Here is a 42,057-nt window from a genome sequence, read left to right as displayed (position 1 = left end):
CCTTACCAATACCTACGCCATATCTTTGGGCAACTGCCTAAAGCGAAAAACATCGATCACATCGAGGCACTGCTACCTTGGAATGTGACATTGCAAGATGCTGTTAACTGACCGCTTACTCAGCAACAACCAACGACTCTGCTTGATCACCTGCCGGGCGGGTTTGTCTGCCTTTAACGCATTGGCCTGATCGACTCGTATACGATCCATCACCTTGCGCCCATACAAGGCCACTACATGGAACAGATCGAACACAACTTCGGCTTGCGGACAGTGCTGCCGGACTTCAGAGTCAAAGGCGGTATTCATATCCATGGCGACCGCTTCAATCTGCTGGCAGCGCTCGCCCAGCTGCTCGAAGAACGGGCGGATCGCCTTTCGGCTATTACCTTCACCCACCCAGAGCACTCGAGTACGTTCGGCATCCATGATGACGGTGGCATATCGGTGCCCCTTATGAAGCGCAAATTCATCCATGACCAAGCGACGAACATCGCCCGGATCAAAGCCACCAACAGAGGCCTCCAAGCGCCGCTTATCAAGGGTTTTAATCGTATGCCAGTGCAGCCCTGTGAGTTGACTGATGTGACTGATCGGCAGTAGTGGCAGCAGCGTTTCAACCCAGGCGATCATCCGCAGTGTCAGCCTTGCGCCAGGCCGTAGCCAATCGATATGTTCGGTAACACGACCACAGTTAAGGCAATCAACACGCCGGACCAGCAGGTGCAGTTCGACACGCTTATCGAACAGGTCACGATCACGAATTTTGCGGATACGCCGGTCATGAATAAGGGGGCTTGGCTGGTGACACCGGCTGCAACGGGGAGTCGTCTTCGGGCAAGGTTCCAGGTGAATAATCAGAGAATGGTCATCGAGCGGAGTGTAAGTGCTGGGTTGAAAACCTGGCCAGAATGAGTTGAACAGAATAGTATGCATAGTGACAGCAGAGTTGAAGGCTTGGTGTGTTTGGCGACTACCAATTTACCTTCGTCTCTGTCTGTCCACCTCATTTTTCCCACGATACCGCGATGAACCTTTTTTTATGCCCTTTTCTTCGCTTTTTCTAGCAAGGAAACGAAGTTTCCGTCTAGCCACGAGCAGGAGCCGAAGGCTCCGTTCTAGCCACGTCTTCGCTTTATAATTACACAGTCAGATCCAGCTGTGACAGCTCTTCCAGCAACCAGCTGCCGGCACTGCCCAGAGAGCGGTTTTCGGCCCAGACCACATCCACCCCCTGCAAGCTCGCTACTTTTTGATAGTCCCGTTGCAAAATAATCAGCTCGCCACTGTCCAGCTTTTCCTGCACTACATTACGGTGTAGATAGGCCCACCCCAGACCACTACACAACAGATCCATAATCAGGTGCGGACTCTCAGAAAACCACACACTGGGGCTGAACATCAGCCGTTCATGGCTGCGGTCATTCAGGTCCACACTGCGCATCACCAACTGTCGATAGGCGCGCAGGTTCGCATGGGACACCGGCTGTTGTGCGGCGATCGGATGATCATGACGACAGACGGCCACCAGCTCTGAGTAACCGATACCCCGAAAACCAAACCCTTGTGGATAGCTCTCGCGCTCCAGCATCAGACCGATATCCGCGCGGTTTGTGCGCACCAGTTCCGCCACATCACTACCGCCGGGATCCAGCAGTTCCAGCTGAATATGGGCAAAGCGCTGTTCAAAGCGGTGAAGAATCGTCAGCAGCGGCCGGTTGGAGATACTCTGCTCGACGGCCAGACAAAGCTCGACCTCATCACTGTGCCCCAGCGCCTGGGCATGCACACGAAACTCATGCTGACTATGCAGCACCGTTCGGGCATATTCCAGCAGCGCTTCACCGCTTTTAGTCAGTACCGGATTACGGCTGCTGCGATCAAACAGCTCAACATTACTGTCCAGTTCCAGGTTACTGATGGCGGTGCTGACCGCCGACTGCGCCTTACCCAGACGCCGGGCGGCAGCGGAAAACGAGCCGGTTTCCGCCGCCATCACAAAGGCTTCTAACTGATCAATCCCGGCCATCTGTATACCCTCAACCTATCTGATTTTCAGATAGTATCTAACTTTTATCTATCTAAATAAACCCTAGAATGGCCTCCATCATTTAAGCACTGTCAGCTGACAGGGAATTTGTAAGGAGCCATCATGAATCAGCCTATTATTACCCGTACTCCCATGGACCGTCTGCGTCACACGCTGATGTTTGAAGCGCTGTTGCTGACCCTGCTGGCACCGATGATGTCTCTGATGCTCAACAAAGATATCGTTGATGTGGGGATGTTATCTGTGGTGATCAGTCTCAAAGCGATGCTAATCAACCCGATCTTTAACTACTTGTTTGACCGCTATGATGTTCGTCGGGGCAGGGTTCCCACCGAGCGAAAACTGCTGGGCCGGGTTATTCATGCGATGGGGATGGAAGTCACACTGACCGCAACATCATTGCCGCTGATTGTCTGGTGGCTGGATGTCACCTTTATGCAGGCACTGGTAGTGGATATGGTGATGATTTTCGCGGTGATGACCTACACCCTGATTTTCAACTGGGGCTATGACCGGGTGTTTCCTGTGCTGCAAACATCCGTTCATACATCAACTCAGTTGTCAGCTAAAGCGCTGCCGATAGAAAACTAAAAGAGCAGTTCGTTACACCTTAGTAAAGACCTGAATAAAGAGCTGGGTAAAGACCTGAGTAAACACCTGATGAAGCACCTCACTTCATCAGGTACAGATCCGGCCTAAAACCCATAAGGGTCTGGCTCGGCAGTGATAGACGGGGCAGTCTCTTCGAAGTCGACAACGACCGCCTCTGTAACAGCGCCAACACCAGTATCGGCAGCCGGCTCAAACGCATTCGCAGGTAGCGGCGTTTCGACATATTCAAGATCATTTCGGGTCCACCAATAGCGGAAACCGTTATCAACCATCCACTGGCCGATGCGATCCAGTGTCGACCACTCCCGGCAGTCACCTCTGGCGCTATTAACCCTTAACGGCAGCCCATCAACATAAACAATGGCCGCCCAGGCATAGGGGTGCTTATCCGGATCACCAAAACCGCCGCCCTGCTTGTTTCTGAAGATACGGTAAGCGACCGCATAATCCCCCAGACGCCCCTGTTCCCGGCAGGTGGGCAGTTCCGACTGAGTCACCGTTCCGGCGATCTCAAGGTAGACCTCTAAACTCTCATTTGTAAACATCATGAACCATAGTGTTGCTTTTTTAAAAATACAGTCATACATTATGAGTCATGATGAAAGGTTCCACAACGACTAAGATGCGGCTTAACTGGCCTTAAATACGCTATTTTCAGTCACTTCCCGGAACCTTAAACAGCCTAACGCAACAAGGAATTCAGATGGATTCAGGTAATAAAACGGCGATTGAGCTTCTCGAAGATCTTCGCGCTCAGCGTATTACAGCAACAGAACTGCTTGAGCAAACGATTCAACATGCTGAATATGTCGCTGAAACCTACAATCCTTTTTCCGTAAAACTATACAACCGTGCCCGTGAAGCCGCCGCGAAAGCGGATGAGCTTCTGGCGCAGGGATTAGGTGGGCCGCTTTGCGGGTTACCTATTACGATAAAAGAATCACAGTGGCTGGCCGGTATCCCCCTGACCAACGGCTCCCGCACAGAAAACAACGTTATTCCTCAGGAAACCAGTGCCGCGGTACAGCGACTGGAAGATGCCGGCGCGGTGATCTTTGCCAAAACCACCTGCCCTGAATTCTGTCTCACCGGCACCACCTCATCCGAGCTGTACGGCACCACCACTAATCCCTGGAACAGAGAGCGCACCTGCGGTGGTTCATCCGGTGGCGCAGGGGCTGCAATCGCAGCGGGTGCTGGCACTCTGTCACTGGGTGGCGATGGCGGCGGATCGATCCGTATCCCTGCGGCCTTCTGCGGTATCGTCGGTTTTAAACCCTCCTATAAAGCGGTGCCACGAGAGCCCTGCAATCCCTCCTGGAGTACCATTGTCTCCTATGGGCCGATGGCGCGTACCGTCGCCGATGCCCGGCTAATGTACTCAGTGATCGCCGCCAATAATGATGAATATGCCTATGTCGATTCGCTGCATGCCCACGCACAACACCCCCTGTCTCTGACGGGTCAGAAAGTCATTGTCTCTGAAGACCTGGGTATTGCCCCCATTGATGATGATGTGCGGATGACGTTTCGCTACATTGTCCACCAGTTGAGAGAAGCGGGTGCGGAGGTTATTTACGACCATCCACACCTGCCCTCTTCGGTTATCGCCTGGGCCACTTCAGCGATGTATGACACCTGGAGCTTCCAGAAAGATAAAGCTGAACCACTGGCAGGACTTGAGCAAGGCACTCTGGATTCGATGACCTTTGGTGCCAGTATCACCGAAGATGAATTTAATGCGGCAGAAGATCACCGCGAAGCAATTCATGCGGCTTACAAAGCGATGTTTGACCGCAACGACTGCACAACCTTTATTACTCCAACCCTTGGCGTCGAAGCATTCAAGCACACCCTGCGTCACCCTAAATATGTAGGCTCTACACGTATTACCTATCCGTGGCTGGACTGGGCTACCTTTATGTACGATGCTAACTTAATTGGTATGCCCGCCTGCGCTCTGCCCATGGGGCTGGGGAATGAGGGGCTGCCCCTGTCGATTCAGGTTCAGGGGCCACGGGGCACCGATGCTGCGGTGCTGGATATTGCCGAACAACTGGAAAAAATTATCGGTTGGGACCATTCGCCGAAAGACTCTGCATCTGAACCCAAAACCGATACCGATGCGGATGAAGCTAATGAGGATGAGGGGAAAGGTATTATTCATCAGATGAAACGTGCCAGGGATCGCCTGTTACAGCTGCGCGGGACGCCCTCGAAGTGAGACGTTTACAGTTCGACATCATCAGCGAACTTACCCCGGGCGACAAGTTCACTCAGTTGTTTCAGCGCACCTGGCCCGCCTACCGGGCCTGGTATCTTGATGAAGGAGAAGCCGCGCGACCCAGCTACCTTGAGTGTTTAAATGCGCTGAAAGAGTATATGCCTGAGCTGCTGCCACTGTATAAAGAGCTGACAACCCTGCTCGGTTGCGATGATCTGCAGGCCCGTTTTCTCAGTCTCTACTGTCCGCCGACCTTTTACTCCGCTTGCTCCCAACTGATCTATAAGAAAGAACAAAACGCCCTGATTCGCAACTATGATTTCCCCGCCTTTCTCTGTGAAGGCACCATTTTGCAAACTCAGTGGCTGGATAAAAAAGTCATTGCCACCGCGGACTGCCTCTGGGGAGTGCTGGACGGCATCAACGATGCCGGACTGAGCATTTCGATCAACTATGGCGGCCGACTGGTTGAGGGTAAAGGGTTCGGCATCACCATCTTGATTCGCTACATCCTGGAAACCTGTTGCACCGTTGAAGACGCGATTGAGGTGTTTAAACGGGTGCCGGTGCATCTGGATTACAACATCGCGTTGCTGGATAAAGACGGTCATCATGCAACCGTCTTTATCGCCCCGGACCGGGATGTCTGCGTCACCCAGGCGACCACCTCGACGAACCATCAGGGGCCTCAGGAACCGGGTAAACCGCTGTTTCTCGAGGATTCAGTTACCCGGCTGGAGGCACTAAACGTGCTGGCAGGGCCGAGAGACACAAGCCTCACAGACACTGTCGCGCACTTTCTTCTGCCCCCTCTCTTCCGCCCCCATGATCTCTATACATCGGGCACCTTATATACCGCGGTGTATCTGCCCGCAGAGGGGCTGGTCAGCTATGTCTGGCCACATCACAGTGTAAATCTCAGCTTCGATCAGTTCCCGGAACAGATCTTAGATATCCATTATTTATAACCTGCCAACACATAAAACGAGGTGCCACCAACCTGATGAATACAAAGACAAATAAACTCACCTCACTGCTATGTTGGATCTATAAAGCAATCTTTCCGTCTGCATCTACCGATGACAGCGGAGTAACCACACCCGCCCCTACTTCAAAAAAAGATAAGAATACAGAGGACGTTTCTATGCGCATGACAGATACGAAAACCCCCACAAAGCTACGCAGCCTGTCCGATATTTACCGTTTCTTTCGCAATACCACCACCCCCATCTACTTTGTTTCCCCTACCGCGTACAACATCCTGGGGCTGGGACAATGGATTCAGGGCTTTAAATATATCAGCCACTTTGACTCCTTTGATGGTGGGCACTTTCGGGTGACCAATGTTGAAAAGAATACCGAACGGGAATTCCAGTCGATGGAAGATATGGTCAACTATCTGTTGAGCCATAAACAGTCGGTCGAGCTGTTCGAACAAGGTGGCAGCAACGGCCTGATTCTCACGGTAATGTTTGATGAGGAAGCGGAACAGATCGCTGAAAGCCTGGGGATGAAACTTGCCCTGCCTCCCGCCAGCCTGCGTGCTCACATCGACTCTAAAATTGTTACCACCCAACTGGCCAATGAAGCGGGCGTGCCCAGCGCACCAAACCTGGTCGATGTTGAAGCGTCCAGCTATGAAGAGTTGCTCGCCTTAGCGGCGGAGAAAAACCTGGGCAACAAACTGGTCGTGCAGACCCCCTACGGGGATTCCGGCAAAACCACCTTCTTTATCAATAGCCAGGAAGACTGGGATAAGCGGTCCAAGAAAATCATCGGTGAAAAGCTCAAAGTGATGAAGTATATCAATCACATTCCCGGTACCGTTGAAGCCGTTGCCACCCGCTGTGGCACTATGGTGGGGCCACTGCAAACCGATATCACCGGCTATGAAGAGCTGACACCTTACAAAGGTGGCTGGTGCGGTAATGATATCTTCCCAGAACTACTACAGGGGGAACAGCGGGACAAGATCATCACCATGGTAAAAGCGATGGGCGATAAGCTCTATGAAAATGGTTATCGCGGCACCTTCTGCTTTGACTATCTGGTGGATACCGATGATGGCGAAGTCTATCTGGGTGAGATAAACCCGCGTATCAGTGGTGCCAGCCCGCTAACCAATCTGGTGACATCAAAATACGGCGGTATACCGCTGATGCTGATCCACCTGCTGGAGTTTATGGATGTTGACTTCGAAATCGACGTCGATGAAATTCAGAAACGCTGGGCCGATTTTGACACCTGGACCCAACTGGTACTGAAGCACACCGAAGACAAAGTACGCCTGATCACCAAAGCACCGCAATCGGGTATCTGGCGCATGCAGGACGATGGCAGCATCAAGTTTATGCGCCACAGTATCGACTGGGGCAACGTTGCTGACAATAACGATGCTTTCTATCTGCGGGTTTACGGTGAAGGCGATTACAGCTATCTGGGTGCCGATATGGGTATTCTGGTGGCCCGGGGACGGATGCAATCCGATGACCGTCAGTTGCTGCCCCGTGCGAAAGAGTGGGTCAACGCGATCAACGCCCAGTTTGAATACAAAGAACTGGAAGAGCTGGAAGTGCCATACATTCCTATCGATAACGTGCGTAAGATGCTCTGATATAGCGAGTTAATCTGAACAAAAAAAGCCCTCTCACCGGTTAACGGTCAGAGGGCTTTTTTATAGCTGATTATCGTATCAGGCGACCCGGGAAATTTTAGTCTGATTGTCCAGGTACTCATCGAAGGTGCCCGGGAAGTGCAGCACTTTCTGATCTTTAATCTCAATGATGTTGTTCGCCAGAGACGAGATAAACGCGCGGTCATGACTAACGAAGATCAGCGTACCATCAAACCCTTCCAGAGCCAGGTTCAGCGCTTCAATCGCCTCCATATCCATATGGTTGGTGGGCTCGTCCATGATCAGCACGTTGATATCCATCATCATCAGCTTGCCGAACAGCAGACGGTTTTTCTCACCACCGGAGCAGACCCGCGCTTTCTTATTGAAGTCATCTGCGGTGAACAGCAAGCGTCCCAGCATCGCCCGGACTTTAAGGTCATCATGTTTCGGTGTGCGCCACTGGGACATCCACTCGAACAACGTCAGATCAGTATTAAAGTCGGCAGAGCTGTCCTGAGGACAGTAACCGATAGAGGCGTTTTCAGACCATTTCACCGTGCCCTCTTTTGCTTGCAGCTCATTCATCAGGCAGCGCAGGAAGGTGGTTTTACCGGCACCGTTTTCACCGATCACCGCCAGTTTGGCGCCCGCTTCGAGAATCAGATTACCGCCGGAAAACAGCATTTCACCGTCAAACCCATGGCCCATTTCTTCCAGAATCAGCGCCTGACGGTGCAGTCGCTTATCCTGTTTATAAGTGATGGACGGGTACTGACGGCTGGAGGTTTTTACCTCATCCAGTTCGATCTTTTCCAGTTTCTTCGCCCGGGAACTGGCCTGCTTCGCTTTAGAGGCGTTCGCAGAGAAACGGTTAACGAAGGCCTGCAGATCATCCATCTCAGCGCTCTTTTTCGCGTTCGACGTCAGCAACTGCTCACGGATCAGTGAAGAGGCTTCGAGATAGTAATCATAGTTACCCGGGTAGATTCTCAGCTCACCGTAATCGATATCTGCCATATGGGTACAGACCGCATTGAGGAAGTGACGGTCATGGGAGATGATGATCATGGTGCTCTTACGCTGGTTAAGAACATTCTCCAGCCAGCTGATGGTATGAATATCGAGGTTGTTGGTTGGCTCGTCCAGTAGCAGAATATCCGGATTGGCAAACAGTGCCTGGGCCAACAGCACCCGCAGTTTCCAGCCCGGTGCAACCTGACTCATCAGGCCAAAATGAAACTCTTCCGCAATACCGGCTTCCAGCAGGATATCGCCAGCACGACTTTCCGCACTGTAACCATCCATCTCAGCAAACTCGACCTCCAGATGGGCGACCTTCATGCCGTCTTCTTCTGACATCTCGGGCAGGGAGTAGATGCGCTCACGCTCCTGCTTCACTTTCCACAGCTCAGCATCTCCCATAATCACCGCATCGATCACCGAGTATTCTTCAAAGGCAAACTGGTTCTGACTGAGGATACCCAGCTTTTCACCCGGGGTCATAGAAACGTTACCCGCTGTCGGTGTCAGCTCGCCACTGAGGATCTTCATAAAGGTGGATTTACCACAGCCGTTGGCGCCAATCAGACCGTAACGATTACCGTTGCCGAATTTCGCGGAGATGTTTTCAAACAGAGGCTCAGCGCCAAACTGCATAGTGATGTTCGCAGAGGAGATCAAAGGAATACGTCCTGAAAAGAAGTTCTGGAAAGAATGTACTGAAAGAGAATCCGGAAAAAGAGCCCTGAAAAGTACAGGTTAAACAGCACCAAACCGGCGCTGCAAAAGAAGCGGCAACTTTAAAGAGTTAAGGCCCCAATGTCGAGAGGCAACTGTACATTTATTGAACAAAAACGGAGTTTCTGAGGATTAGACCAGGTGTGTCAAATTATCTGACCGAAAACAAACCCATTTGCGGTCTATGTCCGGCTTTCTATGCTCTCGGTACTTTCAGTGATTTACTACAGCTTCACCACAAAGGACACCGAGAGCATAGAGGTTTATAGCAACGGTCTGATCAAGGCAGTTCAGCCAGCATCTTCGCCGCAGACTCTCCAACCTTGGTGTCGGCCCCCAGATCTACAGCCGTTTTCAGCGCGGTACGGGCTTTTTCGGTATCGCCCAGCTGGTTGCTAACAAACCCCAGGGTTAGCCAGAGACGCTGATTAGAGGGATCAATAATTGAGCCCTCATCAAGCATCTTCACAGCTTCGTCAGACCGCCCGATGTAATGCAGTGTCAGTCCCAGATTATTGTAGGTATCGCCATTTTCCGGCGCAAAGGACAGCAGCTTTTCATACAGTTTAGCGGCCTGTTGATAGTCCTGTTGAGCAAACTTCTCATTCGCCATCCGGGAGATCTCAACCGGGTCTTGCAGCACACTCAGGTCGGAGGTTGCTCCAACACTGTTGCCGCCCATTGCAGAGCCCCCCATTCCAGAGCTTCCCATACCAGCACCGCCCATCGCTGAAGGAGTACGACCCTGAGTACCGCCCGCCTTACCGGTCAGCAGATCACTGGAGAGGGTTTGCCCGGCTACCGGCCAGTCCAGATTGGGTTTAACCGCCGCCATTTTTGGCTCTGAGAGGTAATACTGCCGGGTGAAGCCAAACACAACCAGACCAAAGATGATCTGAAAAGCCACTATCGAGAGCCAGAACTTAACACTGTGAGAGTTTGGTCTATCGGTCATACAGATTCCTTAACTATTAAACTTAATGCCAGTACTGCAATAATAGTACGACTCACTAGTCGACCACGCAGACAGCAATAAATTCAGCTTTAATTACCACTGAATAACTAAACAGGTGCACCTCGATAATAGTGCCACAGAAACAACGAGCCGGCACTGCGATAGGGAGCCCAGTGCGCAATCATATCCCGTGCCTGCTTTGGCGTCGGTTTTTGCTGCAGCCGTTTCAACCGTCCTAGTGCCACCAGCAAGGCCAGATCATCCGCAGGAAATATATCCTGCCGTTGCAGCGAGAACATCAGATAGATCTCAGCGCTCCAGCGACCAAAGCCACGCAGTGACGAGATCGTGTTGATCGCCTCATCATCGGGCAGATGGGTCAGAGATTCAAGATCCAGGGTTTTATCAACAACCGCGTCGGCCAGCCCGTTGGCATATTCGATCTTACGCCAGGACATCCCCGCATCCCGCAACGCCTGATCATCAACCGCCAGCAGCCGTTCAGCGGTGATATCCGCTAACAGTGTTTCAACCCGCCCCCGAATCGCCGCAGCCGCTTCTGTAGACACCTGCTGCCCGATAATAATCGCCAGTAGTGCCGCAAAGCCTGACGCCCTGACCCGCGGTGCCGGAGCACCTGTCTGAGGCAACGCGCGGGCGATATCGGTGTCAACACTGGCGAGTTGCTGCAGTGCCTGGTTGATATAGGACTGGTCCATCACCTGAGCCCTTGATAACTGAGCCCTTGATAACTAAGCCCTTGATAACTAAGCCCTTGATAACTGAGCCCTTGATAACTAAGCCTTTGATAACTGGGCCTTTGATAACTGAGCATATTAACTCTACGTCTCATCTGCTGCGTTTTGCTGGCGGTGCAACAACTGTTGCATCTCTGCAGCGGGGACAGGGCGACTGAAATAGTAACCCTGAGCATATTCACACCCCATCGCCGTTAGCATCTCTTCCTGCTCGGACGTTTCAATACCTTCGGCAATCACCCGCAGGTTAAGGTTATCAGCCAACGCTATAATAGATTTTGTAATCGCCTGATCATCACGGTCATGCACCAGCTCCCGGACAAAAGAGCGATCAACTTTTAATGAATCTGCGGGCAGGTGTTTCAAATAGCTCAAACTGGAATAGCCCGTGCCAAAGTCATCAATACTGATAGACACGCCTAGTTGTCTTAGCTCTGCTAAAACATTGATGGCGGCTTTAACATCATTCATGATCATGCTTTCAGTAATTTCAAAATCAATGTTAGCACTCTCAACGCCTGTTTCTTTCAACATCGCTTCTATATAGTTAACAAAACCGGCCTGTTGGAACTGCCTGGCAGATAAGTTAATGGCCATGTCGTTTAACCATGAAAACGTCTCTGACCACTCTTTCATCTGCCCGAAAGCTTCCGCTATAACCCACTCACCGATCTCAATAATCAAACCGGTTTCTTCCGCCAGAGGAATAAACTCTATTGGTGAGACAATACCGATATCCGGATGTTGCCAGCGGATCAGTGCTTCCATACCACAGATCTGTTTGCTTATCAGATTCACTTTAGGCTGGTAATAAAGGACGAACTGTTGTTCCTCGACCGCTTTACGCAGCGCATCTTCTAGCTGAAGCTTGCGTACCACTTTGTCATGTATCGCTTTGGTATAAAACTGAAACGCATTACGCCCCATGTTTTTCGACAGGTACATCGCCGTATCTGCATTTTGAATTAACGTTTCTGCTACACTTGAATCATCTGGACAGATGCTGATACCGATACTGCTAGTGACACTCAAGTCATAGCCATCAATCATGTAGGGTTGCCTGATAACAAATAACAACTTCTCAGCAATATTTGATACATCCTGGATATGTTGAAAATCAGACACCAGAACGACAAACTCATCGCCACCAAAACGCGCCACGGTATCCTCTTCACGCAGCTGAAACGCGATCCGTTCTGCCACCTGTTGTAGCAACTTATCGCCAATAGAGTGGCCAAGTGAATCATTGATCGTTTTGAACTGATCCAGGTCGAGAAACAGTACCGCGGCTTTGGTTTTATTTCGCCGGCTGTAGGTTATGATCTGTTCCAAACGGTCGTCAAGCAGACTGCGGTTTGGCAACTTTGTTAGCTCGTCATGGGTTGCCATAAATGCCAGGCGGTTGGTTTCCCGATCAAGATCTTCATTCATCACATCCAGAGCCTGGGCCAGCTCAGTTAACTCGTAACTTCCCCAGTCCGATACAGGCTCAGGCTTCAACCCTATTGAAAAAAGACGGGTACGCTCAACCAGCCTCTCAATCGGCCTGGAGATCATTTTACGTACCGCGCCATTGATAAGAATGCTGATCGACACAACGATAATGATTAAAAAAAGTGCGGCGAAATACACGATTTCAATCAATGGCTTTAAAATCGCCTCTGTCGGAATCAGATGCAGATAACTCCACTGCATAGGTTGCAAGGTGACCACTATGACTTGATAGGACTTACCCTGAAGCATCACCTCACCCATCAGAGTTGCCGTGTTTGGAAAGGGTTGGGACAGGAGCGCCAATAGACCGGTCTCTTCTGCCGCTATAGCAAACGGTTCAGTATTCGTTTCTAATTGCTTTTGCCAGGGGCCAGCTAAGAGAAAATCACCCTCGCGGTCTCTCAATATATGCTGTTCACCGCCAAACTTATCATTCGCAGAATTGATCAGCCTGAATAACATATTCAAATGGACATCCTGCCCCAGTGTTCCGACCCATTCGCCATCAATATCTAACGGATGCACCGCGCTGACAATCCAGGTTCCAGAAACGGGATCAAACAGGGGGGAGTCCATTTTGTTTCACGCTGCGGATTGAGTTCCGGCGACGCCAGTGTCATCCAGTCGGTGTTTGTATAATCGGTATCGGGCTTCATCCGATAGACAAAGTCGGGATAGAGCAGGTCATAGATAAGCTCACTGCGCTGATGATCAAGAAACCAAAGGTTGTCGAAAGCTTGTTTGCTGCTTTTCGCAACACCAAAAGACTCGAATATATGTAACATTCGCCCATAAAATCGCTTAGTGTTCTCTGTCAGCTTATAATCCGGAGGTAAAAACAAGCCCGCATCAACACTTCCATCATAGCTCTCTCGTTTATTTCTCCAGGCACCATCCGTTGAAACCTCCATCCGCTGATCAAATCGAGCTATATCTTCCTGATTCAGGTCTGTCATCTGTCGATTGATAAGCAGATCTAACTTCTGAAGATTTGTCGTAAAGATATCCAGATCAGATGCGAAATCATCCGCCACCACCTGAATATAATCCCGGTGCTGAGTTAACTCTTTCTCTAACAGTTTTGTTTTAGCGACAAAATAGAAGGCTAATAATGCCGGTATTAAAACGGCTAATGAGCTTAAAATAACGATCCAACTCATTTTTCTGGAAACATTCATCACAAACCAAGGCTCAAATCAGATTGAGTCGTCATTCTAGACCAGTAGCGGAGCAAGAGGGGCAATTAAGCCCTCAATATGAGACCTCAGGTAAAACCCGAACACGCTTAGACAGCTTGTAAGCGAGCGTACAAATAAAGCCTTGTTAGCGCAGCGGCAGCTCGATGGTGACCAGAATGCCATGGGGCTCACGGTTTTCCAGTGTCAGCCACCCCTGATAACTTTCGATAATATCATTGCAGATCGACAGCCCTAAACCGGCCCCCTCCTGCCTTTCGTCCAGACGCTGGCCCCGTTGCAGAAGATGTTCGATACTTTCCTGAGGCAGCCCTTTACCATCATCCAACACGAAGATTCTGGCCCGGTCATCGGATGTTTGTATCGTCAACCTCACCTTGCTCAGGCCATATTTACAGGCGTTGTCGAGTAGGTTGCCTATCAACTCAAGCATATCATCACGATCTTGCGGCAATATCAGATCGTCTGAGTAATCCGTTTCAATGTGAATGGCCGGGTATAACTTGCCAAGGATATTGATCAGCGGGGGCAGATCCGCCGCCAGGTTAGTTTGTCGGCCCGGAGATGAAACACCAACGATACGCGCACGCTTCAGTTCGCGCTGAATCAACCACTGAATATCATCCAGCAGATGTTTGATATCCGGGCTGTACGCAGCGGCAGACTCATCCTGCAACTGTTGCAGTCGCTGCAAAGGTCGTTTGATCTCATGGGCCAGATTTCCCAGTGAATGACGAGAACGGCTGACCCGCTGTTTTAACTGCTGCAATAACTGGTCAATATCATCTGCCAGGGGTGCCAGTTCCTCAGGAACACGGCTCAGGTCAGGCTTCTCTTCAGCGTATCGGAACGACTGAATTTTCTCCCGCACCGAGTCCAGATAACGAAAATTGCGGGTCAGAATCCACTGTTGCATAAAAAACAGAATGATCGCACCGCATAATAGAACCAGCAGCGCCCAGAACGAATAGCGCCACTTCAGGGCGTCCAGCGGCGAGCTGTTTTCGATGATGGTCAGGGTAAACGGTGTATCGTTCTTGCTAAAACCCAACTGCCAGACCAGCCAGTTCTGATCACTGGCGCCAGCCATCTGAAAACTGTTTTCCTGTCCCTGAGCCAGGGCTTTAAACCCGGCCGGATAATCCCATAAAGAGCGGCTTCTGATCTCTATTCCGGGACCATTTATCAGATAATAATGCCCGGAAAGCGCCCGCTGATAGACTGAACTTGCGCCCCGTGCACCCACCTCCCATGCCTGACTGTCGGGTACCGGCTGCAATGCTGCGATAATTGATTCGGCATCGTGTTTCATTCGCGAGAGCATATATTCGTGGGAGATCTGACCGATTCCCCAGTTCACCACCAACAGCAATGCCCCCATAGTAAGGCAGAGAGCCATTATCAGACTGCGGCTCAGTTGCCTGCGAATCGATACTTTGGTCATGGATGACTTCTGTACTGAGCAGGTCTATAAACACCCTGCCTATAAGGATTAAAAGAGCTTTGTTGTGAAAAATCTTGTCCGGTCACTGCTCACTCGCCTATCCGATAGCCTTTGCCCCACTGGGTCTTAATAAAATCTTTGCCAAAATAGTTACGCAGGCGGTTTACATAAACCTCTATCACGTTGCTGTCTTTAATCTGCTCCTCTTCGTATACCTGCTCACTGAGATAACTTTTGGAGTGCACCTTATCCGGATACATCATAAAGTGTCTTAATAAACGAAAGTCAGTGGATGTCAGGGAGATCAGCCGACCATCCTGGGCAATCGCCTGCTGTTCCGCCAGCAACAGTCGCACCCCTTTCCATTCCAGCACATTATCCGCTTTACCCAATGTACGTCTGACCACCGCCTGCAGACGGGCGATCACCTCATCGGCATGGAACGGTTTCCCCAGATAGTCATCGGCTCCGGCATTCAGGCCATCGACCCGCTCATGCCAGGCATCCCGAGCCGTGAGAATAATCACCGGCACATGATTGCCCTTTTGGCGCCAGTGTCTGAGCACATCCAGCCCGGGAATTTCAGGTAAGCCCAGATCAAGTACCACCGCATCAAACTGTTCCTCATCGCCGAGAAACTGACCATCCGTACCATTATGGGCCATCTCGACAACATAACCAGCCTTCTGCAGACTACGCTTTAAGCCTTCAGCCTGGTCCAGGTCATCTTCGACCAGTAAAATTCTCAATCGTCCCGTTCCTCTTTTAACACTGTGCCGGTTGTCGCATCGATATGAAACTCACGCACTTCACCATCCTCTCTGAGGACTTCCACCTCATAGATGATCCGCTCATCTTCCTGCTCGATCTCAAGATCAAGCAGGCGGCCTTCCAGCCTGGAGCTGTTAAGTGCGTAAATATCGACAAACGACATGATCTTACCCGCCGCGACCCACTTTCGAACCTGCAGATCGCTGATATCGTCGCCGGCACAAGCCGGGTTAATCATCCCAACGGCCATAACCAGGAATGCTAACAGTATCTTCATCGAACTCTCCACTTTCAGCTCGTTCATGGCACGCATTACAGTTGCTGAAACTACCTACTTTGTCATTGCCACTCACCATCCGCTCTGGCACTTCATCGTGTTTACGCACGAAATAGGGTAGCTCAGTGATACGCAAGGGCGCATCGCCTCGCATACGTTTTAACATTCCACGGCCGGGTTTGCCCGCATTATCCGTCAGATACGCCGTGATCATCGCGGCAGCGTCATCAGAGACTTCAGCATTTTCACCAAAGTGATCATCCAGCGAAGTCATTATCGTCGACCAACTTTCGACCGGCAGCAAACCTGCAGGATAAGCAACATGACAGGCGCCACACTCTTCCCGGTAAACAACAGCTTCAGGCGTGGTCGCTGCACCGACACTATAGGTACCGGACGCATTGCTGACACCGGTAAGACCCAACCCCCATGCGGCCACGATAAAACTGCCTGCTACGCCATAACGAATATATCCCATCGCTTTCTTTACTCCTGGTTTCATAATCCTATTGCCCCCTGATCCACACTAAGAAATCGCCCTTCTCCTGCGCGGTACACTCCCGGTTGAGTGTCCATTTGCAGTTTCTCAAAAACCACTTATCGATCTTGTCACTATCAGTAAAGCGTTTCGGATTGACTGACAGTGCCATCGGTTGAATCGCCTTGCCGGTTTTAGCATGCTTACCCACACTCCTTGGATCTACACCGTGACACTGGGTGCAACTGCGACCATCGTTATCTGAATTCCACAGTGCTAGTCCAGCCTCTGCAGTAAATGTTTCAGCACCCTGTGCGCGGTATTCATCCAGCTTCTGATCAATAACGCCCGCATTGACAGTAAACGCCAGGCAAGACAACAGCCCAGCCAGCAGTCCTATTTTTTTAGACATGAGTCTCTCCTGTAACCTTCTCAATATTTGATTTGTCAGCACCGCTAACTTTGACACCGGTAACCATGGCGCGGATAAGGTTTTCGCGGTGCAGCAAGCTGCTGACGACCACCCCTGCAAGATGAATAAACACCAGGGCCAGGGTGCCGTTAGCACAAATTTCGTGCAGTTCTTTCACCAGATCCGGATTAAATGACGCAACAAAAGTTCCCGCCAGCGGGCCTGCATCATCAATAGCAATCAGTGTCATACCGAAAAAGCAGGTCAGCGCCAGCATCAGCAGCAAAGCGATAACCATGAGGCCGCCGGCAGGATTATGGCCAACGTAATGCTCAGCCTTACCCGTTAGCAGCGACTTCAGATAGCGCACCACCTTCTCTTTACCGGTGACAAAATTAGTGAAACGGGCATATTTAGGCCCGACAATGCCCCAGAGCAGGCGGAATGCGATCAGCGCACTGATGCCATAGCCCATATAGAAGTGCAGAGTTTCAAAATCACCTTCACTCAGATAGGCAACCGTGAAAAACAATGCCAGTGACCAGTGGAACACCCGCACAAGCGGATCCCAGACTTTAATAATCTGTTGTGAATCATTGCTCGACATCTATAGCCTCCTCATACCGTTCATATCCATGAACAATCTCTATAGTGACCATCTTAATGAGAAGTTCTTAAAAGAAGCTTAAAAAGCCTTAAGGTTCTAAAGGTTTTTGAAAAATAAGTGCCACAGACCTGTGAACATGATCAGAATGTTGATAATCAGCAGGTGACCATAACCGACCTTACATTCCATTATTCGCAATACTACGATGTATATATATCAATATACGCAAGATATTTTTTTATATAGAGTAGCCCTATTAAATTTCAGCGGCGTCGCCTGTATAATATTGCCCCTGCCTGAATTTAAGCCTTGCCGGTCAGCGGTATCTGCAGGCGGCATAAAGCACATTTTCAGTCACTGCCGACAGGCAGTGACTTAATTAATCGGAACTATCAGATATGTCTAATAACTACTTCAACACGCTGCCACTGCGTGAGCAACTGGAACAATTGGGTAAATGCCGTTTCATGTCTATCGACGAGTTCAGCGATGGCGTTGAAGCACTGAAAGGCAAGAAGATGGTTGTTATCGGTTGTGGCGCACAGGGCCTGGCTCAGGGTATGAACCTGCGTGACAGTGGCTGTGATGTCTCTTACGCCCTGCGTGAAGCAGCGATCGCCGAAAAGCGTCAATCCTGGAAAAATGCATCTGAGAACGGTTTTGTTGTAGGGACTTACGAAGAACTGATCCCAACCGCTGATGTGGTTCTGAACCTGACACCTGACAAGCAGCACACTTCTGTTGTTAACGCGATTATGCCGCTGATGAAGCAAGGCGCTTGCTTGTCTTACTCGCACGGTTTCAACATCGTTGAAGAAGGCATGAAGATTCGTGAAGACCTGACCGTTATCATGGTTGCACCTAAGTGCCCGGGTTCTGAAGTACGTAACGAATACGTGCGTGGTTTCGGTGTACCTACCCTGATCGCAGTTCACGAAGACAACGATCCTAAAGGCGAAGGTCTGGCACTGGCTAAAGCCTATGCTGCCGGTACCGGTGGCCACAAAGCGGGCGTGCTGATGTCCTCTTTCATCGCTGAAGTTAAATCTGACCTGATGGGCGAGCAGACTATCCTTTGCGGTATGCTGCAAACCGGTTCTCTGCTGTGCTTCGACAAGATGGTTGAAGAGGGTATCGACCCGGGTTACGCATCTAAGCTGATTCAGTACGGTTGGGAAACCATCACCGAAGCACTGAAATACGGCGGCGTAACCAACATGCTGGACCGTCTGTCTAACCCGGCTAAGATCAAAGCATTTGACCTGTCTGAAGAGCTGAAACAGATCATGCGTCCGCTGTACAACAAGCACCAGGATGACATCATCGACGGCACTTTCTCCCGCACGATGATGGAAGACTGGGCCAACGATGACAAAAACCTGCTGGGATGGCGCGCAGAGACTGCTGAAACGGCTTTCGAAAAGACCCCTGCTGGCGATGTTGAGATCTCCGAACAGGAATACTTCGATAACGGCATCCTGATGGTAGCTATGGTTAAAGCGGGCGTTGAGCTGGCATTCGAAACTATGACCGCTGCGGGCATCATCGCTGACTCTGCATACTATGAGTCACTGCATGAAACTCCGCTGATCGCTAACACCATCGCCCGTAAGAAGCTTTACGAGATGAACGCAACTATCTCTGACACTGCTGAATACGGTTGCTACCTTTACAACCATGCGTGTCTGCCGCTGCTGGCTGATTTCATGAAAGACATTAAGACCGACGTTATCGGTAAAGGTCTGGACCTGGAAGATACCGGCGTAGACAACGCTCGCCTGATCGAAGTGAACACTGCCCTGCGTTCACACCCGGTTGAAGCGATCGGTGCTGTACTGCGTGGCCATATGGCTGACATGAAGAAGATCGTTTAATTAATTAAGATCTTACTTCCAGAAAGGGCTGGGCTTAATCGCCCGGCCTTTTTTTATGTTCAAACACTATTGATGCTGATTCTGGATACTTATGAATATACGCCTCGACAACCTGACAGTTAACTTCGATGATCGCTTTCAACTGGATCAGATCAACTGGCAACTGGACGACACCCAGCATTGGGTGATTACCGGTGCTAACGGTTCAGGAAAATCAGCATTAGCCGCCGTGCTGGCAGGTGCTGGAGATAATCTGAGCGGAACGATCGAAGGGCTCCCTGCCAGGGTCGGACTGGTCTCTTTTGAAGCCCAGGCAGAGTTGATCGAGCGGGAGCGCAAAAAAGATGACGCCGATATCATGGACGTTATCTCCGAGGGCACTCCGGTGCACGAGATTCTCAGCGAAGGCGGCCGCAACCCGGCACTGGTCAGCCAGCTGGTTGAAATGTTTAAGCTGGAATCACTGCTGAACCGTTCATTCCGCAAACTGTCCACCGGCGAATCGCGCAAAGTGATACTGATCCGTGCGCTGGCCAGCGAACCTGAACTGCTGGTGCTGGACGAACCCTTCGATGGTCTGGACGCCCACACCCTGGAGATGCTGCAGCAGTATCTGGCAACACTGGTAGAAACGGTGCCGATGGTACTGGTGCTGAACCGCTTCGACGAGTTTCCCGATTTTGTCACCCATATCGCCTATGTCGATCATGGCCGACTCGCTTATCAGATCGACCGGAACGACAAGCGGGCCTATAACGAGCTGTATCAGCTGTTGCACCTGAAGACCACAGATCTTGAAGTACCGGCTGCGGACCCGGAAACCGCGATTCCCAGGCTCGATCCGGCTCAGCCATTAGTTAAGCTGAACAGCATCAACATCACCTACGATGGCCACCGTATTATCGACTCACTGGACTGGACCATCGAGCGCAACCAGCACTGGCAGCTCAGCGGCCCCAACGGTAGCGGTAAAACCGGCCTGCTCTCCCTGATCACCGGCGATCATCCGCAGTGTTATGTTAACGATATATTTGTGTTTGGTTTCCAGCGGGGTAAAGGCGAAAGCATCTGGCAGATCAAACAGTTTATCGGCTACGTCTCCACCGCCCTGCAGTGGGAATATAAAGTCGGTACCGGTCTGCGCAATGTCATCATCTCCGGCTTCTACGACAGCATCGGCCTGTACACCAAAGCCACCGATCGACAGAAAAAGATCGCCGATGAATGGCTCGCACTACTGGGGATGTCTGACCGGGCCGATACCCCGTTCAACAAACTCTCCTATGGTGACCAGCGTCTGCTACTGATCGCACGGGCGATGGTCAAACACCCTCCCCTGTTGATACTGGATGAGCCCTGTCTGGGACTGGATGATATGAACCGCCAGCTGGTTCTGGCGCTGATCGAGAAGATCTGCGCCGCTAGCGAAACCTCGGTGCTCTATGTTAACCACCATGCCGAAGACAAGATCAAAGGGATCGAGAACTACCTGAAGCTGGAAAAGCGTGAGCCTGCTGCAAGTTAATTGCAGCGGTATTGATCTGCAGATAAGAAAACCCGGCATCACTGCCGGGCTTGTTCTGCGCTGATGAGCGGTACGGTGGTGCGATCAGATGCCCGAAGGGGAGGACAAATCACGCAATCACGCTACCGCAGCAGATAATCAGAAGACGATACGCATACCCATCAGATAACCCGGATCGGCATTATCTGCGTCGGTGTCACCGATCTCGGCAAACAGACTAACGCCTTTCTGCTCCGGGAACTTATAGGTGGCATTGGCATACCAGCCCGTCACGTCAACACCGGTATCTTCATCACGGTTCTGAACCCCTACTGCAACGGTTGTAGTTTCGGCAACCGGGAACGAGGCCACCAGATTGTACACATCGGCAGTATCTTCCATCGAACCATAGTCCGCGCCAAACTTAGCAAAGCCTGCATCAAAAGTTACCCCAACGCCCCACGAAGAGACGGAATCAGATCCAAGTTCCTGATAGTTCTGATACGCCGCCATCAATTCAAGGTCACCTAACTCGGTAGAGAGGAACAGATCCGTAGATTTGACGCCATCACTATCCGCATTGCCTTCCGCTTTAAAATCGGTAGAGACTGACACAAACAGATTTTCGAACTGCGCATCAACACGGATAACATCATCACCCTGATCGTTGTTGAGATCGAAAATGTCATCTTCAACCACTGTTTCATAAGACTGTTCAACGCTGAATTCATCGCTGGAATAGTTCTGCTTACCGACGCGCAGATCGATATTATCAAAACTCAGGCCCAGATAGGCCTCTTCCAGTTTACCGCCATCCTGAGAATCGCTGCTCTGGTCATTGGCGCGTTTATCAAAGCTGTAATCCAGTTGGGCGAACGCACTCATACCTTCATTAAGGCTATAGGTCACCCGGTTTTTCAGTTCCAGATCGTCAAACTCAAGATCCTGATCCTGGTTATCACCGATCTTCTGGCGCAGTTGAACCTGCAGATCACCTTTAAGATCATATTTCAGGCCGTTGCCTTCATAGATGGTTGCCGCCTGAACGGAACCGGCCAGCATCGCGGCTGCAATTGCAGTAGTCAGAGCTACTCTCTTCATCGTGTTCTCCACTTCATTGATGGATTGCTTTTATATTTTTTGTTCAGGTTTTCGGGGTTCCTGAAGCCCATTAGTGCTCAGTCATCGCTACACTCGAACAGCCATTCAGATAGTTCTGATCTGATACGAACCTTAGCGTTTGAGACACTTTAAAGAGAGATGGTTTTAATTTGAAGTTATTGAAAATAAAGGATTTATTGTTTATACATCGCATTAAGTTCGTTTTGTTCATGGCACAAGACAGGCGAAAAAAAACCCTGGCGATTGCCAGGGTCAGTATCATTTAAAGCGGTCATCGATAAAGCAGATCAGCCCTCGCCTTCATTCACCGCAACTTCTGGGCCTTTGCGATTGCGATTGCGGAACAGGTCAAGCACTGGCGGTACAACCAATACGATCACGGCTATCGAGATGATCGTCAACGTCAATGGACGCTCCCAAAGGAATGCCAGACTACCATCAGAGATCACCAGTGCCCGGCTCAGATTGGTCTCCATCAAACCGCCGAGAATATAACCGAGCAGCATCGGGGCCATCGGAAACTCCAGCAATTTCAGGAAGATCGCAATCACCGTGATCACCACCATCATCTGAATATCAAAAGTGTTAAAGCTAACCAGATAAACCCCGGTGATTGAGAAGAACAGAATCATCGGAATCAGAATCGGCCGTGGGATCACCAGCAGCTTAGAGATATAAGGGATCAGTGGCAGGTTAAGAATCAGCAGCACCAGGTTGCCGAAATACATGGAGATAATCACTGACCAGAACACATCCGGATGATCCAGAAACAGACGCGGACCCGGCTGAATACCATAAGCGATCAACGCCCCCAGCATAATAGCTGTGGTGCCAGAACCCGGGATACCCAGCGTTAGCAAGGGTACAAATGAACCGGTGGATGCCGCATTGTTCGCTGACTCCGGTGCAGCCAGTCCGCGCAAAGACCCCTTACCAAACTTCAGTTTCTCTTTTGCTGATGCCAGGTTACGCTCCAGACCGTAGGCCAGAAAAGACGCAATCGTTGCACCCGCACCCGGCAGAACACCCACCAGAAAGCCAAACACCGAAGATCGCGCAATCGTCGGAGCCACCTCCTTGATCTCCGCCCTGCTGAGTTTCATACTGCCCAGCTTACTCATATCAACCTGCTCTTCCTCCTCGCGGTGTTCACCTTTCAACACCGTCATCACCACTTCGGTCAATGCAAAGGTCGCCATCGCCAGCAACAGGAAGCTGATACCATCAATCAGGTCGATACTACCGAAGGTAAAGCGGGTTGCTCCCGAGGTCGTATCGGTGCCCACTGTCGCAATCATCAGACCAAACACGGTCATGATCAGCGCCTTAATCACCTGCCCTTTTCCAGAGAAGGCAGCAACGGCCGTCAGACCCAGAATCATCAAGGCAAAGTAGTCGGTCGACTGAAAACTGAGAGAGACTTTTGCCAGTGCCGGTGCGGCAAACAGCAATGCTATCGCCCCCACCGTACCACCGGTAAAGGAGGAGTAAGCGGCCAGTGCCAGTGCCTTTCCCGCCTGATTTTGTTGAGCCAGTGGATAACCATCAAAGGCTGTTACCACGGTGCTGGCACACCCCGGGGCGTTGATCAGTATCGAGGAGGTAGAGCCACCAAATACAGCGCCATAATACACTCCCGCCATCAAAATAATGCCGGAGGAAGGATCAAGACCATAGGTGATCGGGATCATCAGCGCGACAGCGGAGATAGGCCCAAGACCCGGCAACATTCCGATGAAGGTACCGGCAAAACATCCCACTACCACCATCATCAGATTAAAGGGCATCACCGCAGTGCTAAGCCCGGCAAAAATTCCGTCTAACATCGTTTCAGCCCCCAAAGAATTGCATGTAAAGCTGACCAGGCGCGAGATAAATATCCAGCAACTTAGCCAGTATGAACCAGATCCCTACCGCAAAAGGGACCGACACTATCAACAGCGTTTTGATACGACGCTCACCCAGTAACCAGAATCCGCCCATCAGGAAAAACATCGTCGCCAGCATAAATCCGGTCCACTCCAATGCCAGACCAAAGACGACGATCAGCACCAGTAACTTTGCGACCAGTGCAAAATCGTAGTTACTAAGACTCAAACGCTTACTCTCAGTCCGTTCTGCAGTCAGCAGCAAGGCCAGTGATAAAAGCCCCCCGAGTATAGCCAGCGTCTGTGGTACAGTGCGCGCAGTGAAGGGTTCAAATTCATCCCCCGGCAGCATCTGTATATCCCCGGCATAGTAGCCATACAGCAGAGACAGGCAGAGAAACACCATTCCGCCAATATGATCTTTAGTCATAATCATGAAGCACTCCCGGACAGAGAAAACCCTGTCGGATAAACCAAAAAAAGCTCCGGGCCAGAGGCTTAACCTATATTAAGCACTGTCGATAAAGACCCGGAGAAGAGCTAACCAATAACCACCAATATTCTTAATCAGTCCCAAGAATTACGTGTTATGAGTCATGGCTATAATCAGTTTTGTTTAACTATAGCCAGACTCACATACTTCAAAGGATTCAGGACCTACTTAAGAAAACCCAGCTCCCGCATCAGATCACCCACCTCTTTTTCCTGCTGTTCAAGGAAAGCGATAAACTGATCATCTGGCTTGAAGATTTCAACCCAGCCATTACGGGCACGTACGGTTTCCCAGGCTTCGGTGTCATACATTTTCTGCAGGGTTGTGACAAACTCTGCCTTTTGAGCATCACTGATACCGGGAGCAGCGAAGAATCCGCGCCAGTTAACGAAGGTAGCGTCATAGCCCAGCTCTTTAAGCGTTGGCACATCAGGTGCTGCTTCATTACGCTCATCACCGGTCATCACCAGAATCCGAACTTCCCCCGCTTCAGCCAGTGCCAGCGCTTCGCTGAAACCGGTAGAAAGAATAGAGGTTTCACCGGACAACAGACCGGCCATCGCCTTACCGCCAGCGTCATAAGCAACATAACGAACCTGACGGGCATCACCACCCGATGCTTTAAACGCCATCGCAGCAACCAGATGATCCATACTGCCGCGAGCGGAACCACCACCGATCTTTATTGAACGAGGGTCTTGCTTAAATTCAGCAACAACATCCTTAAAACTGTTGTATTTAGAATCTTTCTTGACCACAAATGCGCCAAAATCACCGACAGTTGCAGCAACCGGCGTCAGATCCCGGAATGACTGGGGAAACACCTTAGATAGCGAACGGATCACAATAGGAGTCGAGTTAACCATCAACGTGTCATGCTTCTGATCAGCGGTTTCAATCAGGTGGGCAATCGCTTTACCACCACCGCCACCGGACATATTTTCATAAGAGACACTGTCAACCAGGCCCGCTTTACTCAGCGCTTCACCGGTACCCCGTGCAGTGCCATCCCAGCCACCACCGGCACCACCCGGAATCAGGAAGTGGACGCTATCCATCGCCGCAACATGAAATGATGCCCCCGCTGTCAGACAGGTTGTCAGCATGGCGGCCATCAGGGTTTTCTTATTAACCGTTTTACAGAACATTCGGAAATCCTCGCTTTATAACACTCGTTCTTATTAGTTAGATGCACATTAGACTTCTGTTCTATTGTTATAAAGCTTATGAATTTAAAGGGTTTTTAAAGCATAAAAGTCATTTTGTTCATAAAGTTTACGAGCCAAAAGCAAGTAGATTGATTACTATCTGAGCAAGACCTGTAAATCCGGAAACTGGGTCGTTAAGAACCACCATTGAGAACAGATACGACAATGAAGCTTCGCCAGCTAAAACTAAAACAGCGAATGATCCTGATACTCGGAATAATGGCGCTTATTCAGACAGGGTTTATCGGTCTGTTTGCATTGCACTATCTGGAGCGATCGCTTGATGAGCAGATCGGCCAGCGGGCGCTGGATGTCGCCAAAACAATCGCTGCGATGCCCAACGTTATAAAAGCGGTAGAACAGAAAGACAGCTATTATCTTCAGCCACTGAGCATCTCGCTGGCAGAAACAACCCGGGCACGTTTTGTCGTCATCGGCGATAATAATGGTATTCGTCTGGCACACCCGAAACCTGTAAAGATTGGCCACTCAATGGCTGACGATGACGGTGATACCGGCTATCCGGCACTGATTGAAGGGCAGGGTTATATCGCTAAAGCGGTTGGTTCGTTAGGCTGGTCTATGCGCGGTAAAGCACCGGTCATTAGCGCAGATGGCAGCATTGCCGGGCTGATCTCAGTTGGCTACAGCCTCGACCGGGTGACGGAGATTATTAACCGTTACCGGGTGACGCTGATCATGGTCATCATCTGTTCTTTTATCGCCAGTGCAGCCATCGCAGTCTGGTTTGCCAATCACTTTAAAAAAGCGATATTTGGTCTGGAGCCTGAGCAGATAGCCCGTCTTTTTGATGAACAACGCGCCACGCTGGAGTCTGTCCGAGAAGGTATTATTGCCATCAACAGTGCCAGCGAAATCACCACCATTAACCAGACCGCAATCGAAACGCTTGGGCTCCCCAAAAACAGTAAACTGATCGGTCGCAAAGTCGATGAGGTTCTGCCTGACAGCTCTATGCTTGAAGTATTGGAAACGGGCGAACCTCAATTTGATCGTGAGGTCTGGCGAGGTGATCATTGTATTATCGCCAACCGACTGCCATTGAAACAGGGCGATAACGTTACCGGTGTGGTATCCAGCTTTCGGCGTAAAGATGAACTGGATATGGTCAGCCAACAGCTCACCCGAATTCAACAGTATGCTGACACCCTGCGGAGCCAATCTCACGAATATTCCAACAAACTACACACCATCGCCGGACTGATTCAGATCGGCGCAACCGATCAGGCGTTACAACTGATCGGTCAGGAATCGCAAAGCCATCAGGAACTGATCAAACTGCTGATGAAAGCCGTACCCGACCCGGTGCTGGCCGGGTGTCTATTGGGTAAATATAACCGCGCCCGCGAGATGGGACTGTTGTTAGTGATCGACCCTGAAAGTGAGATGACCAGCCTGCCGGATAAACTCCCCCGTGAGCAGTTAGTCAGTATTATTGGCAACCTGATCGACAACGCTCTGGAAGCCACACTTAAACTGCACGGAAACGAAGGCAAAGTACTCCTGTCGATGACCGACCTGGGAAATGATCTGATTTTTGAGATAGAAGATCAGGGACCCGGTATTCCATTGCAACAACAAGACCAGATTTTTGAAAAAGGCTTCAGCAGTAAAAGCAGTGATGGTCACGGTTATGGCCTGTATCTGGTAAAAAACCTGCTGGATAAGCTCAGTGGCACTATAACTATAGAGAGCGGTAACAACGGCGGCAGCCGTTTTACCGTTTATATCCCCAAAAATAAAAAATAACATGGGTTCAAGTACAGATGATAAAAGTAGTAATCGCCGAAGACGATCCACAGATTGCTGAAATTCAGCGACGTTTTCTGGAACGGGTTGAGGGGTTTGAGCTGGTCGGCATCGCCCACCGCTTGTCTGAGGCAGAAGATCTGATAGAGATCATGCAGCCTGATCTTTTATTACTGGATATCCAGTTCCCCAGTGGTACCGGTTTTGATCTGTTACGTAAAATACGCGCCGGCAACAATGCTGTTGATGTGATTATGATCACCGCCGCAAAAGAGGTCGACACCCTGCGGGAAGCTCTGCGAGGCGGCGTCTTCGACTATATTCTCAAACCCCTGGTATTCGAGCGACTGCAGGAAACGCTCAATAACTATCATCAGCATCTGCAAAAACTACACACCCTGGAAACCCTCGCCCAGAGTGATGTCGACAGGGTATTACCCCGCAACAGTTCAAGCCATGAGAACTCAGCGATTGAAGTGGCACGACTGCCAAAAGGGATCGATGCGATCACACTGGAAAACATCAATAAAGTATTCACCGGTCGCAACGATGCCCTCAATGCCGAGGAGGTCGGTGAAATCATCGGCGCCAGCCGCACCACCGCGCGCCGCTATCTGGAATATCTGGTCAGCTGCTCCGAACTCTCGGCAGAGGTCAGTTATGGTTCAGTCGGGCGGCCTGAAAGACGCTATCAGAAAAATGGCTAGAACGTCGGTTGGGGTGAGGCACAAACCCCAACAACTCTTTGAAAAGCCAACTCTACGACCAAATAACGTCTAAAACACCGAAGCATTCCTACTCACCAAACCCTTCCGCCGAAAGGTCTGTTACCCCATCACCCCAATCAATGGGTAATGTCCCTCGCGCAACATAACTGTGAAAACTGGAATATTGCCAGCCAATACATCGCTGAACTAAACCATGCTTAACCGGGTTAAAATGAATGTAATCCACATGCCTGCGAAAATCATTTTCATCACGGATAAGATGCTCCCAATAGCGTCGCTGCCAAATTCCCCTCTCGCCCTTCGATATACGGCTCTTAGAGATCAATTCGTCCTTAACCAAACCTCGGGAAAAATTCGCTTTAATCAGCCCCCAACGGGTAGAAAAATCGGAGTCTCCTTCAGGCAGGGACCAGATAGCATGCAGATGTTCCGGTAGCACCACCAGCGCATCAATGTGAAAAGGATGACGTAACTTAACCTGTCGAAAGGATTCACGCAGCAGATCGATATGGCTAACGAGCAAATCCTTATCACGATCATGAAGATTCACCGTAAAGAAATAACACCCCCCTGGTTGCGAAGCCCGTCGGTAATACATAGTCACCTCCCTGTGCCATTGGATTAGATGTTGGGATTCGTGCCTCATCCCAACCTACAGGATAGACCATCAAACATCGGTGAATGAACAATAATGATTACTTCATTGTGCTAATGGATGTTGGGATTCGTGCCTCATCCCAACCTACAGGATAGACCGATCAAACATCGGTGAATGAACAATAATGGTTACTTCATTGTGCTAATGGATGTTGGGATTCGTGCCTCATCCCAACCTACAATATTCGGCTGGTAGGTTGGGGTGAGGAACGAACCCCAACACGGCTCCTTCCTCCCCAACCATCAAACGTTATTTTGAATAATACAAACCGCCAAAATGTTTCTTACCATCCGGGGTTTTGAACAACACCATCAGCTGATGTTTACCACTCGCTTTAAGGTCATAACCCGCCATCTGCCACTCACCCATCGCCATCAGCGGTTTGCTCTCCTCGGTCCCATCAGGATAGATCACTTTAGAGTTCATCTGTGCACCGCTAACCACGGCACCCTGTTGCTCCACTTTGATCATCAGATTGTGCGTGCCGCCATGGCTCATCCCCTCTTCTGCAGCCATCACATGGAAGCTGACCGTATAGCCGTCGATATCCTTTTGTTCCAGGAACATCTTATTGTCAGACATCCCCTGAGACATCGTATCGTGGTTCATTTCGCCGGACATTTCCTGAGACATCTTTGGAGACATAGCCTCCTGTGGCATACCGTTCTGGTTCATATCACCATGTTGCATCGCGCTATGATCCATGCTGCCCTGTTGCATCGCGGTATTGCCAGCAGCGCTGACACCCGCGCTGAATCCGCTACTTAGCATCACTGCACTCAGGCTGCTGGCCAGGATAAGTTTATTAAATGTCATGTTGTTTTCTCCGTTCGTTAAATCACTGAATTGAATTTTTAATGTTCCAGAGCGGCGATAGATCGCCGCCGCCAGAGGAAATACACCGCCGGTAATACCAGCAACGTCAGCACTACCGCACTCACCATACCGCCCACCATTGGCGCAGCGATCCGGCTCATCACCTCAGAACCGGTACCGCTGCCGTAAAGAATCGGTAATAAACCAACGATTATCGCCGCAGCGGTCATCATTACCGGGCGCACACGCAACCCGGCACCTTGCAATACGGCATGTCGCAGAGTCTCTTCCCGTGGAATCAGGCCCTGTTTTTCGCAGCGATCCAGCATCTGCTCATACGCCTGATTCAGATACACCAGCATAATGACGCCGATCTCTACCGCGACCCCGGCCAGGGCGATAAACCCGACACCCACCGCTACCGAGAAATTGAAGCCCTGCAGGTACATCAGCCAGACACTGCCAACCATCGCCAGTGGCAAAGTACCCATGATGATGCTGACCTCAATAAAGTTGCGAAAGTTAAGGAACAGCAGAATCACAATGATCGAAAGTGTCAGCGGCACCACATAGGCCAGCTTCTCCTTCGCCCGTTGCATATACTCATACTGACCCGCCCAACTGACCGAATAACCGGCTGGCAGTTGCAGCTGATCAGCCACGACCTGCTGCGCATGTTCAACATAACTACCGATATCCATGCCCTCAATATCGATAAAGGTCCAGCCGTTGAGGCGCGCATTTTCACTCTTAATGCCAGGAGGCCCGTCTTCGATATAGATCTCAGCCACATCACCCAGCGGGATTCGTTGCCCCATGGGCGTGACTATCGGCAGCAACGCCAGCTGCTCCGGTGAATCACGATAATCCTGTGGATAACGAACATTGATCGGATAACGTTCCAGCCCTTCGACGGTTTGCGATACGTTCATCCCGCCGATAGCGGATGCAACGACCTGCTGGATATCGGCGATATTTAGGCCATAACGGGCGGCACTCTGTCGCTGAATATCCACCTTGATATAACGACCACCGGCTACCCGTTCGGAATACACGGAAGCGGTACCCGGCACATCGTTGAGAATGGTTTCCAGCTGCTGGCCGATCTGCTGAATCACTTTCAGATCCGGCCCGGCGACCTTAATCCCTACCGGGGTTTTAATACCGGTTGCCAGCATATCGATACGGGTTTTGATCGGCATCACCCAGGCATTGGTTAGCCCCGGCACTTTTACCAGGTTATCCAACTCTTTTCGCAGATCATCGGTGCTCAGACCTTCGCGCCACTGATCCCGCGGTTTTAACTGAATAAAGGTTTCAATCATGGTTAGTGGCGCTGGGTCTGTGGCAGTATCGGCCCGCCCGACTTTGCCAAACACTGTTTCAACTTCAGGTATCGTCTTTATCAACTTATCTGTTTGTTGCAGCAACTGACGCGCCTGACCAATCGATATGCCCGGATAGGTGGTGGGCATATACATCAGATCGCCCTCGTCCAGGGGCGGCATAAACTCACTACCGAGTTTATCCAAAGGCCACAATCCGACGAGAAAAACCAGCAAAGCAAAGGCTAATGTCAGCTTGGGGAAGGACAACACTTTTCGAAGCGTTGGCATATAGAGTGCAGTGAGAACACGGTTTACCGGGTTCTTATGCTCCGCCAGCACCTTGCCACGGATAAAATACCCCATCAACACCGGCACCAGCGTAATCGCCAGTGCCGCTGAGGCCGCCATCGCGTAGGTTTTAGTAAAGGCCAGCGGCGCAAACATCCGTCCTTCCTGTGCTTCCAGGGTAAATACCGGCACAAAACTCACGGTGATAATCAGCAGACTGAAAAACAGTGCAGGCCCCACTTCACTGGCGGATTCAGCAACAACCTGCCAACGATTTTCATTCGTCAACGGGGTGCGCTCCATATGCTTATGCATATTCTCGATCATCACGATGGCACCATCGATCATCGCGCCAATCGCAATCGCAATGCCCCCCAGAGACATAATATTGGCGTTAATTCCCTGAGCGTTCATGACGATAAACGCGGTCAGAATTCCGACCGGCAGGCTGACAATAGCCACCAGTGACGAGCGCACATGAAACAGAAACACAATACACACCAGAGCAACGACGATGAACTCCTCCAGCAACTTATGCCAAAGGTTCTCAACCGCACGATCAATCAGGCCGGAACGGTCATACACCGTCACCAGTTCAACCCCCTCCGGCAGCCCTTTTTCCAATGTTTCCAGCCGGGCTTTGACACCATCAATGGTCTTCTGCGCATTTTCACCAAAGCGCATTACCACCACACCACCGACCACTTCGCCCTCACCATTAAGATCGGAAACACCACGGCGCATCTGTGGTCCGGTGCCGATCTCTGCAACATCCTGTAACAGCACCGGAGTACCGTTTGCATTGACCCCCAGTGGTATATTCCGCAGATCATCCTCGCCCTGAATATAGCCAGTGGCACGCACCATATACTCGGCTTCAGCCATCTCCACAACAGAGGCACCCACCTCCTGATTGGCCTGACGGATGGCGTTCTGAATGTGTGCAAGAGGCATATTAAACGCGCGCAGCTTTTCCGGATTCACCCGCACCTGATATTGCTTCACCATACCGCCAATAGATGCCACTTCTGACACCCCCGGCACGGTTTGCAGCTCATACTTGAGGAACCAGTCCTGCAGGCTGCGTAGCTGACTGATGTCATACTTGCCGGTTTTGTCCACCAGCGCATAGAGATACACCCAGCCAACACCGGTGGCATCCGGCCCCAGCTGTGGCCGGGCATTTGCCGGTAACGAAGGTGCCACCTGACTCAGATACTCCAGCACCCGGCTGCGAGCCCAGTACATATCGGTATCCTCATTGAAGATGACATAGACATAGGAGTCACCAAAAAATGAATAACCGCGCACGGTTACGGCACCGGGCACCGATAACATTGCCGTGGTCAGCGGATAGGTTACCTGATCTTCAACCACCTGCGGCGCCTGGCCTGGATAACTGGTTTTAATAATCACCTGAACATCGGACAGGTCCGGAATCGCATCAACCGGAGTATTTTTCAGCGAGAACAAACCGCCTCCCACCAGAATCACCGTGGCCAGCAAAACAAAAAAACGATTGCCGACCGACCAGCGAATAATCGACTCAATCATAAAACAGCCCTCGCAGAAGTGGACTGCAACCGTTTGAGCAACGCGATAGGCTCAGCGGCCAAAGGCATTATCTGGCCCTGTTTAAACATTTCCTGATTCGGACTCATGCCATCCTGGCCCTGGCTTTTCGGCTTCTGACTTTCTGGCATCGGGCTTTCAGAATCACGGTTAACCCCCTCTTTCATATCGCTCTGCGGGGCGTCCAGACTGTTACTATCCAGAGCCATGCCATCCAGACTCAGACTATCCATACTCATGCCGTCCATACTCATGCCGTCCATGCTCATACCATCCATACTCATAGCAGCTGAGTCGGCCTCCATCGGCTGGTCAACATGCATGCGCATAAAGTCAGAGGTTTTGCTCGACTCGGAATCCAGAAGAAACTGCGCGGAGGTGACCACCGCTTCACCGGCCTTCAGTCCACTTAATATCTCAACCTGTTTACCATCACTGCGGCCGGTGTTAACGATGACCGATTTGAAGCGACCATCGCCCAGCGCCAGCACTACCCGGTTGGCTTCAGCCCCGCGGATCACCGAGTCTTTAGGTACCGTTAGCGAGGCGTGTGTATCCTGCTTATGGATAATCACTTCAGCAAACATATTCGGCTTGAGCTGGCGATCCTGATTGTTAAAGCGCATGCGCACTTTCAGCGTACGGGTTCCAGGGTCCAGTGCGGGGTAGACATAATCAACTGTCCCCTGGCGGGTCTCTCCCGGGAGAAAATCCAGTGTTATAGAAACCGGTAGCCCGGCGTCAATCAGACTTGCCTGCCGCTCAAACACTTCAGCTTCAACCCAGACTTCATCCAGTGCACCAATCGACATCAGCGTCATACCCGGCTTTACATAAACGCCCTGACGGATATTAAAGTTATCCACCACGCCGCTCTGGGGCGCAAAGAAGGTCACGCTCTGGCTGGGTTTGCCTGTTTTTTTCAGTTTATCCAGTGTTTGCTGAGGCACCTGAAGTGCCCGCAAGCGGGTTTCCGCGCCCCGAATCAGATCACGGTTACCCCGTGCCAGGGCAAACAGATACTCCTCCTGCGCATTAACCAGCGCCGGGGCATAAAGGTCGTAAAGCGGCTCCCCTTTCACCACCGGGTCGCCTTCCGCTTTGATATAGATCTTTTCAACCCAGCCCTCAACCCTGGGGTGAACATGGATGATTTCGTCCTGGTTATAATCCACATAACCGACGGTACGCACATCGAACTGCATCTGAGTCATCGCCGATACTGCAGTTCTTACTCCGAGATTGTTAACCACCTCAGGGGACACTTTGATGGTTCCGGGACCTTCATCCGCAGCAGAACCGGCCTCCTTGTAAACCGGCACAAGATCCATCCCCATCGGCGACTTACCCGGCTTATCCCGGCGATAGTTAGGATCCATCGGCGCTACCCAGTAAAGTGGCTGATCGCTGGCGGGTGCAGACGTTTCAGACACTGTAGCGGTTGCTCCCATTGAGAAAGTGTCGGTTTTTACGACTGCAGCAAGACCTGCAGCCCCTACCACAACGCCCAGTAAAACTAATCCAAATCCCTTAACGATATTACTCATGGGTCACTCCTGGCTGGCTAAGCGTGAAACTGTCGGTCGCTGATTCAGTGGTCGTAAGCAGATAGTTCAGCTGAGCAATCTGCTGCAGCCGCGCCACCGTTATGTCGAGGTAATCGATTCGGGTGTTAAGTTCAGCGATACCTGCGCGCACCACTTCAATAAAACTACCGTTATCAGACTCATAGGCATGTAAGGCCGCATCCGCCTGCTGCTTCACCTGCGGCAGAAGTTTGTCATCAAAGATCTGCTGGCGCTGTTGCAGACGACTCAACTGCGCCCGGGCGGAGTTAAATGAAGCGATCATCTGTCTGAGCATCAGACTGCGTTCGGTACGGATCTTTTCCTGACTGGCGATTGCCGCTTCGACCTCTTTGTCCTGACTGACGGTTGAAAACAGCGGCATAGTGACGCTGACACCGGCACTGAACAGGTCAGCCCGGTCACGCCCCATCGCATCTTCACCGCGATAGCCATAACTGGCACTCACCCCCCACTCCGGTTTGTATTTCTGTTTCGCCAGCTGCACAGCGGTAGCTGCTGCGGCAATACTCTGATCCACAATCTGAATCGAAGGATGGCCGGTCAGATGGCTGGCCAGCGCGGTATGAGTTAAACTCTGAGCTTGTAAATCATCCCGGTAATCGCTGCTGTCATCGCTGCTATACTCGATGCGCAGCAGCGGCAGTTCTGTCGCATAGTGAAATCCAGTCATTGGCATAGACGCGTCACTCAAGGCAGGCAGTAGCCACTCAAGCAGCTTTTGCTCAGCCACATCCTGCTTCTGCAACAACAGGGTCAGCCGGTCTTCAATACGGGATTGCTCCAGTTGCGCCTTAATCAGATCTTGCTGTCCTGTCCCCCTCAGCCCGGAGGAGTAACTGGCCTGGGAAATATCCACCAGTTGATCAAATAACTTTCTGTCCCGTTGAATCAGTTGCACTGACTGTTTAGCCTGATAAGCCTCAAGCCATAGCTGAGTTATTGTCAGCTGCAGCTTTGCCTGGCGCTCCTGACGCATCAGCGGCTGGCTGGCACTATGTAAAGTCAGTTGCTCGCGCTTCAGACGCCGACTATCGCCCCGGGGATACATTTGCGACACACCGACCACCAGTTGTGTCATCGCCTCCTGTTCAAAATCAAAGGTATCCGTCGGCAGATTTGCCAGTGCCAGAGAAAACTTAGGGTCGGGTAACTGATACGCGGATTCAGCCAATGCCTCTGTCGCCCGCTGCTGATAACGACTGCCCGACAACCAGGGGTCATTCTGCAGCGCAAGGGTGACCGCTTTATCCAGGGTTAAAACATCGCTTTGTGCTTCGGCCAGGGCAACGGAAGCAACGGCACCGTTGAGCAGCACAGCCGCTATCAAGCGGTACAGGGTTGCTCTGATATAGAGTTTTGAAGACCTAAGTTTTGAAGACCTAAGCCTTAAAAACCTAAGCCTTGAAGGTCTGAGTATTAAAAAAGTAAGTACTGGTGACATAGATACACCCACTGGAATCAGACTCATCCATAATGATGTCTGAAACATTCTGAAAACCTGGGAGATCTATTCTGTTCTCCCGCTGAAAAAAGACCGGCTTAGCGGCTTATGTTCTCAACGGAATATGGGAGGACGGTACAGCGAAACGCTGTTCTGAGGTAATAGCAGATGACTAACGGAAAAAGAAACAGCTAAAGAGGCGTCTATATCCAGAAAATAGTGCGACAGCCCACAGCCAACCGAGCTGACGCAATGGGACTGGGCACAACTGGATTGAGCACAATCGGCATGGTTATCACAGGAATGACTACTTTTACCCGAATCACCGCAGTGAGACATGCTCTGCGTATCCTGATCACAACAACCACTACCAACTTCAACACCAACGGATGCTAACATCGTGTTCGGGGTGTGATTCGCAAGGTGAGACGGCGGGTGAACGGCAAGGTGAGCTGCAGTCGATCTGTGTTCCGGGGCATGAGTAAGGTGATCCGCTGCTTCATCACCGACACTCATAGAAACATGAGAGATCTCAGTTGCAGCGACAGAACCACTATGATTCATCGGCATAGCGAAGTCAGCATTGAACAGCTGTGCGGTTATCACCGCCAGCATAGACAATACCAACACAAGCTTTTTCGCCACTGCGTGCATCTGTTACCTTGTTAAATAATATCCGCTTTTGTATTAACAGCCCCGCCAATACAGCGGCCAGCGATTAACAGCTGATGAGTATTCTATAGAGACTGTCTGAAACTAACCTGAATACATATCAGCGGAAATTTAACCACACCTACAGCGAATAGCAAGGGATACCATCAGGTTGTTGCTCTCCGTTCCGCCTCAGCCTCTCCCAATCTGTCTAAAAAGCTTCGTTTTTACATCGACCTCCGGTGCGGTATATTAATGACCATACGACATCACCTCAGGAATTATTCCCTTGATTGGAAGACTATTAGACAAGCTGGTGTTTGGCGTAGCTCTGCTACTGGCTCTGCAGATACCGCAACTGGCCGATCATTATCAGCAGTATCTCTCCGGCTGGTATGAATCAACCCGATGGCAGGTCGAAGGTTATGAAGCTACCGCCCGACAGTTCGGCTACCCGAATATCAGGGCGATGATCGAACAGCATCAACGCAATAGTGAACCAAGTGTCAGAGCAGATGCACAGCAAAAACTAGCGACCCTTGATCTGTATAATGAGTTACAACAGGGCATGGCAGTTTTTGCCAACGGTAACCTGTTGACTAAATCCGTTTATATGTTCAACCCCGCCCGCTATCACTACCTCGAAGACACGCTGGATAATTTTAAGCCGGGCATACCACTCACCGTCGAGGGGTTAGCCTTCGGCGTAATCATGGGCCTGCTGCTAAACATTATTATCACCCAGCCGTGCGCGTTTATAGCCAGACGCTTCCGGCGGCACAGGACAGCGAAGACGCTTATCTAAAAAAAGATCTAAAAAAAAGATCTAAAAGGCACATAAAAAAGTACATAAAAAAACAAATGAAAATAGAACGTGATGATGCAGACTGAACGATTAGATCACCTGGTGCTTACCGTTAAAGATATTAACACGACGGTTGATTTCTACACCTCGGTAATGGGGATGGAAAAAGTCGTTTTCGGTGAAGGCCGCATCGCCTTAAGCTTTGGTCAGCAGAAGATAAATCTGCATCAGAACGGCAGGGAGTTCGAGCCAAAGGCCGGTCATGTTCAACCTGGCAGTGCAGACCTCTGTTTTATTATCCGGCAACCTATCGCTCAGGCAATCGATCATCTTAAGCACTGTAATATCGCTGTTATTGAAGGTCCGGTCTTACGTACCGGAGCCACAGGGAAGATCCTCTCCGTCTATTTCAGAGACCCCGATGGCAATCTGATTGAGGTTTCCAACTATATCGACACCTGAATATATCCCACAATACACAAAATGAGTAATACAGACTCTAAGACCCCCTGACATACTCGAGCGAGGCCTGTAAATTAGATTTTACTGACAAGTCATGGAGAGACTCTGAGCCCACCACTACCGGCTCAGATTTATCGCAGACCGCTGATGCTTTTTCAACAAACAATGCCTCAAAGATCAGCCGTCGCAAATTATTTATATTCTAAAAAGGCTTCCCCATGACAAAATGGATTCTTGCTCTGCTAGCATGCTGTGCTGTGACGTTCAGCGTAACCGCCGCCCCCCTGCCCCAACCTGAGGGGCCGGTGATACTCACCATCAGCGGAAAAATTCAGAACACCCAGGATGGTCAGACGGCCCGTCTCGATCTGGCGCAACTACAGCGACTGGAAAGCGATACCTTTACCCTGCAAACCCGCTGGTCGAATAGCTTAAACAGCTATCACGGACCACTGCTCTCGGCTGTTTTAAACCATGTCGGAGCAGAGGGGAATCACATCAGGCTAACCGCCCTGAATGACTATAGCGTTGAATTTGAACGGCACTACATGGATCAGTACGAACCGATTCTGGCCTGGAGTGAGGATGGCAAACAGCTATCGATACGCAACAAAGGGCCACTGTGGTTAATACTGCCACATCACAAATTCCCGGAGCTGACTGGCGAAATCCATACCGGAAGAATGATCTGGCAGTTGTCACGGATTGAGATCTACTAATGAGCGAGAGTCTGGAGATTATCCGCAAAACCTATCGCCAGAAACGCGCGTTACTGATCGCACTGATACTGATCTTTTTTATCAGTGCCGCGGTCAGCCTGTTCCAGTTGCGCCAGTCAATCACAATCCTTGATCAATACTACACCACCAGTGTCTTTTCGATGTTTCAGTTAAAAATGGAACTGCGGCGCTTTGATGATGCACTGACCCTCTATCAGGCAGCACCGAACACAACTCACCTGGATCAGCTGAAATCTCGTTATGACATCCTCTGGAGCCGCTTTCCCGTCTTAATTGAGGGTGATGATGGTGTACAGATACGCAGTATAGAAACCGCTGAAAGCACCATAAACCAGGCCTTTGAAACGGTTAAATCGCTGGAGAATGACATTTTTAACAGGCTTCCTGTCGACCCTGAGTACAGCGTTCAGATAAAGCAAACACTGAAGCCTCAGGTTGACGCCGTTGATGCTCTTTCAATGCAGGACTATTACCGCACTAACGCTATTCTTAACCGCAGCGACAGCCAGGTTCTCGATCTGCAGCGACAGCTTATTCTGCTGATGTTTGGCCTGATTTTCACCGGCAGCCTGTTGTTACTGATGATCATCCGCGAGAGCAGACTGAACCGCCACCAGGCAGAGCACGACAGCCTGACCGGAATACCCAACCGGGCGTTCCTGAAAAAAAAGATCTCCCGTTACTCTGATAAAAAGCAGCCCTTCGCCCTGCACCTGCTCGACCTGAATGGCTTCAAGGATATCAATGATACCCTGGGACATCACATTGGTGATGCTCTGCTGCAATCCGTCTCCAGACGCATGACGGAGGAGATTGATAAACGTTATAACTGCGTCACCTGTCGTTTAGGCGGTGATGAATTCGCCATTATTCAGTCAACGGTTCGCGGTAAACAAAGCCTGAACATTATTGCCGATAAAATCATCAGCCTGTTTGATCAGCCGTTTGAGATCGGCCAGCACACCTGTTTTATTGGCGCCAGTATCGGCAGTGTTATCTACCCGGAACATGGGAACGATGCCAGCAGCCTGCTAACCCGCGCAGATATTGCCATGTATAAAGCCAAAGAGCGGTCAAATCATTCAACACAGATGCTGTTTGATTTTGAGATGGATGTTCAGATCAACCGACGGCAACAGTTACAGCGGGACCTGCGTGAGGCGATTGAAGCAGAAAAACTTCAGCTGGTGTACCAGCCAATAGTGTCTCTTGAAGAACAGCACGTTGCCTCACTGGAAGCGTTGTTGCGCTGGAATCATGAAACCTATGGTGCCATCCCGCCGCTGGAGATCATCGAGATAGCCGAAAAATACTCAATAGCCAACCTGCTCGGCTGCTGGGTAATTAAGCAGACATGTTTGCAGATAGCTCAGTGGCAATCCATGGGCTTAAAAGCCATACCCGTGGCCATCAACATATCGCCATCCATGCATCAGCTTGATCTTGCCAGCATCATTAACCAGTCACTGAATGAGTATGGCCTGCCCAAAGGATTGATCAGGGTTGAAGTCACAGAAGATACCAGTATGCATATCCTCAAAGAGACCCAGAATCTGCTTCCGGAATTAGCTCGTCAGGAGATAAGCATTGCTCTGGATGATTTTGGTACCGGCCTGTCATCACTCAGCCACCTGCAGCAACTGCCGATCCAGACGCTCAAAATCGACCGTTGCTTTATCAGCAAGATCACCGTTGATCGCACCAGTAGCCTGTTGGTGAAAAACATTATCCGTATCGGTCATGACCTGGGGATGCGGGTCGTCGCAGAGGGAATCGAAGACGCTGCAGCAGCCCACCTGCTAACCTCTTTCCAGTGTGATTTTGGGCAAGGTTACCTATTCAGCAAACCCTTAAAACCAGAGCTCATACCCGACTTTTGCAGAGTACAAAAAGCAGAATCTTCGACTTCAGGCGCATAGAAAGGCTGTTAATCAAATGCAATCATGACGACAACAATTATACTAAAAGCGAAGACCAATAAAGGTAACCGTCATGAACCTGTCAGAAATAGGCACTGTCGATAAAGGCCTCAGCCTTCAGCAACAGTTTCATTTGGATCTGACTAAGCGGGCACGTGGCGGTATCGTAATATTTTTAGCCTTATGGCTTCTGACCGCTCTCTGGGTCAATATCATTGAAGACCACCCATATATCTTTTACCTGAATACCCTGCTGTTGGTCATTGCCGCATTGTTGCGCATTGTGCATTACCATTTCATCATAAAAACTGAAAGCTATAACACTACCCGAAACTATTTCTGTCTGGTTGGGCTAATACTGTTTAATGCAGTTCATTGGGGAGTGATGTCTTCATGGGTTATTTATGGCAGTGACTATTCAGCCTTGCAGACCCCTTACATGATTATACTGTCGGCACTTGCGATTGGCGGCACATCCGTCCTCAGCATCTCTAGAATCGTTAGTATTCTCTATCCGATTTTGGTGTTCGTACCTGGGTTGATTGTTGGCACAATAATAGAAGGAACAGATAATCTGATACTGATCATTTTAGCGAGTATCGCCGTGATCTATGTTCTTGAAGCCGCTCGCACCTCCCGCGCCGACTATTGGCAAGCGGTTTACAGCCGAAAAGAGTCTGACGATAGAGCATTATTATTAGAAAAGAGCAGTATCACTGAACCACTCACATCCCTGTATAACCGGATGTACTTTAACCGTTGCTATGCCAGTGAGTGGCAGCACTGTATCGAGCTGCAACAGCCACTCAGCGTCATCATGATCGATCTCGATCACTTTAAAAAAGTTAACGATACCTACGGTCATTTCGCGGGCGATAAATGCCTTAAAAGAGTCGCTCAAGTACTCAAACAAGAGTTAAAACGCTCCACCGATATGATAGCGCGGTATGGCGGTGAAGAGTTTATCGTCCTATTGCCAGCGATACCGCTGAAAACAGCAATCACAATCGCAGATGATCTGGTCCAGGCAGTTTCAGAGATCTCGTTTAATTGGAGTGGAGAGATCATCGAAGTCACCTGCTCTGCCGGTGTTGCGAGCACTCAGCCTGATGCAACGACAAACAACCAGACGTTTCTGATGGCGGCTGATGATGCTATGTATAAAGCTAAGGCATCAGGCCGAAACCAATATTCAGTAGCACCGCCATTGAAATAGCCACAGAATCGCTACACATAGTTAGTCCCCGGTCTGATTTACCCTTCTCCATGGCCTTATTCGATTGAGATAAACTAATATATTAGTTAACATATTAATCACATAAAGGAGAATATAATGAGCATAAAGCTGTCAGTTGTTGACCAGTCCCCCGTCCACGGCTCCCACGCCGCGATAGATGCCCCCGGGCTGACCATAGAACTGGCACAGCTGTGTGACACGCTGGGTTACTACCGTTACTGGGTCGCCGAACATCACGACAGCATTCACTTTGCCAACCCCTGTCCGGAAATCATGGCCACGGCAATTGCCAGTGTCACCCAAAACATCCGCGTCGGCAGCGGCGGCGTCATGCTCAGCCATTACAGCCCGT

At 50.5% G+C, this 42,057-nt stretch carries 38 protein-coding genes and 1 pseudogene (1 of these 39 cut by a window edge); 15 read left to right on the top strand and 24 right to left on the bottom strand.

Annotated features, from left to right (window positions below):
• Positions 1 to 21: 21 nt before the first annotated feature.
• Positions 22 to 111 carry a hypothetical protein gene (locus Q0499_RS23660; RefSeq protein WP_363317770.1) on the top strand — a complete coding sequence of 30 codons (90 nt, stop codon included), beginning with the start codon at positions 22 to 24 and terminating at the stop codon, positions 109 to 111.
• Between the two features lie 9 nt (positions 112 to 120).
• On the opposite strand, the pseudogene Q0499_RS03985 reads toward Q0499_RS23660, so the two are convergent.
• Together Q0499_RS03985 and Q0499_RS03980 are read right to left on the bottom strand one after the other, a co-directional pair.
• Positions 121 to 936, bottom strand: a pseudogene (locus Q0499_RS03985) (ISL3 family transposase); the annotation flags it as partial.
• A gap of 205 nt (positions 937 to 1,141) precedes the next feature.
• Complete coding sequence (locus Q0499_RS03980; protein ID WP_299196248.1) at positions 1,142 to 2,029, bottom strand: LysR family transcriptional regulator; 888 nt, start codon at positions 2,027 to 2,029, stop codon at positions 1,142 to 1,144.
• A 123-nt stretch (positions 2,030 to 2,152) separates the two neighbouring features.
• On the opposite strand from Q0499_RS03980, the gene Q0499_RS03975 reads away from it, so the two are divergent.
• A complete protein-coding gene (locus tag Q0499_RS03975) occupies positions 2,153 to 2,641 on the top strand; it encodes a PACE efflux transporter (RefSeq protein WP_299196246.1) in 489 nt (162 codons plus the stop codon).
• A gap of 104 nt (positions 2,642 to 2,745) precedes the next feature.
• Here the strand turns inward: Q0499_RS03975 and Q0499_RS03970 are convergent, their stop codons facing one another.
• Positions 2,746 to 3,207 (bottom strand): hypothetical protein, encoded by a 462-nt coding sequence (locus Q0499_RS03970; RefSeq protein WP_299196242.1) that lies wholly within the window; start codon positions 3,205 to 3,207, stop codon positions 2,746 to 2,748.
• Positions 3,208 to 3,365: 158 nt separating this feature from the next.
• Between Q0499_RS03970 and Q0499_RS03965 the strand changes: the two genes are divergently transcribed.
• The 3 genes from Q0499_RS03965 to Q0499_RS03955 are packed head-to-tail and all read left to right on the top strand — an operon-like array spanning position 3,366 to position 7,500.
• Positions 3,366 to 4,886 (top strand): amidase, encoded by a 1,521-nt coding sequence (locus Q0499_RS03965; protein WP_299196240.1) that lies wholly within the window; start codon positions 3,366 to 3,368, stop codon positions 4,884 to 4,886.
• Complete coding sequence (locus Q0499_RS03960) at positions 4,883 to 5,854, top strand: C45 family peptidase (RefSeq protein ID WP_299196238.1); 972 nt, start codon at positions 4,883 to 4,885, stop codon at positions 5,852 to 5,854. The genes Q0499_RS03965 and Q0499_RS03960 overlap by 4 nt, the downstream gene beginning before the upstream one ends.
• A 35-nt stretch (positions 5,855 to 5,889) precedes the next feature.
• Positions 5,890 to 7,500 (top strand): biotin carboxylase, encoded by a 1,611-nt coding sequence (locus tag Q0499_RS03955; protein WP_299196235.1) that lies wholly within the window; start codon positions 5,890 to 5,892, stop codon positions 7,498 to 7,500.
• Positions 7,501 to 7,578: 78 nt separating this feature from the next.
• Here the strand turns inward: Q0499_RS03955 and Q0499_RS03950 are convergent, their stop codons facing one another.
• The 11 genes from Q0499_RS03950 to Q0499_RS03900 all read right to left on the bottom strand — a co-directional run bounded on the left by Q0499_RS03950 (position 7,579) and on the right by Q0499_RS03900 (position 17,632).
• Positions 7,579 to 9,183 carry an ABC-F family ATPase gene (locus Q0499_RS03950; protein WP_299196233.1) on the bottom strand — a complete coding sequence of 535 codons (1,605 nt, stop codon included), beginning with the start codon at positions 9,181 to 9,183 and terminating at the stop codon, positions 7,579 to 7,581.
• A gap of 337 nt (positions 9,184 to 9,520) precedes the next feature.
• The gene (locus tag Q0499_RS03945) at positions 9,521 to 10,195 is read right to left on the bottom strand and encodes a tetratricopeptide repeat protein (RefSeq protein WP_299196231.1); all 675 of its coding nucleotides are present in this window, start codon (positions 10,193 to 10,195) and stop codon (positions 9,521 to 9,523) included.
• A 107-nt stretch (positions 10,196 to 10,302) separates the two neighbouring features.
• Positions 10,303 to 10,914 (bottom strand): DNA-3-methyladenine glycosylase 2 family protein, encoded by a 612-nt coding sequence (locus Q0499_RS03940; RefSeq protein WP_299196228.1) that lies wholly within the window; start codon positions 10,912 to 10,914, stop codon positions 10,303 to 10,305.
• 123 nt (positions 10,915 to 11,037) lie between these two features.
• The gene (locus Q0499_RS03935) at positions 11,038 to 13,023 is read right to left on the bottom strand and encodes an EAL domain-containing protein (protein ID WP_299196226.1); all 1,986 of its coding nucleotides are present in this window, start codon (positions 13,021 to 13,023) and stop codon (positions 11,038 to 11,040) included.
• A complete protein-coding gene (locus Q0499_RS03930; protein WP_299196224.1) occupies positions 12,960 to 13,607 on the bottom strand; it encodes a hypothetical protein in 648 nt (215 codons plus the stop codon). Before Q0499_RS03930 ends, Q0499_RS03935 begins: the two co-directional genes overlap by 64 nt.
• Before the next feature lie 163 nt (positions 13,608 to 13,770).
• Complete coding sequence (locus Q0499_RS03925) at positions 13,771 to 15,087, bottom strand: sensor histidine kinase (RefSeq protein WP_299196222.1); 1,317 nt, start codon at positions 15,085 to 15,087, stop codon at positions 13,771 to 13,773.
• 89 nt (positions 15,088 to 15,176) lie between these two features.
• Positions 15,177 to 15,836 (bottom strand): response regulator transcription factor, encoded by a 660-nt coding sequence (locus tag Q0499_RS03920; protein ID WP_299196220.1) that lies wholly within the window; start codon positions 15,834 to 15,836, stop codon positions 15,177 to 15,179.
• Positions 15,833 to 16,135, bottom strand: a complete 303-nt coding sequence (locus tag Q0499_RS03915; RefSeq protein ID WP_299196218.1) for a PepSY domain-containing protein — start codon at positions 16,133 to 16,135, stop codon at positions 15,833 to 15,835. Before Q0499_RS03915 ends, Q0499_RS03920 begins: the two co-directional genes overlap by 4 nt.
• Positions 16,089 to 16,637: a diheme cytochrome c gene (locus tag Q0499_RS03910; protein ID WP_299196216.1), complete on the bottom strand. Its 549-nt coding sequence runs from the start codon at positions 16,635 to 16,637 to the stop codon at positions 16,089 to 16,091. The genes Q0499_RS03915 and Q0499_RS03910 overlap by 47 nt, the downstream gene beginning before the upstream one ends.
• A gap of 4 nt (positions 16,638 to 16,641) precedes the next feature.
• Positions 16,642 to 17,025: a DUF1924 domain-containing protein gene (locus tag Q0499_RS03905; RefSeq protein ID WP_299196214.1), complete on the bottom strand. Its 384-nt coding sequence runs from the start codon at positions 17,023 to 17,025 to the stop codon at positions 16,642 to 16,644.
• Entirely contained in the window at positions 17,018 to 17,632 is a 615-nt protein-coding gene (locus tag Q0499_RS03900; protein ID WP_299196212.1) for a cytochrome b/b6 domain-containing protein, read from the bottom strand. Before Q0499_RS03900 ends, Q0499_RS03905 begins: the two co-directional genes overlap by 8 nt.
• Before the next feature lie 398 nt (positions 17,633 to 18,030).
• Here Q0499_RS03900 and ilvC point away from each other — a divergent pair, with 398 nt between their 5' ends.
• Positions 18,031 to 19,506, top strand: coding sequence for a ketol-acid reductoisomerase (gene ilvC, locus Q0499_RS03895; RefSeq protein ID WP_299196210.1), 1,476 nt, complete (start codon positions 18,031 to 18,033; stop codon positions 19,504 to 19,506).
• A gap of 91 nt (positions 19,507 to 19,597) precedes the next feature.
• On the top strand, positions 19,598 to 21,031 hold the full coding sequence (gene modF / locus Q0499_RS03890) for a molybdate ABC transporter ATP-binding protein ModF (RefSeq protein ID WP_299196208.1): 1,434 nt from the start codon (positions 19,598 to 19,600) through the stop codon (positions 21,029 to 21,031).
• A 138-nt stretch (positions 21,032 to 21,169) separates the two neighbouring features.
• On the opposite strand, the gene Q0499_RS03885 is transcribed toward modF, so the two are convergent.
• From Q0499_RS03885 to Q0499_RS03870, 4 genes are all read right to left on the bottom strand, one after another.
• Positions 21,170 to 22,111, bottom strand: a complete 942-nt coding sequence (locus tag Q0499_RS03885) for a porin (RefSeq protein WP_299196206.1) — start codon at positions 22,109 to 22,111, stop codon at positions 21,170 to 21,172.
• Between the two features lie 308 nt (positions 22,112 to 22,419).
• Positions 22,420 to 23,958 (bottom strand): tripartite tricarboxylate transporter permease, encoded by a 1,539-nt coding sequence (locus tag Q0499_RS03880; RefSeq protein WP_299196204.1) that lies wholly within the window; start codon positions 23,956 to 23,958, stop codon positions 22,420 to 22,422.
• A 4-nt stretch (positions 23,959 to 23,962) separates the two neighbouring features.
• Positions 23,963 to 24,436, bottom strand: a complete 474-nt coding sequence (locus Q0499_RS03875; RefSeq protein WP_299196202.1) for a tripartite tricarboxylate transporter TctB family protein — start codon at positions 24,434 to 24,436, stop codon at positions 23,963 to 23,965.
• Positions 24,437 to 24,657: 221 nt separating this feature from the next.
• Positions 24,658 to 25,641, bottom strand: a complete 984-nt coding sequence (locus Q0499_RS03870) for a tripartite tricarboxylate transporter substrate-binding protein (protein ID WP_299196200.1) — start codon at positions 25,639 to 25,641, stop codon at positions 24,658 to 24,660.
• A 225-nt stretch (positions 25,642 to 25,866) separates the two neighbouring features.
• Between Q0499_RS03870 and Q0499_RS03865 the strand changes: the two genes are divergently transcribed.
• Positions 25,867 to 27,471 (top strand): sensor histidine kinase, encoded by a 1,605-nt coding sequence (locus Q0499_RS03865; protein ID WP_299196198.1) that lies wholly within the window; start codon positions 25,867 to 25,869, stop codon positions 27,469 to 27,471.
• A 17-nt stretch (positions 27,472 to 27,488) separates the two neighbouring features.
• The gene (locus Q0499_RS03860) at positions 27,489 to 28,178 is read left to right on the top strand and encodes a response regulator (protein ID WP_299196196.1); all 690 of its coding nucleotides are present in this window, start codon (positions 27,489 to 27,491) and stop codon (positions 28,176 to 28,178) included.
• An 88-nt stretch (positions 28,179 to 28,266) separates the two neighbouring features.
• Here the strand turns inward: Q0499_RS03860 and Q0499_RS03855 are convergent, their stop codons facing one another.
• From Q0499_RS03855 to Q0499_RS03830, 6 genes are all read right to left on the bottom strand, one after another.
• Entirely contained in the window at positions 28,267 to 28,797 is a 531-nt protein-coding gene (locus tag Q0499_RS03855; protein WP_299196194.1) for a transposase, read from the bottom strand.
• Between the two features lie 309 nt (positions 28,798 to 29,106).
• Complete coding sequence (locus Q0499_RS03850) at positions 29,107 to 29,673, bottom strand: hypothetical protein (protein WP_299196192.1); 567 nt, start codon at positions 29,671 to 29,673, stop codon at positions 29,107 to 29,109.
• Between the two features lie 38 nt (positions 29,674 to 29,711).
• A complete protein-coding gene (locus Q0499_RS03845) occupies positions 29,712 to 32,843 on the bottom strand; it encodes an efflux RND transporter permease subunit (protein WP_299196190.1) in 3,132 nt (1,043 codons plus the stop codon).
• On the bottom strand, positions 32,840 to 34,408 hold the full coding sequence (locus Q0499_RS03840; RefSeq protein ID WP_299196189.1) for an efflux RND transporter periplasmic adaptor subunit: 1,569 nt from the start codon (positions 34,406 to 34,408) through the stop codon (positions 32,840 to 32,842). The genes Q0499_RS03845 and Q0499_RS03840 overlap by 4 nt, the downstream gene beginning before the upstream one ends.
• Positions 34,401 to 35,765: a TolC family protein gene (locus Q0499_RS03835; RefSeq protein ID WP_299196187.1), complete on the bottom strand. Its 1,365-nt coding sequence runs from the start codon at positions 35,763 to 35,765 to the stop codon at positions 34,401 to 34,403. The genes Q0499_RS03840 and Q0499_RS03835 overlap by 8 nt, the downstream gene beginning before the upstream one ends.
• A 240-nt stretch (positions 35,766 to 36,005) precedes the next feature.
• Positions 36,006 to 36,536 carry a hypothetical protein gene (locus Q0499_RS03830; RefSeq protein WP_299196185.1) on the bottom strand — a complete coding sequence of 177 codons (531 nt, stop codon included), beginning with the start codon at positions 36,534 to 36,536 and terminating at the stop codon, positions 36,006 to 36,008.
• Between the two features lie 295 nt (positions 36,537 to 36,831).
• Here Q0499_RS03830 and Q0499_RS03825 point away from each other — a divergent pair, with 295 nt between their 5' ends.
• From Q0499_RS03825 to Q0499_RS03800, 6 genes are all read left to right on the top strand, one after another.
• A complete protein-coding gene (locus tag Q0499_RS03825) occupies positions 36,832 to 37,347 on the top strand; it encodes a DUF2937 family protein (RefSeq protein WP_299196183.1) in 516 nt (171 codons plus the stop codon).
• A 75-nt stretch (positions 37,348 to 37,422) separates the two neighbouring features.
• Positions 37,423 to 37,809, top strand: coding sequence for a VOC family protein (locus Q0499_RS03820; protein WP_299196254.1), 387 nt, complete (start codon positions 37,423 to 37,425; stop codon positions 37,807 to 37,809).
• A gap of 218 nt (positions 37,810 to 38,027) precedes the next feature.
• Entirely contained in the window at positions 38,028 to 38,528 is a 501-nt protein-coding gene (locus Q0499_RS03815; protein WP_299196181.1) for a molybdopterin-dependent oxidoreductase, read from the top strand.
• Complete coding sequence (locus tag Q0499_RS03810) at positions 38,528 to 40,468, top strand: bifunctional diguanylate cyclase/phosphodiesterase (RefSeq protein ID WP_299196179.1); 1,941 nt, start codon at positions 38,528 to 38,530, stop codon at positions 40,466 to 40,468. Before Q0499_RS03815 ends, Q0499_RS03810 begins: the two co-directional genes overlap by 1 nt.
• A 73-nt stretch (positions 40,469 to 40,541) precedes the next feature.
• Positions 40,542 to 41,684 carry a GGDEF domain-containing protein gene (locus Q0499_RS03805; protein ID WP_299196177.1) on the top strand — a complete coding sequence of 381 codons (1,143 nt, stop codon included), beginning with the start codon at positions 40,542 to 40,544 and terminating at the stop codon, positions 41,682 to 41,684.
• 117 nt (positions 41,685 to 41,801) lie between these two features.
• Positions 41,802 to 42,057, top strand: the start of a protein-coding gene (locus Q0499_RS03800; RefSeq protein ID WP_299196175.1) for an MsnO8 family LLM class oxidoreductase. It continues 752 nt past the right edge of the window; the window shows 256 of its 1,008 coding nt (coding positions 1-256); its start codon is at positions 41,802 to 41,804; its stop codon lies off the right edge, out of view.

Origin of the sequence: uncultured Amphritea sp., from assembly GCF_937127095.1 — a bacterium.
In the GTDB taxonomy this organism is placed as follows: Bacteria; Pseudomonadota; Gammaproteobacteria; order Pseudomonadales; family Balneatricaceae; genus Amphritea.
The sequence above is the reverse complement of the archived record's forward strand: the minus strand, read 5'-3'. Positions and strand labels throughout refer to the sequence as shown.

Coding starts and splice junctions, on each gene's coding strand:
- Q0499_RS03980 (WP_299196248.1), bottom strand. CDS start 2,029: ATGGCCGGGATTGATCAGTTAGAAGCCTTTGTGATGGCGGCGGAAACC.
- Q0499_RS03975 (WP_299196246.1), top strand. CDS start 2,153: ATGAATCAGCCTATTATTACCCGTACTCCCATGGACCGTCTGCGTCAC.
- Q0499_RS03970 (WP_299196242.1), bottom strand. CDS start 3,207: ATGTTTACAAATGAGAGTTTAGAGGTCTACCTTGAGATCGCCGGAACG.
- Q0499_RS03965 (WP_299196240.1), top strand. CDS start 3,366: ATGGATTCAGGTAATAAAACGGCGATTGAGCTTCTCGAAGATCTTCGC.
- Q0499_RS03955 (WP_299196235.1), top strand. CDS start 5,890: ATGAATACAAAGACAAATAAACTCACCTCACTGCTATGTTGGATCTAT.
- Q0499_RS03945 (WP_299196231.1), bottom strand. CDS start 10,195: ATGACCGATAGACCAAACTCTCACAGTGTTAAGTTCTGGCTCTCGATA.
- Q0499_RS03940 (WP_299196228.1), bottom strand. CDS start 10,914: ATGGACCAGTCCTATATCAACCAGGCACTGCAGCAACTCGCCAGTGTT.
- Q0499_RS03935 (WP_299196226.1), bottom strand. CDS start 13,023: ATGGACTCCCCCCTGTTTGATCCCGTTTCTGGAACCTGGATTGTCAGC.
- Q0499_RS03930 (WP_299196224.1), bottom strand. CDS start 13,607: ATGAGTTGGATCGTTATTTTAAGCTCATTAGCCGTTTTAATACCGGCA.
- Q0499_RS03925 (WP_299196222.1), bottom strand. CDS start 15,087: ATGACCAAAGTATCGATTCGCAGGCAACTGAGCCGCAGTCTGATAATG.
- Q0499_RS03915 (WP_299196218.1), bottom strand. CDS start 16,135: ATGAAGATACTGTTAGCATTCCTGGTTATGGCCGTTGGGATGATTAAC.
- Q0499_RS03910 (WP_299196216.1), bottom strand. CDS start 16,637: ATGAAACCAGGAGTAAAGAAAGCGATGGGATATATTCGTTATGGCGTA.
- Q0499_RS03905 (WP_299196214.1), bottom strand. CDS start 17,025: ATGTCTAAAAAAATAGGACTGCTGGCTGGGCTGTTGTCTTGCCTGGCG.
- Q0499_RS03900 (WP_299196212.1), bottom strand. CDS start 17,632: ATGTCGAGCAATGATTCACAACAGATTATTAAAGTCTGGGATCCGCTT.
- ilvC (WP_299196210.1), top strand. CDS start 18,031: ATGTCTAATAACTACTTCAACACGCTGCCACTGCGTGAGCAACTGGAA.
- modF (WP_299196208.1), top strand. CDS start 19,598: ATGAATATACGCCTCGACAACCTGACAGTTAACTTCGATGATCGCTTT.
- Q0499_RS03885 (WP_299196206.1), bottom strand. CDS start 22,111: ATGAAGAGAGTAGCTCTGACTACTGCAATTGCAGCCGCGATGCTGGCC.
- Q0499_RS03880 (WP_299196204.1), bottom strand. CDS start 23,958: ATGTTAGACGGAATTTTTGCCGGGCTTAGCACTGCGGTGATGCCCTTT.
- Q0499_RS03875 (WP_299196202.1), bottom strand. CDS start 24,436: ATGATTATGACTAAAGATCATATTGGCGGAATGGTGTTTCTCTGCCTG.
- Q0499_RS03870 (WP_299196200.1), bottom strand. CDS start 25,641: ATGTTCTGTAAAACGGTTAATAAGAAAACCCTGATGGCCGCCATGCTG.
- Q0499_RS03865 (WP_299196198.1), top strand. CDS start 25,867: ATGAAGCTTCGCCAGCTAAAACTAAAACAGCGAATGATCCTGATACTC.
- Q0499_RS03860 (WP_299196196.1), top strand. CDS start 27,489: ATGATAAAAGTAGTAATCGCCGAAGACGATCCACAGATTGCTGAAATT.
- Q0499_RS03855 (WP_299196194.1), bottom strand. CDS start 28,797: ATGTATTACCGACGGGCTTCGCAACCAGGGGGGTGTTATTTCTTTACG.
- Q0499_RS03850 (WP_299196192.1), bottom strand. CDS start 29,673: ATGACATTTAATAAACTTATCCTGGCCAGCAGCCTGAGTGCAGTGATG.
- Q0499_RS03845 (WP_299196190.1), bottom strand. CDS start 32,843: ATGATTGAGTCGATTATTCGCTGGTCGGTCGGCAATCGTTTTTTTGTT.
- Q0499_RS03840 (WP_299196189.1), bottom strand. CDS start 34,408: ATGAGTAATATCGTTAAGGGATTTGGATTAGTTTTACTGGGCGTTGTG.
- Q0499_RS03820 (WP_299196254.1), top strand. CDS start 37,423: ATGCAGACTGAACGATTAGATCACCTGGTGCTTACCGTTAAAGATATT.
- Q0499_RS03815 (WP_299196181.1), top strand. CDS start 38,028: ATGACAAAATGGATTCTTGCTCTGCTAGCATGCTGTGCTGTGACGTTC.
- Q0499_RS03810 (WP_299196179.1), top strand. CDS start 38,528: ATGAGCGAGAGTCTGGAGATTATCCGCAAAACCTATCGCCAGAAACGC.
- Q0499_RS03805 (WP_299196177.1), top strand. CDS start 40,542: ATGAACCTGTCAGAAATAGGCACTGTCGATAAAGGCCTCAGCCTTCAG.